Annotated in this window: 54 protein-coding genes (1 of these 54 running past the window's edge); 8 read left to right on the top strand and 46 right to left on the bottom strand. The window is 30.0% G+C overall.

From position 1 onward, the window contains the following. The coding region (locus QMG30_RS15790; RefSeq protein ID WP_281817027.1) for a hypothetical protein at window positions 1–209 on the top strand (209 nt) is incomplete at its 5' end. Window positions 210–496: 287 nt separating this feature from the next. Here the strand turns inward: QMG30_RS15790 and QMG30_RS15795 are convergent. Next, window positions 497–1,921 (bottom strand): MFS transporter, encoded by a 1,425-nt coding sequence (locus QMG30_RS15795; protein ID WP_281817030.1) that lies wholly within the window; start codon window positions 1,919–1,921, stop codon window positions 497–499. 37 nt (window positions 1,922–1,958) lie between these two features. Beyond that, the gene (gene uidA, locus QMG30_RS15800) at window positions 1,959–3,764 is read right to left on the bottom strand and encodes a beta-glucuronidase (protein ID WP_281817032.1); all 1,806 of its coding nucleotides are present in this window, start codon (window positions 3,762–3,764) and stop codon (window positions 1,959–1,961) included. Between the two features lie 184 nt (window positions 3,765–3,948). On the opposite strand from uidA, the gene QMG30_RS15805 reads away from it, so the two are divergent. Continuing rightward, window positions 3,949–5,163: an AraC family transcriptional regulator gene (locus QMG30_RS15805; RefSeq protein WP_281817034.1), complete on the top strand. Its 1,215-nt coding sequence runs from the start codon at window positions 3,949–3,951 to the stop codon at window positions 5,161–5,163. Window positions 5,164–5,242: 79 nt separating this feature from the next. After that, entirely contained in the window at window positions 5,243–6,049 is an 807-nt protein-coding gene (locus QMG30_RS15810; RefSeq protein WP_281817036.1) for a stalk domain-containing protein, read from the top strand. Window positions 6,050–6,159: 110 nt separating this feature from the next. On the opposite strand, the gene QMG30_RS15815 is transcribed toward QMG30_RS15810, so the two are convergent. Further along, window positions 6,160–6,801 carry a TVP38/TMEM64 family protein gene (locus QMG30_RS15815; protein ID WP_281817038.1) on the bottom strand — a complete coding sequence of 214 codons (642 nt, stop codon included), beginning with the start codon at window positions 6,799–6,801 and terminating at the stop codon, window positions 6,160–6,162. A gap of 301 nt (window positions 6,802–7,102) precedes the next feature. Further along, complete coding sequence (locus QMG30_RS15820; protein WP_281817041.1) at window positions 7,103–7,774, bottom strand: LiaF transmembrane domain-containing protein; 672 nt, start codon at window positions 7,772–7,774, stop codon at window positions 7,103–7,105. Window positions 7,775–8,050: 276 nt separating this feature from the next. Here QMG30_RS15820 and QMG30_RS15825 point away from each other — a divergent pair, with 276 nt between their 5' ends. Together QMG30_RS15825 and QMG30_RS15830 are read left to right on the top strand one after the other, a co-directional pair. Beyond that, window positions 8,051–9,691: a DEAD/DEAH box helicase gene (locus QMG30_RS15825; protein ID WP_281817042.1), complete on the top strand. Its 1,641-nt coding sequence runs from the start codon at window positions 8,051–8,053 to the stop codon at window positions 9,689–9,691. A 301-nt stretch (window positions 9,692–9,992) separates the two neighbouring features. After that, window positions 9,993–11,216 (top strand): IS256 family transposase, encoded by a 1,224-nt coding sequence (locus tag QMG30_RS15830; protein ID WP_281817043.1) that lies wholly within the window; start codon window positions 9,993–9,995, stop codon window positions 11,214–11,216. Between the two features lie 345 nt (window positions 11,217–11,561). Here the strand turns inward: QMG30_RS15830 and QMG30_RS15835 are convergent, their stop codons facing one another. The 3 genes from QMG30_RS15835 to QMG30_RS15845 all read right to left on the bottom strand — a co-directional run bounded on the left by QMG30_RS15835 (window position 11,562) and on the right by QMG30_RS15845 (window position 15,246). Beyond that, window positions 11,562–13,043 carry an NADP-dependent glyceraldehyde-3-phosphate dehydrogenase gene (locus QMG30_RS15835; RefSeq protein ID WP_281817044.1) on the bottom strand — a complete coding sequence of 494 codons (1,482 nt, stop codon included), beginning with the start codon at window positions 13,041–13,043 and terminating at the stop codon, window positions 11,562–11,564. Between the two features lie 260 nt (window positions 13,044–13,303). Next, a complete protein-coding gene (kduD, locus tag QMG30_RS15840; protein ID WP_281817047.1) occupies window positions 13,304–14,062 on the bottom strand; it encodes a 2-dehydro-3-deoxy-D-gluconate 5-dehydrogenase KduD in 759 nt (252 codons plus the stop codon). A 404-nt stretch (window positions 14,063–14,466) separates the two neighbouring features. Further along, window positions 14,467–15,246, bottom strand: a complete 780-nt coding sequence (locus QMG30_RS15845; RefSeq protein ID WP_281817050.1) for an IclR family transcriptional regulator — start codon at window positions 15,244–15,246, stop codon at window positions 14,467–14,469. Window positions 15,247–15,510: 264 nt separating this feature from the next. Between QMG30_RS15845 and QMG30_RS15850 the strand changes: the two genes are divergently transcribed. Further along, a complete protein-coding gene (locus tag QMG30_RS15850) occupies window positions 15,511–16,848 on the top strand; it encodes an alpha-amylase family glycosyl hydrolase (RefSeq protein WP_281817051.1) in 1,338 nt (445 codons plus the stop codon). A 115-nt stretch (window positions 16,849–16,963) separates the two neighbouring features. Here the strand turns inward: QMG30_RS15850 and QMG30_RS15855 are convergent, their stop codons facing one another. From QMG30_RS15855 to QMG30_RS15950, 20 genes are all read right to left on the bottom strand, one after another. Further along, the gene (locus tag QMG30_RS15855; RefSeq protein WP_281817052.1) at window positions 16,964–18,127 is read right to left on the bottom strand and encodes a M1 aminopeptidase family protein; all 1,164 of its coding nucleotides are present in this window, start codon (window positions 18,125–18,127) and stop codon (window positions 16,964–16,966) included. Between the two features lie 87 nt (window positions 18,128–18,214). Then, on the bottom strand, window positions 18,215–18,568 hold the full coding sequence (locus QMG30_RS15860; protein WP_281817054.1) for a DUF2500 domain-containing protein: 354 nt from the start codon (window positions 18,566–18,568) through the stop codon (window positions 18,215–18,217). Window positions 18,569–18,612: 44 nt separating this feature from the next. Then, window positions 18,613–19,326, bottom strand: a complete 714-nt coding sequence (locus tag QMG30_RS15865) for a DUF6199 family natural product biosynthesis protein (protein WP_281817056.1) — start codon at window positions 19,324–19,326, stop codon at window positions 18,613–18,615. Window positions 19,327–19,397: 71 nt separating this feature from the next. Beyond that, window positions 19,398–19,931 (bottom strand): GNAT family N-acetyltransferase, encoded by a 534-nt coding sequence (locus QMG30_RS15870; RefSeq protein ID WP_281817057.1) that lies wholly within the window; start codon window positions 19,929–19,931, stop codon window positions 19,398–19,400. A gap of 22 nt (window positions 19,932–19,953) precedes the next feature. Further along, window positions 19,954–20,652: a flavodoxin family protein gene (locus tag QMG30_RS15875; RefSeq protein ID WP_281817060.1), complete on the bottom strand. Its 699-nt coding sequence runs from the start codon at window positions 20,650–20,652 to the stop codon at window positions 19,954–19,956. Window positions 20,653–20,958: 306 nt separating this feature from the next. Then, window positions 20,959–21,522, bottom strand: coding sequence for a GNAT family N-acetyltransferase (locus QMG30_RS15880; RefSeq protein WP_281817061.1), 564 nt, complete (start codon window positions 21,520–21,522; stop codon window positions 20,959–20,961). Window positions 21,523–21,563: 41 nt separating this feature from the next. Beyond that, window positions 21,564–22,169, bottom strand: a complete 606-nt coding sequence (locus QMG30_RS15885) for a hypothetical protein (protein ID WP_281817063.1) — start codon at window positions 22,167–22,169, stop codon at window positions 21,564–21,566. Between the two features lie 24 nt (window positions 22,170–22,193). Next, window positions 22,194–23,042 (bottom strand): MBL fold metallo-hydrolase, encoded by an 849-nt coding sequence (locus QMG30_RS15890; RefSeq protein ID WP_281817065.1) that lies wholly within the window; start codon window positions 23,040–23,042, stop codon window positions 22,194–22,196. Window positions 23,043–23,085: 43 nt separating this feature from the next. Next, window positions 23,086–23,646, bottom strand: coding sequence for a GNAT family N-acetyltransferase (locus QMG30_RS15895; RefSeq protein ID WP_281817067.1), 561 nt, complete (start codon window positions 23,644–23,646; stop codon window positions 23,086–23,088). A 92-nt stretch (window positions 23,647–23,738) separates the two neighbouring features. Continuing rightward, window positions 23,739–24,347 (bottom strand): DUF6199 family natural product biosynthesis protein, encoded by a 609-nt coding sequence (locus tag QMG30_RS15900; RefSeq protein WP_281817069.1) that lies wholly within the window; start codon window positions 24,345–24,347, stop codon window positions 23,739–23,741. A gap of 75 nt (window positions 24,348–24,422) precedes the next feature. Further along, the gene (locus QMG30_RS15905; protein WP_281817070.1) at window positions 24,423–24,992 is read right to left on the bottom strand and encodes a hypothetical protein; all 570 of its coding nucleotides are present in this window, start codon (window positions 24,990–24,992) and stop codon (window positions 24,423–24,425) included. A gap of 264 nt (window positions 24,993–25,256) precedes the next feature. After that, window positions 25,257–25,748: an NUDIX hydrolase gene (locus QMG30_RS15910; RefSeq protein WP_281817071.1), complete on the bottom strand. Its 492-nt coding sequence runs from the start codon at window positions 25,746–25,748 to the stop codon at window positions 25,257–25,259. Between the two features lie 34 nt (window positions 25,749–25,782). Next, window positions 25,783–26,385: an NUDIX hydrolase N-terminal domain-containing protein gene (locus tag QMG30_RS15915; RefSeq protein WP_281817072.1), complete on the bottom strand. Its 603-nt coding sequence runs from the start codon at window positions 26,383–26,385 to the stop codon at window positions 25,783–25,785. 39 nt (window positions 26,386–26,424) lie between these two features. Next, window positions 26,425–27,108, bottom strand: a complete 684-nt coding sequence (locus tag QMG30_RS15920; protein ID WP_281817073.1) for a hypothetical protein — start codon at window positions 27,106–27,108, stop codon at window positions 26,425–26,427. Window positions 27,109–27,185: 77 nt separating this feature from the next. Beyond that, window positions 27,186–27,881, bottom strand: coding sequence for a hypothetical protein (locus QMG30_RS15925; protein ID WP_281817076.1), 696 nt, complete (start codon window positions 27,879–27,881; stop codon window positions 27,186–27,188). 169 nt (window positions 27,882–28,050) lie between these two features. After that, window positions 28,051–28,707: a hypothetical protein gene (locus tag QMG30_RS15930; RefSeq protein WP_281817079.1), complete on the bottom strand. Its 657-nt coding sequence runs from the start codon at window positions 28,705–28,707 to the stop codon at window positions 28,051–28,053. Between the two features lie 182 nt (window positions 28,708–28,889). After that, complete coding sequence (gene fsa / locus QMG30_RS15935) at window positions 28,890–29,534, bottom strand: fructose-6-phosphate aldolase (RefSeq protein WP_281817081.1); 645 nt, start codon at window positions 29,532–29,534, stop codon at window positions 28,890–28,892. 148 nt (window positions 29,535–29,682) lie between these two features. Beyond that, on the bottom strand, window positions 29,683–29,871 hold the full coding sequence (locus tag QMG30_RS15940; RefSeq protein WP_281817083.1) for a hypothetical protein: 189 nt from the start codon (window positions 29,869–29,871) through the stop codon (window positions 29,683–29,685). A 195-nt stretch (window positions 29,872–30,066) separates the two neighbouring features. Next, window positions 30,067–30,636, bottom strand: coding sequence for a flavodoxin family protein (locus tag QMG30_RS15945; protein WP_281817084.1), 570 nt, complete (start codon window positions 30,634–30,636; stop codon window positions 30,067–30,069). 246 nt (window positions 30,637–30,882) lie between these two features. Beyond that, entirely contained in the window at window positions 30,883–31,017 is a 135-nt protein-coding gene (locus tag QMG30_RS15950) for a hypothetical protein (RefSeq protein ID WP_281817085.1), read from the bottom strand. Between the two features lie 215 nt (window positions 31,018–31,232). On the opposite strand from QMG30_RS15950, the gene QMG30_RS15955 reads away from it, so the two are divergent. Beyond that, window positions 31,233–31,652, top strand: a complete 420-nt coding sequence (locus tag QMG30_RS15955; RefSeq protein ID WP_281817086.1) for a DUF3783 domain-containing protein — start codon at window positions 31,233–31,235, stop codon at window positions 31,650–31,652. A 19-nt stretch (window positions 31,653–31,671) separates the two neighbouring features. On the opposite strand, the gene QMG30_RS15960 is transcribed toward QMG30_RS15955, so the two are convergent. The 16 genes from QMG30_RS15960 to QMG30_RS16035 form a co-directional block, all read right to left on the bottom strand. After that, window positions 31,672–32,547 (bottom strand): aldose 1-epimerase family protein, encoded by an 876-nt coding sequence (locus QMG30_RS15960; protein ID WP_281817087.1) that lies wholly within the window; start codon window positions 32,545–32,547, stop codon window positions 31,672–31,674. A gap of 171 nt (window positions 32,548–32,718) precedes the next feature. Further along, entirely contained in the window at window positions 32,719–33,765 is a 1,047-nt protein-coding gene (mtnA, locus tag QMG30_RS15965; RefSeq protein ID WP_281817090.1) for an S-methyl-5-thioribose-1-phosphate isomerase, read from the bottom strand. A 37-nt stretch (window positions 33,766–33,802) separates the two neighbouring features. Beyond that, entirely contained in the window at window positions 33,803–35,038 is a 1,236-nt protein-coding gene (gene mtnK, locus QMG30_RS15970; RefSeq protein ID WP_281817093.1) for an S-methyl-5-thioribose kinase, read from the bottom strand. Window positions 35,039–35,367: 329 nt separating this feature from the next. Beyond that, window positions 35,368–36,171, bottom strand: coding sequence for a sugar phosphate isomerase/epimerase family protein (locus QMG30_RS15975; RefSeq protein WP_281817095.1), 804 nt, complete (start codon window positions 36,169–36,171; stop codon window positions 35,368–35,370). 419 nt (window positions 36,172–36,590) lie between these two features. After that, complete coding sequence (locus tag QMG30_RS15980; RefSeq protein WP_281817099.1) at window positions 36,591–37,619, bottom strand: Gfo/Idh/MocA family protein; 1,029 nt, start codon at window positions 37,617–37,619, stop codon at window positions 36,591–36,593. Between the two features lie 5 nt (window positions 37,620–37,624). Next, window positions 37,625–38,410 (bottom strand): sugar phosphate isomerase/epimerase family protein, encoded by a 786-nt coding sequence (locus tag QMG30_RS15985; protein ID WP_281817102.1) that lies wholly within the window; start codon window positions 38,408–38,410, stop codon window positions 37,625–37,627. An 88-nt stretch (window positions 38,411–38,498) separates the two neighbouring features. Continuing rightward, window positions 38,499–40,637: an alpha-L-rhamnosidase-related protein gene (locus tag QMG30_RS15990; protein ID WP_281817104.1), complete on the bottom strand. Its 2,139-nt coding sequence runs from the start codon at window positions 40,635–40,637 to the stop codon at window positions 38,499–38,501. Window positions 40,638–40,651: 14 nt separating this feature from the next. Next, window positions 40,652–41,626, bottom strand: a complete 975-nt coding sequence (locus QMG30_RS15995; RefSeq protein ID WP_281817106.1) for a Gfo/Idh/MocA family protein — start codon at window positions 41,624–41,626, stop codon at window positions 40,652–40,654. Window positions 41,627–41,664: 38 nt separating this feature from the next. Continuing rightward, complete coding sequence (locus tag QMG30_RS16000) at window positions 41,665–42,522, bottom strand: carbohydrate ABC transporter permease (RefSeq protein WP_281817109.1); 858 nt, start codon at window positions 42,520–42,522, stop codon at window positions 41,665–41,667. Next, a complete protein-coding gene (locus QMG30_RS16005; RefSeq protein WP_281817110.1) occupies window positions 42,522–43,382 on the bottom strand; it encodes a carbohydrate ABC transporter permease in 861 nt (286 codons plus the stop codon). The genes QMG30_RS16000 and QMG30_RS16005 overlap by 1 nt, the downstream gene beginning before the upstream one ends. A gap of 74 nt (window positions 43,383–43,456) precedes the next feature. Further along, the gene (locus QMG30_RS16010) at window positions 43,457–44,764 is read right to left on the bottom strand and encodes an ABC transporter substrate-binding protein (protein WP_281817112.1); all 1,308 of its coding nucleotides are present in this window, start codon (window positions 44,762–44,764) and stop codon (window positions 43,457–43,459) included. Between the two features lie 125 nt (window positions 44,765–44,889). Next, the gene (locus QMG30_RS16015) at window positions 44,890–46,503 is read right to left on the bottom strand and encodes a response regulator (RefSeq protein WP_281817114.1); all 1,614 of its coding nucleotides are present in this window, start codon (window positions 46,501–46,503) and stop codon (window positions 44,890–44,892) included. After that, window positions 46,478–48,253, bottom strand: coding sequence for a sensor histidine kinase (locus QMG30_RS16020; protein WP_281817115.1), 1,776 nt, complete (start codon window positions 48,251–48,253; stop codon window positions 46,478–46,480). The genes QMG30_RS16015 and QMG30_RS16020 overlap by 26 nt, the downstream gene beginning before the upstream one ends. A 24-nt stretch (window positions 48,254–48,277) precedes the next feature. Next, window positions 48,278–49,903 carry a glycoside hydrolase family 43 protein gene (locus QMG30_RS16025; RefSeq protein ID WP_281817117.1) on the bottom strand — a complete coding sequence of 542 codons (1,626 nt, stop codon included), beginning with the start codon at window positions 49,901–49,903 and terminating at the stop codon, window positions 48,278–48,280. Window positions 49,904–50,184: 281 nt separating this feature from the next. Continuing rightward, entirely contained in the window at window positions 50,185–51,354 is a 1,170-nt protein-coding gene (locus QMG30_RS16030; protein WP_281817120.1) for a CD0519/CD1768 family membrane protein, read from the bottom strand. 428 nt (window positions 51,355–51,782) lie between these two features. After that, window positions 51,783–52,751: a D-2-hydroxyacid dehydrogenase gene (locus QMG30_RS16035; RefSeq protein ID WP_281817121.1), complete on the bottom strand. Its 969-nt coding sequence runs from the start codon at window positions 52,749–52,751 to the stop codon at window positions 51,783–51,785. Window positions 52,752–52,986: 235 nt separating this feature from the next. Between QMG30_RS16035 and QMG30_RS16040 the strand changes: the two genes are divergently transcribed. Beyond that, window positions 52,987–53,634 (top strand): FMN-dependent NADH-azoreductase, encoded by a 648-nt coding sequence (locus QMG30_RS16040; protein ID WP_281817123.1) that lies wholly within the window; start codon window positions 52,987–52,989, stop codon window positions 53,632–53,634. A 60-nt stretch (window positions 53,635–53,694) separates the two neighbouring features. Here the strand turns inward: QMG30_RS16040 and QMG30_RS16045 are convergent, their stop codons facing one another. From QMG30_RS16045 to QMG30_RS16055, 3 genes are all read right to left on the bottom strand, one after another. Continuing rightward, a complete protein-coding gene (locus tag QMG30_RS16045) occupies window positions 53,695–54,585 on the bottom strand; it encodes a CvfB family protein (RefSeq protein ID WP_281817125.1) in 891 nt (296 codons plus the stop codon). A 153-nt stretch (window positions 54,586–54,738) separates the two neighbouring features. Next, window positions 54,739–56,355, bottom strand: coding sequence for an ABC-F family ATP-binding cassette domain-containing protein (locus QMG30_RS16050; protein WP_281817127.1), 1,617 nt, complete (start codon window positions 56,353–56,355; stop codon window positions 54,739–54,741). A 110-nt stretch (window positions 56,356–56,465) separates the two neighbouring features. Continuing rightward, window positions 56,466–57,671 carry the 3' portion of a hypothetical protein gene (locus QMG30_RS16055; RefSeq protein WP_281817128.1) on the bottom strand. The gene runs 207 nt beyond the window's last position, so the window shows 1,206 of its 1,413 coding nt (coding positions 208–1,413); its start codon lies beyond the right edge, outside the window; it ends in the stop codon at window positions 56,466–56,468.

The raw sequence follows: 57,671 nt of genomic DNA on the forward strand, positions 1-57,671 counted from the left end.
TGCTCTGGCTTATATTTTATAGACTATCGTCTTTATCCATTAATTTACTAAGGAATTTCTTGGGTAAAACTTTTACTAAGTTTTTGGTTGTTTCACTGTTCAGTTTTCAAGGTTCTTTGTTGTTGCTGTTGCTGTTGTTGTTTTCACCAGCGAAAAGAATTATATCATTTATAAAGCATAAAGTCAAGGCTTTATTCGACATTTTTTAAATCTTTTTTTGTTTACTAACCATAGATAGTATTAAAAATTACTGTATATAATAGGAAATTAAAATTCCAATAAATACTAAATATTATGTAATAATATAAGCTGATAAATAAAATTTTATACATTGAAACAAAAAAAATATCTAATCAGCTACTAGATATATAATTTCAATATATTATTTTGAAATATACTTATATATAAATGATACTTCAATATTCACATCCTATATAACTTTCACCCATAGATATACAAAATGATATCCTCACAACAAAATTAAGCATTTTTATACTTAAACAGTATTTATTTTATCACTATTTTCTTCTCTTTCAGTATATGAATTTTCATCAAAATATTCATTTTGCTTAGTGTACGATAATATTTCCTTTTCATTATACCTATTTATAGCTATTATCCCAGCAAACGAAAGTATTGTACCGAAAATTGCTATTACTCTTATACCCATATCATCCCCTATATCCTTCCCCAATAATAATAGTGAAGTAAATATAACCATAGCCAAGCTACCTCCTAACTTAGAAAAAAAGCCATTAACCGCACCGTACATTCCTGGTTTATCTTCTCCACTTTTATATTTATCGTAAGCTGCACAATCCGCAGTAATTGCAGAAGGTAAAATACCAAAAGTCGCTTGTGAATATGGAACTAATAATACTATCATACCTAATAAAATATATACATTCATATTACCGATACCTAAAAAAGATATAACTATAAAAGTTAATGCAAATAGTAGGAATCCAAATTTCATGACAATCTTCTTTCCTATCTTCTTAGCCATCTTATTGATTAATGGATAACAAAGTAATGTTAACGCACCTATAATCAAGGTCAATGTACCTTGTACTCCTGCTTCTAAAACAGCAAGTACAGTAATAAAATAGATAAGTCCTGTTTCAAACATATAAGTTGCTATAGAATATCCTGTATTTCCAATTAAATAACATATAAAATTCCTATTTTTCAAGACTTTTTTTAATGAAGGTATCAGTCTCTCATTAACTATTTTTATATCATTCGTTTCATATTTTTTTTCATTTATTAAATAAGCCGGAATACTTAAACACATCAATCCTATTATAGCTAATAATGCAAAGGCAAACTGCATACTGACCAATCTGTCTACCCCAAATATTTTAGAAATACCGTCCCATAAATTTGATGCTGAAGAAACAATTATGAATCCCGCAAACCAAAAAGCACTGGAAAATGTACATAAATCAACTTTATCTTCACTAGTTTTTGCAATATGGACCAATAAAGAAAAATAGGGCACACCATATAATGTTAAAAACAAAGCACATAAAAACAACCATATTGTCAACCATATAATATTTATAACACTTATCTCACCCGGAACTGGTACAAAGAAAATTGCAACATAAGAAATTGCGAAGGGTATCGAAAATTTTCTTAAAAACGGTATACGTTTACCTCTTTTATTTTCACTTTTATCACTTAGATGTGCAATTAGTGGATCTGTAAAAGCATCAAATATTCTTCCAAGAGACATAACTACACCTAAAATAGTAATTCCCATAAAAAAAGATGTTTGAGGTATATGATATGGAATACCCGCATCTTTTGGTGGAAAAAAGAAATAAACTAAAAATAGCATATGAATAACTGTTAATAGAGATATACCTAAGTTCCCACAAGCATAGGTTAATTTCTCTTTTAAAGATAATCTTTTCATCTAACCTCTCCCTTTTATTTATATAATAGTTAAAAATCTATTTATATCCATAATTAGGTATATTATTCCATCTGTTTTTTAGTAAATACGCAGCTTTTTTTGGTTTTCTATTTCTGGTAAAAATACCTTTTTTATTTCCATTTACTCTTGTTATATCTTCATCTGTTGCAAAATCAGCAAAATTCCATACATGCTCACCAATAAAAAAATCCAACTCATCAAATATTTCATGATATACCTTCAGGAATTCTTCTTGATATTCTTCTGTCCACATTAATGAAGTTGTCGAAGTAAGCCCAAGAATCGTATCAGTCCCATATTCTGTCATCATAATAGGTTTATTATATAAATCCCACCACCATATCAATTCTCTTCTTAACAATTCTTTAGTATAATCTAAATCTCCAGATGCAATATACCATCCATAATATCTATTCAAAGTTATTACATCAATCAAATTAGTAATTCTACTGTTAAAGGGAAGTGCTCCTTGATATTCTACAATTGTCACAGGTCTATATGGATCCAACTTCTTAGTCAACTCAACTATTGGTTTAAAATATTCATATGCTCCCTCATCTTCAGAAGCTGGTTCATTAGCTATACTCCACATTACTACGCTAGGATGATTTTTATCTCTATTAATCAATTCTTCCATGACTTTTAAATGGTTCTTTTGACAATCAACAACATCCCATGTATTAGGTAATTGAATCTTATCTCCATTATCCAGATTGATAATATCATCAGAAGAAATATGAATATTAAGATTAAGTCCTACTGCAGGCGATTCATCTATGACCACAATACCTTCTTCATCAGCTAGCCTCATTATTTCTTCAGAATAAGGATAATGTGAAGTTCTAAATGAATTGGCTCCAATCCATTTCATAAGACTGAAATCTTTAATGTTAAAAACATCATTATATCCCCTACCGATGATATAATTATCCTCATGTTTACCAAATCCTTTAAAATAAAAAGGTTTGTTGTTAATTAAAAATTGATTTTCTTTTACTTTTATACTCCTTATGCCAAATCTCTCATCATATGTATCAATAATATTACCATGCTCATCTATTAATTTAATTCTAAAGGTATACAAGTATCCTTCATTAGGTTCCCATAATGTTGGATTATCAATAGTAACTTCGCCTTTGTATCCACTAGCATTCGCTACTATTTCATTATTGTCAATTATTTCTATGTCTATATTGCTGTCACTAGAGGTTTTTATAGAATAAGATACTATACCAGAATTGGCTAAAACTAATGTACTTATCTCTACATCTTCAATATACTGTTTTGGAGTTATGTATAATTTTACAGGTCTATGGATTCCACTATAATTAAAAAAGTCAAAGTAATACTTAAGTTTCTTGTATTTTTTAGATTTAAATTGTAACTGTCCTATAGGTATTGTTGTTAAATCTAAAATATTATTAACAGCAATGGTTATTCTATTTTCTTTATTGAAATTAATTTCATCTGATATTTCTCCTTCAAAAGGTGTGTAACCACCAACGTGCTCTATAACCTTTTTACCATTTATCCAAACTATTGAGTTATGTGTAGCTGATCCAATACGAATCACTATTCTTTTATCTTTCCATAAGTCAGGTATCATGAATTTTTTTTCATACCAGACAAATCCTATATGTTTATAATACTTTTTGTCTTCATAAATATCATTATAACTAGCAGGCACAGGCATAGGTACAGTATCAGTTAATTCTTGTTCATACCATTTTTCTGCTAATCCTTTACCATTACCCAATTTAAATCTCCAAATACCATTTAGTTCTTTCACTTGTCTTGTTAAAGTATCAATAGGATATAACAATAAACTCCCCCCTTAATAGTTACTGAATATAGATAATTGAACAAATCCTTAAATTGTATTATAATTAATATGTTATAAGTTATTATACATTACATGAAAGCAAAAATCCTTTAACATTATTACTTATTATAGTACATTCTTGAATAACTTTAATTTAATATAATTATAAGGATTGTGATTATAATTGAAGTATGAAGATATATATTATTTATGCGATATAATACATACTTTTGTAGGTATTAATATAATGTTCTATGATAGCAACAGAACATTTATTTTTGAATTAAATAATATTGAACCAAAATTGAATAATATTGCTTTTATTACTAGAAATATAGATGATATATTTGATTCTCTGAAGAATAAGCCTGAAAATCAAATCTATATTCTTAGTGATGAATTAGGTATACATTATATGTCTACATTAATAAGATATGGAGGATTAATCATTATAGGTCCGTATTTATCTCATAGAATAATAAACCATACCAGTAGTATTAATAATAACCTACTAAAAAATATTAGCAATTATACCAAGTCCTTTATAGATTTAATTCCTATCCTTAATCGTAAAAAATTGCTAAAAGTATGCGATTTCGTTAATTCAATAAAATTTTCAACTATAAAAAGCAGCAATATACATACTAATTTTACTACTACCAATTATTTACCTAGAATACTTAATCGCTCTATAGAAACCACTCAAAATATAAACAATATCATTAATATGAGATATAATCTAGAAAACGAAATTCTTCATCTAATTAGTTATGGAAAATTTGAAGACGTAAAAAAAATCTATATAAATCATAGAGATGTTATGACCCTAGACGATAGAATCCCTGATGATCCTATAAGATGCGCTAAAAACTACTTAATCATTGATAATACAACATTCAGGAAAGCTATTGAACAAGCTGGAGTTCCCCCTATATATATACATAATATTTCAGAACAATATGCACTTAGAATAGAAAAAATAACATCAATTGAAGAATACTATGAATTACTTTTCATTATGATAAAGGACTATTGTGAAATAGTTGATAGTTACTCTACAAGAAACTATAGTCCGATAATCAGACAAACTATTGCTTTTATCATATCTAATATAAATGAAAAATTATCTACTAAGTATATTGCAGATGAATTACATATAAATTCTACCTATCTATCTAGACAATTCAAAACTGAAACAGGTGAAACACTGATCCGTTATATTCATAACATTAAAATTAATGAATCCAAATACTACTTAATACAAGGTAAATACACCATTACACAAATAGCTTTATTGTTAGGATTCAATGATTCAAATTATTTTACGAGAATTTTCAAAAAGATGACAAATACCACACCCTACCAATTTATAAAGTCTAATGACATTTATGGAAAATAATAGAATTTTGGCTCATTTCCAAAAATTCCATATTGAGATTGATTAATACATTTGTTAGACTTGTTGTAGAGGTGATTAGATGAAAAAATTAATGCTTATAATAATATCTTTATTTTTGGTTTTCAATCTAACCAATCAGACTTTTGCTTCCAATGTTATACCTATTTATGTTAATGGCAAGGTCTTAACCCCTGATGTAAATCCCTACATTCAAAATCAACGTACATTTGTACCTATTAGGTTTATTGGTGAAGCTCTAAATGCTAAATCCATCAGTTGGGATTCTACAAATAAAACTGCAACACTAAAATTTGATCAAAAAATTATTAAACTCCCTGTAGGAAAACAATATGTAACTGTAAATGGAAAGCAATATAAAATTGATGCACCTATTAATTTGATTTCTGGACGAACTTTTGTACCTGTAAGATTTATCTCAGAAACATTAGGCTATAAAGTAAGTTGGACTAATAGTTCAGTGTATATAAGCAATAATGGGTATACCCCTTCTGCTAAATATACATCAGAAGATTTATATTGGTTATCTAGAATCGTAGAAGCAGAAGCAGTTGGAGAACCATATTCTGGTAAATTAGCGGTAGCCAATGTAATTATCAACAGGAAAAAGAGTTCCGAGTACCCAAATACTATAAAATCCGTAATATTTGATAAAAAATATGGTATTCAATTTTCACCAGTAGCTGATGGTAATATATATAATAAACCTACACAGGAAAGTATTAATGCAGCAATATCAGCACTAAATGGTAATAATAATATCTCAGGTGCATTATATTTTCTTAATCCTGATAAATCTAGTAATTTCTGGATTATGAATAATAGGAAATTTATAACTAAAATCAATAATCATTATTTCTATGCTTAATAAATTGTTTTATTTGCAAAAGTAATATAAAATACCCTATAAGTTAATTTTTATATGTAGGATTAAGTGCATATAAAATTCTTATAGGGTATTATAATATTATTTAATTATTATGCAGCTTTTACTGGTAATTTTTTATTTTTGGCCTGTTCCTTTTTTTCAAACTTTTTTTCACATATTTTAATAATTTTCTTTCCAATTAATGATATGGCTAATGTTGCTGAAATCAAAATAATAGACTTTAATGGCTGTTCTACAAACGCTCTTACATTGAATCCTATAAAACTTAACGAGAATATCATTAATAATTTGCCTAAAACCAATCCACTAATATATTCTCTATTCTTAATACCTGCTAAAGCTGCCAAACCACATACAACTATAGATGGAGTAAATGGAAACGTATGGAGAAAAAATACAGGAGTAAACCCCTTCTCCTTTATCCATCTAAAAATATTAAATATTTTTTCATTATGAGCAATCTTTTGCTGGAATCTTTTCTGTCCAAATCTTTTTATTACTAAAAATACAATTATCGACCCAATACAGGAACCTAACCAAGAATACATATAACCAGTCCAAAAGCCAAAAGCCGTAACATTAATTGTAACAAATAATATTAAAGGTAATGGTGGGAAAAAAGCTTCAATCATTGCTAATCCAACACCGGCAAATATTCCTATCTCTCTTATTTGGTCAAGCATATTTGTCCAATAGCCAAGTGTCATTAATTCTTTTAACCAATCTATCATCATCCCACATCCTTTCTTCTATAAATAAATCACAGTATTATTATATCCAACATATCTAGTATAATTAATGAATATTAAAATCTTATTAAAATATATTAAAAAACATCTTAAATTATTAATATTGTTATTTTTTATATTTAGAAAAGTACCTATATCACATTATTCCTACAATAAAATATTTATGCAAAAAAATCATTTGATATATGTAAATATTTATCTTGCATATACTTGAAACCACAGTTTTAATGCAAACATCAAAAAGAGATACTACTAGTGTATAATAGATATCTCTCTTAATAAATCAGTAATTAACGTCTAAACCGCCAAACATGATGACACATTTTATTACCAATACTTTATTAGTATCGATATCTCTTTTTGTCTCGTTTTCCCAACCTCCAAATAGAGGAAGACCTTTTATCTCTACCTTCCAATCATTAGGAACTTTTATATCAATGCCACCAAACGCCACAAAAGTATCAATTATCACTGGTTTTGACTCAGATATATTTGCATGTGTCAGATCAATATCAATTCCACCAAATGCTGTTACTAGATTACCTCCCTGGAAATTCCTTGAATCATTTACTATATCATAACCTGAAAACAAACATATAGAGTCTAATGAATCTAAAGATGATATTTTTTTCCTACTACCTTTTTTTTTAGGAATTATAAAATATAATCCAACTATTATTACTATAGCAGGGAATATAAATTCGCCGATTGGTACATCTTCCAATATTTCCAACTCTAGTTCTTTTAATTGAAAAACAACACCCACAATTATTAAAATTGTCGCCAATGTTTTAGAACCATATTTATCAAATAAGTTAACTAATCCAATAGCAATTATAATAATAGGCCAATATGTACTAAATATATTGTCACTCTCAATAATATCCAGTCTACCTAATAAGATAATAATCCCAATAGCAATTATTAATATACCTAGCAGATTTCTTCTTTTCATACAATTTTCCTCCTAAACTTCAACTTATATTCAAATTATTTAAATATTAATTCATTTTGCCAACAAATCTATTAGATGTAAAAATAAACTATATCTAAATTATATGTTAATACTTTTGAATATATTTTAACATATACTTATTAGTAATAAAAGAATAAATTGGTTAAAATAGAGATATATGAAATTTTGCTTGATTTTTTCATAATTAACAACTATAATGATTTAGTTATACAAGATAGAAAAGCACACAAATAAAGTTAAGGATGAGATAATATAATGAATTTTAACGAACTGAATATATCTGATAATATTTTGAAAGCTATATCTGATATGGGATTTGAAGAAACAACTGAAATACAAGAAAAATCAATTCCAGAAATATTATCAGGTAATGATATTATTGGACAATCCCAAACAGGCACAGGTAAGACAGCTGCCTTTGCAATTCCAATTTTAGAAAAAATAGACCAATCTATTAAGAAACCTCAAGTTTTAGTTCTTTGCCCTACAAGAGAATTAGCTGTTCAAGTATGTAATGAATTTAAAAAATTAACAAAATACATGAATATCAAATCATTTCCTGTTTACGGTGGCGAACCAATCTACAGACAAATTTCTGTTTTAAAAAAAGGTGTTCAAATAATTATTGGTACTCCCGGAAGATTAATGGATCATATGAACAGAAAAACTATCAAGCTTGATCATGTTAATTCAATTATTCTTGATGAAGCAGATGAAATGCTTAATATGGGATTTAGGGAAGATATTGAAACCATACTAAGTAAAATACCTAGTGAACATTTACAAACTATATTATTTTCAGCTACTATGCCAAAAAGCATATTAGACATTACCCATAATTATCAAAAGAACCCTAAATTAATAAAAATCACTAGAAAAGAGCTTACAACAGATACTATAGACCAAAGATACTATCATGTTCTAGAACACCATAAATTAGAAGTACTTAGAAGATTAATCGATGTATATCATCCAAAATTATCATTAATTTTCTGTAATACCAAAAAAAGAGTTGATGAAGTTACAGAACTTCTACAAGACGCTGGTTATGCTTGTGATAAAATACATGGTGATATGAATCAAGTAGTTAGACTTAATGTACTTAATAAGTTTAATAAAGGTATAATCAATATACTTGTTGCTACTGATGTCGCTGCAAGAGGGCTTGATATTAAAAATGTTGAAGCAGTAGTTAATTACGATGTTCCTGATAATGAAGAATATTATGTCCATAGAATCGGTCGTACAGGTAGAGCTGGTAAAAAAGGTAGTTCTTACACATTAGTTTCCAAAAGTGAAACTAGAAGAATATCTAATATTATTAAATATATTAAGAAAGATATTCCTAGAAAAAAAATACCATCAATCAATAAAGTTAATGCAGTAAAAGTAGATAATTATATGGAAACATTAGCCAATATTATTGATAATGCTACTGATCTAAATAATTATGAAAGTATAATTAATAAACTTAATGAAAAAGGTTATACTTCTGATAAAATCGCAGCTGCATTATTGATGTCTAATCTTGAATTAAAAGAAGACAATGATACTAATCTTTCATATGAAGTAAATAGAAGACAGTCATATAATAATAATTCAAGAAATGATAAAACAAAACGTTACGGTGGTAAACGAGAAAAAGGAATGGCTAGATTATACGTTAATATAGGTAAAAACCATAAAATAGGTGTAAGAGATATTGTCGGCGCAATTGCAGGTGAGACTAAAATAAAAGGTTCATCTATAGGTTCAATCGACATGTATGATAAATATACATTTGTTGAGATACCAGAAAAATATGCTAACCAAGTTATTGATAAAATGAATCAATCTAGAATTCGCGGTAAAAATGTAACAATGGAATTAGCAAATACCAAAAAAAGAAGAAGATAATACTATATTGACGATTTCAGACCTCTGTTTAAGCAACATATGATATATTGTTTAAACAGAGGTCTGCCTATATTTTATGGTATCAATAGTTATAGTTAATTTTTTTCTTATAAAACCTCGCTAGAAGTATAAATAGCCATATTAAGTGAGTACAAAATGAAATTATAATATTAGATAAACATAGGCTTTTTATTAATTTTGTGATCAAATATGATGGAAACAGAGAATGTCCTAGAAAGTGTGTAAAATATCTCCGACCTGGCTAAAATCTAAATAAAAATGCTAGGAAGGAGATTTTATTATGGCAAATAATCTTATTACTAAAGAACAAGCACAATCAATAATTGAAAACAATGACATCAAAACTCCACAAGATATTATGGGTGCTCTAAAAAATATGTTTAAGGATGTTATTCAAGAAATGCTTGAAAACGAGATGGACGAAACTCTAGGCTACGAACGTTACGATCATGACCAACCTAAATCCAACTATCGAAATGGTTATTCTCAAAAGAAAGTTCGTTCTTCTCTAGGTGAAATTGATATTGATGTGCCTAGAGACCGAAATGCTGATTTTGAACCTAAGATTGTTCCCAAAAGAAAAAAAGATATTTCAGATATTGAGAAACAAATCATAAGTCTTTATGCTCGTGGTATGTCCACAAGAGATATTCATGAACAGATGAATGAACTGTATGGAATAAATGTTTCGGCAGATATGGTAAGTAGAATAACGGATAAACTAATACCAACAATTAAAGAATGGCAAGGAAGACCCTTAGAACCTATATATCCCTTTGTTTTTATGGATGCAATTCATTTTAAAGTAAGAACTGAAGGACGCGTTATCAATCGAGCAGCTTATGTGATTATTGGTGTTAACCTAGATGGTATGAAGGATGTATTAGGTATCTGGATAGGTGAAAACGAGAGCTCTAAATTCTGGTTAAACATTCTTAATCAATTATCTTCACGAGGAGTTAAAGATGTCCTTATCTTCTCTGTAGACGGGCTTTCTGGCATAAAAGAAGCTATCCAAACAGTTTATCCACAAGCAGAAATACAGCGCTGTATCATACATCAATTAAGAAATTCATTTAAGTTTGTATCCTATAAAGATTACAAAGAATTTACAAGAGATTTCAAAGAGGTTTATCGTGCTTCATCAGAAGATTTAGCTTTATTAAAGCTTGATGAATTAGAAGATAAATGGGGAGCTAAGTATCCTCATGCGTTAACGAGTTGGCGAAAAAATTGGGATGTATTGTGTCCATTTTTTAAATTCCCAGATGACATCAGGCGCATTATGTATACAACAAATGTCATTGAAAATCTTAATAGGCAATATCGTAAAGTAACAAAAAGCAAATGTATTTTTCCAACAGATACATCCTTACAAAAAATGCTTTTTTTAGCTACAGATAAAGCTACCAAAAAATGGACACAAAGGTATCGAGGTTGGGATAAAATACTCAATCAATTAACCATTTTATATAATGAACGTATAACACCTTATATTGGCTAACTACCGTTCACTTTTACGAAGTAAAGGTAGTATAAATCTCCACCTTTACTTCGTAAATTTTACATGCATTAAGTAAGTGCTGATGGGACCCAAAAATGAAACAAAATATATTAATTGCCCATCACATAAAGAGTTTAGCATGTAAAAACGTTCACTAAACAGTGTTAATTCTAGAGATTTTGCACCCCAAAAATGATACTATTATAGTATTATCATAATACAGCTAAATTATGGGAATATTATTAATAAATATAAAAATAACCACCCCAGCCGTACATAGCTAGGATGGATTTTTACACACTTAGTGTGACACTACCTGGAAACAACAATCCTTACATCCAAAAATTATTTTTCCTGTCCTACTTTGTCACTTCTTTGTCTAAGATTCACTACTATAGCCTTCGGTCTACTCATTGCTTCAATACTATACCTGATTCCTTGTGTACCCATACCAGACGATTTAACTCCTAAAAATGGAAAATGATCTGGTCCTCTTTCTGTTTTATTATTTATTTGAACAGTACCTACCTCCAATAATCTTGCTATATGAAATGCATCATCTATATCATTGGTAAATATCGAAGATTGAAGACCATACACAGATGCATTAGCTATCTCAACCGCTTCATCTATACTTTTTACTCTTATAATAGGAAGTACAGGACCGAATGGTTCTTCCCATGCAATTCTCATGTCGGTTGTAACGTTATCAAGAACAGTCGGGTATAATAAATTTCCATCTCTTTTATTACCTATCTTCAATGTTGCACCTTTATCTATAGCATCATCAATCAATCCTTGTACGAAATCAGCTGCCTTATTATCAATGAGTGGCGTTATAGTCACATCTTCAAAAGGATTTCCTATCTTTAATTTGGATACATCATCAACAATAAGGTCAACTAAGCTATCTGCAATACTATCAAGTACCAGTACTCTTTTAAGTGCAGTACACCTTTGTCCTGAGTAGCTGAATGCTCCTTTAACTATATTCATTGCTGCATGTTCCAGATCAGCATCTTTCAAAACTATTGCAGCATCTTTACCTCCTAATTCTAATATCATGGGTATCATAGTTGTTACCTGTGATATATGTTTACCTACTTCACTACTACCAGTAAAATTAATTAAATCCACTTCTTTATGTTTTATTATATAATCCCCTATATCTGAACCTTTCCCTGTTATGGTATTAAGGATACCGTTAGGTAATCCAGCTTCTTGAAATACTTTTGCAAGATGAAGTGCACTTATTGAACCTTGTGTCGGTGGTTTAAAAACTACACTATTACCTGCCATTAATGCAGGTGCTATCTTAGATGCTGATAGATTGACTGGATAATTGAACGGAGATATAGCAAGAACTACTCCAACAGGTTCTCTTGTTACAAAAGCCAACTTATCTTTGGAAAATCCGTGGAATCCATCACCTTGTAGAGTTTCTCCTTGAATCCTTTTACCTTCATCAGCAGTAAATCTGATAAAATCCACTGTTCTTATGACTTCAGATCTAGCGCTTTTAATATCTTTGGCTATTTCACTAGCTAATATTTTAGCTATTTCTTCACTATTTGCTTCTAAAATTGATGCGGATTTATGAATGATATCCGCTCTTTCACTAACCGGCTTGTCTGCCCATACTTTAAAAGAACTCTGAGCTACCGACAACACTTTGTCAACTTCTTCTTTGGTCATAGCTTGTATCTTACCGACTTCTTTATTATCTATAGGTGAGTTAATGGTAATAAGATTATTGGAATTAGAATTAATCCACTTACCATTATATAGATTCTTATAAATATTACTCTCTCTTATGTCTTCAAACATTTTGCCACCTCTTATATAATAAGTATTTGCTTGGTAATATTATTTTCTATTATTATAAGTAATATGCATATAAATATAATTATTGAAAATGTACATAATAGGTATCTTTCTTCATTTCTTAATCGTATGTATGGTATTCTTTTGGAAACATAATGTTGTTTTTAATATACAAAAAAAGACCTATCCAATTTTAATGAATAAGTCTTAGAATATGTATATTATTTATATTGTGTTTATATCATATATGTTTTTTATACTATTTATCTTGCTAACCATCCACCATCAACAGCTATAGTATAACCATTAACATAACTTCCTGCTTCTGAAGCTAAAAATACTACTGGACCAGCTAGGTCTGAAGGTAATCCCCATCTACTTGCAGGTATTCTATCAAGTATTTCTTTACTCCTCTTAGCATCTGCTCTTAATGCAGCTGTGTTATTTGTATCCATGTATCCTGGTGCTATTGCGTTAACATTGATATTTTCTTTTGCCCACTCATTAGCCAATAATCTAGTGATACCCATTACTCCACTCTTACTAGCTGTATATGAAGGAACTCTAATACCACCTTGGAATGAAAGCATTGATGCGATATTAATAATTTTTCCACCTGATTTTTGTTTCATGAATTGTTTTGCTACTGCTTGGCTGAAAAAGAATACTGTTTTTACGTTAATATTCATAACGTCATCCCAATCTTTTTCTGTAAAATTAATAGAATCTTCTCTACGAATAATACCGGCATTATTAATAAGGATATCTACTCTACCAAATTTTTCTACAGTCTTATCTATAATACCCTGTATAGGTTCAGTTGTAAGTAAATTAGCTTTTATAGAAAGAAATTTTCTTCCTATTGCTTCCACTTTTTCTTTAGTTTCTGGTGCATCTACATAATCGACACCTACAACATCTGCTCCAGCTTCTGCAAGTCCTAATGTCATTCCTTGACCAAGACCAGTACTACAACCTGTTACAATAGCCACTTTTCCTTCTAATGAAAATTTATTTTCCATTTCTTTCCCTCCAAAATTTTAGATTTTATTTGATTTTTAATAAATACTAATTAGTTTTAATATAGTTCATATTTAACTATTATTCTAACAAACAATAACATAAGTTTCACTATATGAACTTCTATTTCATTATATATAATATATTATCATCGCTTATAAAATTTGTCAATATATATTTCATTTAATACTACCAAGTTTCACTATATGAAACATTATTCATTTAGTAATTTCTTTAAAATGCTATATTCAAAGGGCTTCACCGCATTTTTTTAGGAATTTGTCAAGAGTTTTTTTAATATTACATAAAAAAAAGAGCTCAGTGTGTTAATACACACAAAAACTCTTTGTTTGATCTTAACTTAATGACATTGAGCATACGCTTCTTTTTTTCAACTATATAACTGTCATTTTATATTTGATTTTGACCTATACCCCATACGTTTAGATATTTTCTCAGCAGTATGCTTTACTTTAATAATTATATCAGCTTCATGATTTTCTATAAATTCTTTATTGGTTCCAGCTGTACTTACTGCTGCTATTATCTCACCTCTATAGTCATATATCGGAGATGCTATACAATATATTCCTGCTTCATGTTCTTGATTATCAATAGCATATCCATCAATTCTAGCTTGTTGTATTTCTTTTAAAACACTGTCAGAATTTGTTAATGTAGTAGGTGTGAATTCAGTAAACTCAAGACCTTGTAACAAGTTTAATATCTTTTCATCACTCCATTGTAATAGTAAAGCTTTTCCTACGGAACAACAATATACAGGCAATCTTTTACCTATTTGGGAATACACTCTTATAGAATGAATTGGTTCTATTTTTTCTATAAAAACAGCATCTCCATCTAAATAAGTTGCTAATTGAACTGGTTGATTAAGCTTGTATGCTATTTCTCTAAGGTATGGAAGAGCCTCTGTTTTTAGTTCGATATTATTTAATCTTATGCTACTAAGCTCAACCATTTTCAATCCAATTATGTATCTATTGGTTTGATTATTTTTTTCAACAAATCCTTTATTTAATAGTGTTACGAGCAATCTATGAATAGTACTTTTGTTAAGCTCTATTTTATCTTCTATTTCTTTTGCTGTTAGTCCATTTACCTCCTGAGATAATATCTCTAGTATAGTTAAGGCTCTATCAACAGTTTGTAATATACCTTTTTGCATATATATCCTCCTACATTAACTGATATAGTTATGTTTCCTTGTATTATAGCAAATATAGGTATGCGTGTAAATAGGAGTAAGTATTACTTGATATGCAAAAGATTCATTTACATTATTCTAAGATTCTATAAGGCAAATAATTAACTTATTATGTTAGTGGATATTATTATAACTAATAGTAATACAAATTTGTTTAACGTTAAACTTGCTTTTTACTATTTTTATTTTTATAATAATATTATATATATAAGGGGGTAACATATTATGAAGATACACCAAACACTATTATTATTTATTCTTTGTATAGTAATCTTATTAACCAGTTGTGGAAATTCTTCAGTTAATAAAAATTGGTTTGATGATGCAGTAATATACGAAGTCAACTTAAGACAATATACCAAAGAAGGCACGATATCAGCTTTTAAGAACCACTTGCCTCGTCTACAAGAATTGGGAGTAAAAGTTCTATGGTTTATGCCCATATACCCTATCTCTAAAGTTAAACGTAACGGCTCCTTAGGTTCATACTATTCCGTACAAGATTATAAAGCAGTAAATCCAGAATTTGGTACTTTTGAAGAATTCAAAAACCTAGTACAAGAATGTCATGAATTGGGATTCAAAGTTATTTTGGATTGGGTACCAAATCACACTGGATGGGATAATGAGTGGGTTTATGATCATCCTGAATGGTATACACAAATGGATGGTAAAATCATTCAACCTGCTGGAACCAATTGGACAGATGTTGCTGATTTAAACTATAATAATCTGGAAATGCAGAAAGCAATGATTGATGCTCTTAGTTATTGGATTACGGAAGCTGATATTGATGGCTATCGTTGCGATGTGGCTGGAAAAGTTCCTGTAGATTTCTGGAACAAAGCAATTACGGAATTGAATTGCATTAAACCCGTTTTCATGCTAGCTGAAGATGGCGACAATATGAGTCTTCTATCCAACGGTTTTACAGCTAATTATGGATGGCCATTATTAGGAGCTATAAATAAATCATCCGATGGAAATGGACGTGCATTAACTATTAAACGAGAACTCCTAAGAGTTCCAGTAATTTATCCAGATGGTACATTACCTATGAATTTTTTAACTAATCATGATGAAAATTCTTGGAATGGTACCACAACAGAACGTTTAGGTAGTAGTGTAGATGCTATGAATGTACTTATCTTCACTTCACCAGGACTTCCTCTTATCTATTCAGGTCAAGAGGCCTCACTCAATAAACGATTAGAATTTTTTGATAAAGATGAAATTGATTGGTCTGATTTGTCAAAACAAGACTTCTACAAGAATCTTATACAACTTAAAAAAGAAAATCCAGCACTTTGGAATAATAATATCCAAGGTAAACTGACTTTTATAAATACTTCAAACAAACAATTATTGATTTTCATAAGAAAAAAAGACGACAATACTGTTATAACAACTATTAATCTTTCCAATAAAACTATAAATGCTACCTGTGAATTCGGTGAATACGCTGGAGAATATAATGATTATTTTAATGACGAGAAAATATCCTTATCAGCAGAATATAATATTGACATGACACCTTTTTCCTACTTCGTTTTTGTAAAATAATATAAAATTATAAATAACATAACAGCTGACGTATACATACAATAATCTTATGCATCAGCTGTTATTTCCATCTTTGTTGTTCTGAAAAAATATCATGAATGAATAAATTTACCTATTATTTATTTAGTTCGCCTAATAACCAGTTTGACATTTTTTCTGATTCAAATTCACGTATTTTGTTTAGCCATTTATCCGTAGTATGGTCTTTAATAGTTAATAGCATCTTCAATATATCAATTAATTTATCATAACCATACTTATTTCGAAATTCCATTAATATTTTTGCACCTTTGAACCTAGAATAGTACACATATTTATTGGATCTCTCCAAATCTTTTATTGGTGGACATTCATCTATTTCTTTTTTATATTTATTGATAATATTCTTATATGAAAAGTCAGTTATTTCATGTTCCATATATAACCATGAACTTAATTCTGCGATGCTTTCATTTAACCAATCTTCCCATGTAGTTGTTTCTGCACTATTCCACCATTTATGCCCTAATTCATGTGCTAGGAAGTGCATCAATTCTTCATCTGTTTTCTGTTCGATGGGTAGTACTATCAAGTTATTTCTGAAATACCCACCACCATCTACTCTATTCATGACAGCTATAGTCAAGTCAAAAATATCATTATTATTACCGAATATTTTTTTATAGAATAGATATATATCTTTTATCTTAGATTCTATTATACTGGCTATCTCTTTTCCTACTTCACTATTAGAATATATTGATATATCCACGTAATTATCTTTTACGCTGTTTACATGATAATCTTTATATGCTATCAGATATGCATCATTCTGAGACTTGTAATTCAATAACCATTGATTATTAATTTTTTCACCTTGTATTACATCAAACTCTTCCAAGCCATTAATTTTTATATTAAAATCAGCATAAGGTAGATCAGTCCGTAAAGGATACCATGGTGAATATAGATTTAATTCTATAGCATTCGATTTTATAGAATTTACCTTTGATAGTTCTATCTCTTCAAAGTAACATTTATAAGTTATGGTTAAATCATTAATTCCACTATTATAGATTGTTAATTTTTTACCTTCTGGTATAAATTGGAATTGATTGAAATCTGATATATCATAATCTAAGTAATTACCATTTGCCTTTATATCATCAATATTTATGTTTTTATGAATTATAAATTCCAGTTTTTCGTTACTGACTTGTTTATTATTCAATTTTAAATTACATATACAGCTATATTTTCTATTCATTACATCAAAGTTTACTTCAATATTATAATCCAAAGTTTTTCTCCTTTTTGCGTATCAACTGGTTTGTCTAAAAAAATTCATTGCTGTATTATTTATACTGCTTAAATGTATAATCTTTTTTTAATAATTTCTTTCAAAATCATAGAACTTATTTCCTTGAAATGTAAGATTTCCTTTGTCTCCTTCAACTAACATTCCATACTTATAACTATCTACTTTCATTTCTAAGCGATCACCTTTATCAAATTGAAAAGTAGCATAATAATGGGTGAAACCTCTGTTATTGTCTCCTGTTCTTCTTGTCATATGTGTTCTTTTAGCTACTACTGTAGCATTAACAGTCAATTTCGGCTGAGACCTATTATAACTAGCTTCCTTCAATGACTTGACAACAGTAATAATTATGATTACAAATACAATAATAAAGAAAATTGGAAAGATCGTATTAAAAAAACTAAAACCACCAAATCCCATCTAAATCTTCCTTTCATAAAAAATTATTTATAGTATCATTAACTCTATACCCTTAAATAGATTACATTATAAAAATCACATAAAAAATATACTAATACACCAAAACTCAATATATAAGAACCCACTTTTGTGATGCTATAATAATAATCTGAAGGCTCTGCATCTTTTACCATCATTGCATAATTACAATTGAAATAAAATAATATTTCTGGATGGAAATTGTTGAGCATACATATAAACAATAGAATATATCCAAATATGTATCTAAAAACGTAATTTGATGAATCTATTAGTTTACTGCTATATGCCAAATTATTATTCTCACTTAGTATAATATTATTGAAACTATTAATGCGTATCATCGTAAGTACTAATAATATTGTTACAAGTATACAAATCAATGCAAAATAAGTGATTCTTAAATTTTTATATCTTTTATTTTTTTTATTTATCTTTCTAAAGAAATTATTTAATATATCATTATCCCTTTTAATTATCTTTGCATCTTTTAAGCTTTCATTGCAATTATAACAAACTACTGCATTAATATTATTGAGTTCCCCACAGTGTCCACATTGTTTCTTTTCTTCAAGTATAATTGTTTTATTTTTCTTAGTTTTACTTATCTGATATGCATAGTCTGTAGACGTTTTACTAATAAATACTCCACAATATTTACAGTTACGACTTTTAATATCAATCCATTCACCACAGTTAGGACATTTTCGTTTATTTTTATAAGCATTTTTCTCATTCATCACTTAATATCCCTTCTATTGTTGCTTGTTATTAAAACATTATTCCACAATCATATTCTAAGACTATTTGATTATCTATCCTCGTTAACTTTATTGTAAAATAAAGTAGTCACTTTTTTATTATCTAATCGTTCTAAAAGTTCTTCTTTTCTGAATTTATATTCAAACCCACACTTTTCAATAACTCTTTTTGATCTATCATTAAAATCAAAATGTCCACACCATATAATATCTAATTTCATATCTACTAAGCAATAGTCGATTACTTGTTTTACCGCTTCTGGAACATATCCATTACCCCAATATTTTGGACTAAGAACATATCCTATCTCCCTTTGATTCGGTTCTTTTAATTTATCATCAGGATAACGTTTATGTATTCCTATACTTCCTATAACTTTGTTTTCTGATTTAAGTTCAATTGCATATACATCATCATCATTTATGAATTTTTCTATTATCTTAATACTTTCATCTTCATTTTTATGAGGTTTCCAACCAGCATTTGGACCTACTAACTCACTTTGTGCATACTCAAACAAATCTTTGCTATCAGATAATTTCCAGTTTCTTAGAATCAATCTTTTCGTTTCTAATGTTTTCAATGCTTATTCCTCCTGTTCTTAATCAATTCTTCCATGGACGTTTTTTGTTAAGCCATCCCTGTTCTCTCCAATATTCTACATCAACAGGATTTGAACCTATATGCTTTTGAAGCATACTACTAATTAAGAACCATTTTCTAACTCTGAAACAAGGTTTTACTTTACCATTGTTCCTAATTACTTTATCTGCTATTTTCTTGGTTTTCTTACTTACTTTCTCTTTAATTCTAGGAGATACATTTTTCCAATTGCACTCAAAAACAGCACATCCCATTTTATATGTTTTTGCTACTCCCCAGAAATCTAAACTATCTTTCATTTCTTTTAGACTTTTTCTATAAACAGGTCCACTAGCAGTAGCTATTACCAACCCCTGTTTACGAAACATATCTCTTTCGGGACGATGTACCATCCACATATTAGCAAAATGGTCTAGAAATACTTTCATTTGACCTGTAACATGGTATGAATATACAGGTGAAGTCAGAATAATTAAATCTGCGGCAAGTAATTTTTTACGTATTGATATTGTATAATCACTGTGAGTACAATTACCTTTCTTTTCACTAAAACATCTTAAACATGATATACAAAATTCCGGTAAATCTCTTGGTAGAAAAATCTCAGTTACCTTAGCATTATTAATCTGGTTTATTACCTGTTGCGCAATATTGTAAGTACATCCTTTTCTTTCAGTTCCATAAACTACTGTTATATTCACATTGATAATCTCCCATCACTAATATGTATATCTACTAATCAAATTCCTTTCATATGGTACCGCACTATACACTGAAATCAGAAAACTAGATTATAATGGTTTTAATTATTATAATATGTCGTCTGTTGATATTAATGATATTCTTATTTTATTATTATACCATTTGATTAAATAAAAATGAATATCATCAATATAGTAAACCAATAATAACATATCTCATATTTGATAAAATTCAGTATAAACTGTTAATTATTTATTTCTTTTGGTATAAAATACCTCAATATTATTATTCCATAACTTTTCTGGTCATTTTTGCAAGTAGTTTACCACTCGTAAAAAATAGTCATCATAAACAATAAATTTTTTACCCAATGGAACATATCCTTTTTTGGTTAATGACAAAATCCTATCTTTTGCTTGTGGAATTGCTTTTGTCAATATAACATTAACATCAAATAAATTATAAAAATTATCATTTACAATTTCTAATATGGCATCAATAATTTTCTGATTTTCATGTTTGCTGTCTAAATCAATACGTAGGACACCATAATGATTAAATTCATCTTCTGCTGTTCTATGAAACATTTCTATAGTACCAATAATTTCATTAGTACTGTTTAAAATTATAGTCCATCTTACAAAATATCGATTTTCATAGGAAAATTTCCAAAATCCTATTGCCTTTTTCATCTTTTCCAATGTATTATAATAAAAATCATCTCCATGGCAATTATCAGAATTAAATAATGGAACTGCCTTTTCATCCGAATAACATCTCAATAAGTCTTTTGAATCTTCCATAATTGTTTGTCTAAAAGTAATATATTCGTTTTTATATACTGGACATATTTTATAAACATCTTCCATCATACTACCTCCTATCCGCTTCAAAATTACTTTAGCCCTAACTACATTGATCTATCTCTATCCCAACTAATACTAAAAGTACCATCAGTCACATATAGATACCATTCTCCATCTTCATTTTTCCTAAAAATATTTCTTCTAGAAAAATCTGAAACATAAGAATTAACTTCATCGTTACTATCTTCTTCAACAACTAATTCTACTATATCAAAATACGAATACTCTTCTTTATATTTTTCCTCTCTTAAATATGCTTTTTTCACATATATCCCTTCGTCAAATATAGTAGGAATATATGGTATAAAACTATCAGCCTTAAAATCAATGTAGCCATTATTGTCTTTAGCTATTTCATGATTTTCATCTGTTTCAACAATAGTTTCTAGAATATCGTATTTCATCATGTCAGACATATAAGTAAAATCATATATCTTGTATAGTTCTTCTTTTGAAGATATAAGTATATCTGGTTTAGTTTCATAATTTGAATTAGTCATTTCATTCACTGGTTTCCAAGCTCTCTTCATTAGTTTTTCTGCTTCTGATATATCAAAATCAGTTTTGATAGTTTCTATTGGTTTAATACTATTATCACAACCAATTAATATCGTCATCAGTATAACAAAAGCAATCAATATTTTTCTCATACTCTCCCCCATATCTATTTCCAATTAATGAGTAATCTTATTTACATTTACAAAACAATTAAGATAAAATTCTTCATCTTCAGATGGCTTTCTGTTTAATGTATCAGAAAATCTTTTAGTCACTTGTTCAATACACGAATCATCTTCAGCTATCTGTCCAGTTATCTTTAGTTGAGTCCATAGCTCATTTATCTTATCTCTGTTAGATATCTCTTCATGAGAAATAATAAAATAATCCGCCTCATATTTCTGTATTTTATCAATCATCGGAAATAATTTTTCTTTTGTATAGCCATACTCACCTTGGTACATTCCACCATATATACAATCACCCAAAAATATTACTCTTTCTTCTGGGACATAAACTATAGATGCATCATCAGTATGATCGCCACCAACTGCTTCAATAATACAAGTGACATCTCCTAAATCTATCTCAATACAGTCTTTATATGTAATATCTAAATCACCTATTTGGAAATTATCTCTATCTGTAATTTCCTTCTTGATACAATTTACGGTAAACTCAGAAAATTTTTCATCATTAATATATTCCTCTAAAGCTTCATCATCCCATTTCAACTTTTTACTTTCCTCTAATGTATCTTTTGTATTACAGTTAGCAATGGTCACTAAACCCATTTCTCTTATTCCAAAAACATGATCCCAATGATTATGTGTAATTACTAAATATTTTAATGGTGGGATATCCATTGATTCTATTTCTGATAAAAATTCTTTTGCGTGTCTAGGAGAATTACCAGAGTCAACTACTAAACTATATTTACTTCCGCATATGAGTCCTAGAGAAGGCCTATCAGTTTCCTCACTATGTGGCATATAATAAACTCTATCTGTTAATTTATTAAGCATGTAATCTCTTCCCTTCAATTATATTTTTTTATCAACCAACCTCTTAATTAATATTTATGACATATACCATATTATCAGTCCATACCTCATTTTCATAAATAAAACCTTTTCTTGTACATTCATACTGCATACCTGCTAGCTCAGCTGTCTTTTGGGATGCTATGTTATCTAAATTGATATATGCTTCCAACCTGTGATAACCAAGCTCGTTGAACGCAATATCAATTGCTGCTTCAACCATTTCTGCTCCATAACCATTACCCCAGTATTGATTTAATAACCAATAACCAATTTCTGCCCATTGAAAATTCTTACGTAAAATTGTTTTTATGATTACTCCACCAATATAACTACCATCATCTTTTTTAAATACTCTAAACAAATAATATTTATCATCTCTAGCATTCTGTTTTATTGATCTAACTTTATTGATAAAAAACTCTTTAGAATAATTGTTTTTAAAATTTATCTCTTCTTCATCAAATTTATTCTGCTGTTTATTCTGACCTTTCAAGGAATTCTTAATTGTATTGTAATCCTCTTCTCTTCCCGAACGAATTATAACATTATCCATTTGTCTAGTAATAGTTGTAAAATCTATCATTTTTATCTTTTCTCCCATCAAAAATATTGTTATTCTGTACCATTTTAATCTTCTATATGGGCAATTTAATCAACTAAACTTTTACATATTGTTTAAGACGAACAAGACGATATTTGTAATACAACACCGATAATACATATAATTACACCCCCAAACTTGGTTAATGTTAGATATAATTCACTTGGTTCTGTATTTTTATACATCCATCCCCTATTTAGAAAGAAAGTAACTTCAGGATTAACAATTGAAATAATACCTATAATTATTAATATAAATCCAAAAAATAATTGTGATCCGTTAATATCTACACTACCTTTTTTTAGAAAAGCTTTAAATTCACCTATTTCAGGATATTCGGATACTTTACCCAGATCCCCACATACCACTTCTCCATCTTCATTATTGGTGTGTTTTATTTTTACTCTATTTGGGTATGTAACTGTATAATTGTCTTGCTCTCCTTCAATTAGGTAATTTTTATGACCAAATCTTATATTCAAACCACTTTCAGTTTCATTTATAATAATGTTGTAAGTTTCACCGTAACTTATAGCTCCATCTCTCATATTATATACTTTTTCCTCATTTTCTACAGATTCTAAGTAAAACCTGTGTCCATGAAAGTCTATTGTATCTGGGACATTATGAGAACATGATGTTAACAATAACATAATTCCTAATATTATTATAACTTTCTTCAATATTGCCATCTCTCCTTTATTGATTACTACATCCTTTAATTTAACTCTGCTTATTATATATAAATTATATTAATACTAATTTATCTTTATTTCCTTATTGAAATTAGTAAGTAATCTATATAACAATTCAGGTTCTTCCATTTTAAGAAGATCTATACTGATATCATTATCAATATATTGAACCGATAATTTTATAACCCATCGATTTGATTTACTATATGGTGTATGAAATCTTAAATATCTAATTTTTTTTACATTGAATTCATATGCTTTTTTGCCATCACAATAATAGATTTCTCCTTTTCTATATTGAAGAATTATGTTTGGGTATATTTTAGTATATTGCTTATATGTACCTATGCATAGCATAATAATTATTGCTAATGAAAATGTACTCATAACAATGCAAATAACAATAACATTTCTATCTTTACTACTAATCAATCCTATTAAGCCTACAAACATAAAAGCCATAAGCATTATCATCAACAAGATGATATCAGTGAATAATTTCTTATAATATTTCTTATTAATCTTGAAAGTATGTTCAGAATTATAATCTACACCCTCAATTATTTCTTCGTTCTTTCCAACTTTCATAGTACTCATTTTTTTATACTTACGTTTAAGTTTACCATATCTCATGTGAATCCTCCATTAGTCGTATGAAATCATAATATCATGTATACTGAGATTTTATCTATAAGATATTACCATTTACTATTAATCATTTTACTGTAACAACAATTTTATTACAAGTATGATTTTTTCAAAAATGGTACCTAAAAAGATATTAAATGATATGTTTTGAATATTCATCATGGTCATTCATTCTTTCACTCACAAAATATATGGATATTGTATACATGATTAATACTAGTATTATCATATATCACTATAATAAGATAACTAAATACTAATATGCTTAGATAATAGTTCATAGTATCCATCACTGGATTTGAAGAATTCACCTTCTTGTATCATTTGTTTTAATTCATCAACTGTAACCCATTTAACATCGCTTACTTCTTCTTTTTGTAATTTTTTATTATCTATATTTTTATCATACTGTACAATATAAATATCAATAATGGTATTTTCTTTAATATATCTCATAGGTTTGTTTATAATATCAATATCTATTCCCAGTTCTTCTTTTGCTTCTCGATAAGCAGCATCAATACTATCTTCACCTTGTATTGCGCCACCTCCTGTCACTGCCCATAATCCTGGTGCAAAATTTACCTGTTCAGATCTTTTCTGGATCAATATTTCTCCTTCACTATTTATTAACCACATATGAGCAAATAATCGGTATTCTCCTTCTTTCAGTTTTTCTCCTCTTACTATAGATTTCCCTGTTCGATTGCAATGCTTGTCATATATATCGCATCTTTCCATATAATCTTCCTCCAAACTATACACATATTATTTATTATTCTATTACATTATGTTTTTTTAGGTAATTCATAGCGGTTTTTATCATTTCTCTATGATCTCTATGCCAATTTTTGATGATTTCATAATCATAATATCCTAGTTCAAGACTTTCATGGGATTTTTTTAATACTCCATCAACAACTTCGCAATAATAAAGTATATGATATGATGAAACTGGATAACCATAATCTCCTGGTCTTTGTGTAAATATATGTATCAAATCTTTAACAATAATATTTAATCCTGTTTCTTCTTTAAATTCTCTTATTAAAGACTCTTGTGGACTCTCACCAACCTCGGACCATCCACCTATTACTCCCCATTTTTTGTCAATAGCTCTTAACTCCAGCAAAACATTATGGTCTTCATCTAAAACAATCCCGTTTACTCCTACTTTTGGTGTTATACTGCCTAATTCTCTATCAAATAATTTTCTTAGATATTCTTCATTGTAATCATATACCTTAGTATATTCTCTAGTAACTATGTCCATCAATTTATTATAACGTTCCAATTCGTAATCATCTTTTGAATAATTAAGACCTGTCTGTGCAATAGCTCTTATTTCATCTAATACTCTTATTAAATTACTATCCATTTGTATCTCCTTCTTGTCAGATAATACAGTTATACTATTCTATTTGATAAAATTATCGAGAATATCTAGAATAGTATCATTTTCTACATCTATAGTATAAGCAACATAATATAAGATACCATTTTGATAAGTAAATATTTCATTAGCACGTGTAACCCCCATATATAGATTATTATCTTTATCTTCCTTATCATAAATATAATAGTAATAATTTAATCCTTTATTTGATAATTCCACTTGAACTACCTTCTCACCATTTATCTTATATATATTAACCTTGTTACCAAATATATCTTTATTTTTATCATATAAATCCATATTAAAACCTTTAATTTCGTAAGCTGAGAATATAATAAAATCCCATCCATCATTGACAATATATTGCTGTTGAATATGTTGTAATATATCCCCTGACTCATCCTCAACTTCACCTACAAATAATAAATTCTTATCATAATCGAAAATATCTTTTCCTTTTAGTGGTCGGAAGTTAGCTTTATTCAATAAATCACTTCCCACCTTACTTTCCTCAACACTCGTGACAGGTTCATAAATTGTAAATTTATTATTATCACTACCATAAAGAACAAATTGTGAAATTTGATGTGGATCTGCAAAAGTAGTACCTACATAAGTCCCATCATTATCTTTATGGCAAAATACAAATACGTTAATCAAAAACAAACTTACTAGAATTGAACATACAATCATTCTTCTTCTCATTTTATCACCTAACTATCCCTTATAATTTCTATAATTACTAATTTACTTCCATATCATAATCTACTAGTTATTCTCATCTATATAGCATTCCATAAGAAAATAAATATCAATATACATCCCCATGCATTTTTAGTTTTTTCCGAAACAACTAACATTCCATAAATAATAAAAAATATAAATAAATTCTCTAGATTTATCGTAAACAATCCATGTATAAGTAAACTAAAAATCCCACACAGAAGTGGTCCTAGACTAAGAAATAAATTAGGATAAGACCATCTTTCATTAATTTTTTTACATATAACAACATAATTGAATGGTTCAAAGAATCCCCACACTATACCTATTATACAGAATCCAACAACATTTCCAGGTAATCCTAATTCTATCCATTCTCTAGTATGCAGAACATATTTAAAAGGTAGATATCCTGACATTTCTCCATTGATTGTCTTTAATAATATATATGGTAGAATAGGAATTATTGATAACAATATAGCTCTAAACATATTATTTATTTTAATACCATAACCATGAAAATTTTCTTTTCTAAAAATAATAACAATACATATACCCAATCCAGCAATACCAAATTGCAATGCACTAGCCATTATAGTTCTAATTAACAAATTGTAATCAGTATTTTTCAAGTAAGCTGTTATATTACCTTGGAAAAAAATATATAATAAAAAAACTACTCCTGTAATACTAAGAATGATACTAATATCCGTATCTAATCTTTTTTTCTTCATAGATAATATTTTATTTTTCACAGGATACACTCCTTCTCTATGATATTAAGAAAACATACATGCAATACTTCAATATAATATAATTGTTTAATTAATTAAAAATTATTATATTTATTATTATTATTCTACAGATAAAAATATATCATCAATTGTTAATTGACTATCATCATTCTCTTGCTCACTCCTTGACTTAATCTATTTCTGTTCCACCCCACTCTATTACAGTAAATCCATGTCTTTCAAATGGTTCTAATATCTGTTGGTCAATACACTTATATTCATTTAGTGCTTTAAAAACCATATGAATCCTTTGTATGGAATCTGGTTTGGGATTTATTGTTAAACTTGCTATTTCCCCATACTCTTCTTTTGCGAAATATATTAAATTATATTTATTCTGTTCCATTTTAGGCAACCAAAACACAATAAACTCATTATATTCTTTTGGCTTCAATCCCATATAAGATAATTTCTCTTGTAAAAATTCTGCTGTCTTATATCCTTCTACAACAAAACCTTTATTTAATCTACAATCTAAGTCGCACATACCTTCCCAATAAAGATATGAATATTCTTTTCCATCTTCATAATTTATTAATTTTCCATTTGGTTCAGCATGAACTTTCCAAGAATCATTATATTTAGGGTATGTACATGTTAAATTACCTTTGTAATTAATCTTTACTATTATATCTGATTCTTTTTCTGGATATAAATAAATAACTGGTTTTAGATTTTCATCTCCCGTATCCTCATCTTCATCTTCTATATTATTACTTAATAGTATTATTGATAATACTATTACTAGCACTAGTAATCCTATACTTATATATATATATTTCTTCACTAAATCTGGTCCTCCACTCCCCAATAACTTAATCATATTAATTCTAATCGTAATACACATTAGTTATAACGTTCCAACCTTTATATCAATTTATTAAAAATGTCTGATAATACATTATTTAAGTGATTAATCTTATATTTAGTATCATCAGACATTTATTGTAGCCATAATTTTCATAACCTCTATTTAGGAACATTCTTCCAATCATTTAAAAATCTTTCAATTCCTATATCTGTAAGAGGATGTTTTGTCATTTGTATCAATACCTTATAAGGTATTGTCGCAATATCTGCACCTGCCAAAGCAGCTTGTGATGCATGTAATGGACTTCTAATACTAGCAGCAATTATTTCTGTATTAATATTATGGATAGAGAATATCTCTGCAATTTCTTCTACCAAATCCATTCCAACTGTGTCTATATCATCTAATCTTCCTATAAATGGACTAACATAAGTAGCACCTGCCCTTGCAGCAAGCAATGCCTGTGTTGCTGAGAATATCAATGTAACATTAGTCTTAATTCCTTCAGCTGTTAAAATTTTAACTGCTTTCAACCCTTCTATAGTCATAGGAATCTTGATAACAATATTTTTGTGTATGGTAACAAGCTCTCTTGCTTCTTCTATCATCCCTTTTGATTCAAGGCTTATAACTTCAGCACTAATAGGACCATCCACAATATTAGTTATCTCAGTAACAACTTCTTTGAAATCTCGCCCTTCTTTTGCTATTAGAGAAGGATTAGTAGTAACTCCACATATTACACCCATTTCTTCAGCTTCTTTAATATCATTTACATTAGCTGTATCAATAAATATTTTCATTTTTCCTATCTCCCTTCTTTTAAACTACATATTAATATTATCAGAATAGCATTCAATTATAAAGCTTTTTATAAAATATATTTTTTCTAATTTTATAACTTTACGCCATTAAAATAATATAAATAAATCAAGAGAGTGTAGTTATAGACTAACCATCATATCTATCAAGTAATTCCTGTAACTTAACTGCTTGATGTCCCTCTTCTTCAGCAAATTTTGCAAAACAATTACTTATTTCTTCATCCTCTATATTTTTTGAGTGGGATTCATAATCTCTAACTTTTTCTTGTGTATCAAGTATCGCTTTTTTCAAACAATCTTTTGGTGATAACTCCATATTATACCTCCTTAAAATTTAATCATACTTATTTTAACCTTTTTTGAATGTAATATACTAATTACATCTTCAATATTACATATGAACTCAAATAAGCTTTGATTATTTCCCAGGAAAACAATTAATTAAAAATGCCCAAGGTATAGATCATTATCTATATTCTTGGGCATTTCATTATACTATTAATTTTAATTACTAAACAATCTTTTTGAGAAGCCAAGCCATATTGTCTCCGAGATTTTTCATGTTTTCTATACCTTCAGTATCGTTAATAACATCACCTTCTGCTCTACCTAAGCCAAGATTCCAATAATTCGCTCCTACTACAATAGCTTCTGAAATAGTAAATAAATTATTTACTGAATTAAATGCTGCTATAGCTCCATCTCTCCTTTGAGATACTACTGCTGCACAGACTTTTCTCTTCAACAGACGTTCTGGTCGTGTCACATAACCTACTCTATCAATGAATGCCTTCATCTGAGCAGTTAACCCTCCAAAATAAACTGGTGTTCCCAATATGATTCCATCTGCTTCAACTATTTTATCAATGCAATCATTTACGATATCATCATTGAATATACATTTATTTTTACCGCTAATTCTGCATTTTCCACAACCTATACATCCATGTATGCTTCTGTTACCTATTTGAACAAGTTCTGTTTCGATTCCTTGCTCATTTAATTGATTCAATGCTGTTTTTAGTAAAGTGTATGTATTACCTTCTTTTCTTGGACTTCCATTAAATGCTATAACTTTCATATTTACCTCCATCGACTTATATTTATTAATTTATTATCTCACTGCTATTTAATTTTAACTAGTATAGATTAATAAATTAAATGTTCATTATTAATATTATTGCTTATATCATCAAATTATTAATATCACTTATTATTCTATATAATATATTATGAAAAATCAATGTACTAATATATGAATTTCTATTTTTTAATGTAAAAAGTTAAAAAATAACCAGTTACTATAGATAACTGGCTTTTTCCTATACTATACATCATTATTCTTAACTGATTGTTTTTTCTTATTAGGATTATGATTCATATTTTCTTTGGTTATAGGGGTTTGGTAGTTACATTTTTCTAGTCTTGAGATTTTATTATCTGGTTGACTATCTTTTGGCATTAAATCCACTTCCTTCTTATAGAGTATTATTATTTTATAGTATGTCCCCCAAATTATTATTTATTATGAATTTCTATTTATTCTATTAAATTATATTATAAGACATTGACATTTACATAATTTAGCAGTATATTCATTATGTTATTAATAGGTAAATATTAAATGTTACTTTTAGATATACTATTAACTAGATAATGACTATACGAGGTGAAATCATGGGATTTGAACAAATTAATGAAGAAGACACCAAAAAACCTATTGGAAGAAATTGTATACTTATTTACGGTTATACATCTGAAGAAAATAAGATTATACAAAAATATTCAATGCAAAACAGCATTAATGAATGTATTATTGTTAATGATGATATGTTAGGAATTAAGATATCAGATTTAATATCAGATAAAACCAAAAAAAATGATACAAAAGTTAATTATAAAACAGGTGTCAAAGCGAAAACTATACTTTTTAATGCGGTTTCCAATAAAGCCATTCATTCTTTTATAAATTCATTCAAAGAAACATCATTTAAAAAACCTATTTATGCTGTCACAACCGAAACTTCTCTTAAATGGAAATTGGGAGATTTAATAAAAGAATTGGTACTAGAAAAAATGAGCATGAGCAAGCATTAAGCTTGCTCATATATATTTATCAATTAATAGAAATCGTATATTTAGATTTGAATTCTTCCAGTTCCTTTAATTTCTGTATACCTTTTTTGGTTTTATATTGCTTATCAGTATTTTCAAAATCTGCTACTCCATACCATGGTTCCAAACATACAAATGGAGAATTATCAGGTTGTCCCCATATACCTAGATATGGAAATCCATCATATTTAATGCATACTTCTTTACTATTATTTTTATTCTTTAATGATATACTATTTGATTTTACATCCAATAATATAATAGCACCTTCACTGAATATATCCTTAGTCATAGGAACTATTTTTTCATTATCAAGAAAAGGCATACTATCAACTGATATAACAAAATCATTGTTCAAATGATATTTATCAACTGTTTCAGGTATATCAAATTCAATGTAATAGTCCTCTAACTTTTCTTCTTTGTGTAAAGGTAAATTAAACCCTGGATGAGCACCTATAGAAAAATAAATATCTCCAGAATCTAGATTTTTAACCTTATATCCAACACTTAGACTATTGTCTGTTAATTCATATGTAACAGTTAATAAAAATCTATATGGATATTTTTGAAGTGTCACTTGATTAAATAATAATGTATATTCTAACTTTGCTTTATTAATTTCCTTAACTTCAAATTCCATATCTCTGGCAAAACCATGTTGTTCTAATTGATAATCCTTACCGTCTATATAATACTCATTATCCAGTAATTTACCTACTATAGGAAACAGTAAAGGTGATTTTCTACCCCATACTTTTTTATCTCCTTGCCATAAATATTCTAAGTTATCTTTTTTAGTCTTTATACTTGACAATTGAGCACCAAAACTGTTTACTTCAATTTTCAGAACATCATTTTCTAATACATTAATCATATTAATTCCTCCATTTAAAATGTTAAGATTAGCTGCTAAACATATTATTACATTTTATAACAGGAAAATCAATATTTTTAAAAATGAATCTTCATGCTACATGAATATCACTATCAATTAGATATCTTATGTATATGTCATCTTTTATCAATCTCATAAAACTAACATTGACTATTGGAATATTTTTCTTAGATTCTCATCATATGGTGGTTTAACTATACCTTTTTCAGTAATTATTGCAGTAATATATTTATGGTCAGTTACATCAAATGCAGGATTATAGAATTTAACTTCTGGTGGTGCTGTTATTTTACCGAAACCATTATATATTTCTTTACTATCTCTAAGTTCTATGTTGATGTCATCACCTGTTGCTGTTTCCATATCTATAGTTGAAGTAGGTCCTAATACGTAAAAAGGTATATTATACTCTTTGGCAAGTATAGCTACTCCAGATGTACCTATTTTGTTAGCCACATCTCCATTGGCTGCCACTCTGTCACACCCAACTAGAACTGCATCTATTTTTCCTTGTTTCATCACTATTGATGCCATATCATCACAGATTACAGTTACATCTATACCAACTTCATTAAGTTCCCATGCTGTAAGCCTTGAACCTTGATTAAGGGGTCTGGTCTCATCGGAGAAGACTTTGAAACCATAGCTTTTTTCATGACCTAGATACATTGGACCAAGGGCAGTTCCATATCCAGATGTTGCTATACCCCCTGCATTACAATGTGTCAAGAGTCCCATATTCGGTTTTAATAAACTAAGTCCGTACTCAGAAATTTTTTTACACATTTCCTGGTCTTCTCTTAGAATGTCTTCACTTTCTTCTAATAGACTTTTTTTGATTTCGTCCAGTGATTTTTCTTTTTCCTTCACTAATCTATCTTCCATACGATTAAGAGCCCAGAATAGATTCACTGCTGTAGGTCTTGATGAAGCTAAATATTTCTTAGCTTCCATGAATTCTTCATAAAAATCATCATATGTATTAGCTTTCGAGTCTTTTACACCTAGATAAATACCGAAACCTGCTGCAACTCCAATGGCTGGTGCTCCTCTAACTCGTAACTTCTTGATTGCATCCCATGTATCTTCCAATTTATCGATTTCAATATATCTGGTTTCTGTTGGTAATAGAGTCTGGTCCAATAGAATCATCTTATCTTTTGCTTCGTTCAATTTGGCTGGAACAATGATATTCATTCAAATACACTCCTTCTTGTCTTCATTCATAATATAATTAATGAAAATCTACTATATGTTGACTACTGGTAAAACCGACTAGACAATCTATGAAGTCTTTTCCGGTTAACATCTTATGTCTGTTCATTATATATTCTTTGGCCAATAGTACATTCAGTTTCCTTATGTTTTCCCTATCTCTTTCATCTTCTATTCCGTCAATATCTTGTACATGTGCTAGTCCTACAGTTCTTCTTATCATTTCACATCCAGTAACTCCTGCTGTGTTAACGAAAATATCATCTATGTACCACTTAGCGAAATCAGGTGTCCTACAAGCCATGTTGTCCCTTACTATGTCAGGCCATATTTTCATACATTTATCTCTAAAAACATCCATTACATCTCTAATGGTATCCAGCAGGTATCTCATGTGTTTTTTCTTGAGTTTCTCATCTTTGCATCTGACATTCGTAGATAAATAATTCATGACAAGATTAGCAATCAAAGCTCCTGTGTCATAAGCTATAGGTCCGTAGAAAGCGAATTCTGGATCAATGACTTTAATGTTCTGCTGGTTTATGAATATACTTCCAGTATGCAGATCTCCATGAAGTAATGCTTGAGCATTATTCATAAAATCGAATTTGAGCTTAGTGACTTCCATCAATAGAGATTTATCGTTCCATACGTTTTCTTCCATGAATGTTTTCATGTAATCAGCAATATTATTCCTCTTAGCATCAAAGAAAGGTTCAGAATAAACAAGATCTTCCGTTATCTCGCATAACTGAGGATTTATGAATTCTTTTACATATGCTTTCTTGTCTTTATGGTCCATGGCTATATCAGAAGTAAGCAGTAAAGTCTTTACTATAAAATCAGTAATCTGATCTACAAATTTTGGATATTGATTATAGGAAAGCAGACCTGTCCTCATTATCACATAATCAGATAAGTCTTCCATTATGGTTGTATACATTACTTCATCGAATTTATATACTTCAGGAACTGAACCATCTGTCAATTTATACTCCATCTCCAATAATTTACTTTCAATCTTACTTCTGTCAATATTTAAAGGCCAGTCTTCCCCTACACAACGAACATATGGAAGAGATTGTTTAACTATAACACTCTTGCCGCTTTTTCTATCTTTCACCCTGAAAACCAAATTAAGATTGCCATCACCTATTTCGTTACACTCAATGTCCGGATTCTCATCAAAGAAGTTCAGTTCTTGCTGTACATAGTCATAAACTTTATTAACATCAAGTTGATAGAATTCTTTCATTATCTTTATCTCTCCTTTTTATTATCTTAGGTAATATTATGGAATTAATTATGACATATTCCCGATTAGTTTGTTAAGAAGTGACTTGATGTCAGATTAATGTTAATAACTATAGTGTAATCCAATTTTCTAATTTCATCAACTATTATTAGAACTATAAAAAACCTCTGTATAAATAAGTTAAATAGAAAAATCCCACAATATCCATATAAGCATAGATATTGTAGGATTTTATATTTTCATTGATTAATAATAAGATTTCTTTTCTATTATTATAATCTGTAGATTTTTATTTTAACCCTCTTGAATTGGTGACAATTTTCTTATGGCTATTTTATTTTACCACTCATAAGGTCAATAATGAACTCTCTATCCTTCTTAATGATGTTCTCATAATTTTTGAAAGCCTTATATAAATTTTCGATAATAATCCAACCAGAATAATTATTATCTCTAAATACTTCCATTACTTCTTTGAAATTAGCTATTCCTTCCCAGATATATAGCTCTGCTGACAGATCTTCAAGACTATCTTTTGCATGAATCTCTTTAACAGAACCTACTAGATCTTTCGCTAGCTGTACATTATCAAGATTAGAGAAAGATACTGGATTCTGTGTATCATAATATATAAAGAAATCATCAGAATTGACTCTTTCAAGCATCAACAAGTTATTGTCTTTGTCCATTGTATTTTCCCAACCGATTTTAATATCTTTTCCTTTGACTTTTTCACATGCATATTTGAAACAAGTCACTGTATTATTGAATTCCTCTTCATTGGTAATATCACTAGCAAAGAAACTAGGAAATTGGAATGTTTTTACTCCCATATCCTCAGCTATCTCAACAGCTTTATCAATTATATCAAATACAGTTTCATGATCTTCTTTATTACTCATACCATGGTCCTTGTCACATAGGGTATTAAGAGCAAAAGTTGCTATAACAACATTATTCTCTTTTGCAAGTTCTAAATATTTCTTTTGTTTCTCCTTATCTGATAAATGAAATGAACCATCTTTATATTTAAGTTCAATCGCAATTCCATCAAAACCTAATCTACCAGCAAAAGCAAATGTCTCCTCTTCTTCCATAGGTAACATCCATGCACATAATCCTAATTTTATCATAAATTTTCATTCCTTTCATTGTACTTAATGTATAGGTAATACAATTCAACTTTTCACATTCTGTTGGCTAGAACAATATTTGATTCAACTCTAATTATTTTCAATCCTATAATAAGAATAATTACTGTATAATGGTATTTCTTATAATATCTAGCCCTACTATTATATATTATCTTCATATCTGAATCAACAATTATCTCCCTAATCCAACTAAAGGTAATTCATAAATTAAAGGAGTGGATACGTCTTACTATAAAATATAAAGTTGACAATTACTATCCATATTAAATAATAAAAAGAACAATCTGCAATAAGATGATTCCATTTACATATAAAATAATATTTTAAACTAGTGATATAAAACTATTAATTTTTTCTATAATCTATTGATTTAACTGGTTAATCTAAATATGAAAATTCTATAGTATATCTTTTATATATATTTTCTTATGACTTTCTGCACTCATTATTGACCCCATTACCATTGCCAAGCTTTTTATGTTATCGCTCACATCAGTTTGAGCTTTCTTGCCATTGATTAATGAATCAATCATTTCGTTGATACAACCTGCATGTTCTTCCATAATGGTTGGAGACTCAATTGTAGAACGGTTGTATTTCGTAGGGAATGCTTCATTTTTCTCTGATTCATCTATGATCTCATACCATGGTTCGTTAAAACCATCCCAGTATGCTGCTCCTTTATTGCAATTGACTCTCCACTCGGATTCCCAACTCGTAAGATTACCTTTTGCAGTCCATGAGCCATTGTAAGTGAATATTACATTGTTTTCCATTTCAAAGATACAGCTAGCACTTGCGTTTCCATCATACCATGAAGTTGATGAATTATATTCATTACAATAAACAGAAACAGGGTCCAGTCCAGTTATATATCTTGCTTGGTCAAATGTATGAACAGCCATTTCAAGTATAAGAGGATTGCTCATTCTATCACGGAATCCACCGAAATGTGCTTCTGTGAAAAAGGAAGCATGTACAGAATCAATATCACCTACGTTCTGATTATCTATAATGCTCTTTAGTCCATGAAGTTTAGAAAGATAACGCCTGTTTTGCATTACTATAACATTTTTCTTGGTTTCTTTTGCTTTCTTCTTAACAAGAAGTGCATGTTCTATAGTATCAGCCAATGGTTTTTCTGTCAGAACATCACAATTATTATCTAGGGCATATGTGGATATCAGATGATGCATTTTTGGTATTGTATTATCAATTACTACATCTGGTTTCAATTCATTGATGGCAAGCTGGTAATCTGTGTATACTTCACATTGGAAACCATATTTAGCTTTCTTTTCATTGGCATTGTCTCTATCAATATCAACCAATGCAACTAATTCTATATCTTTTCTGCCTTTCAGAACACTGAACCATGAGTCACTAATGGAACCACAACCCACATGTACTATTCTTAATTTACTCATTACATCTACCTCCCCCAAAAATCATTCATGAACTCTTTATCCTTCTTGATTATATTTACATAATTATCGAAAGCCTTATATTCGCTTTCAAGAAGAATCCAACCAGTGTAATCATTATCTCTAAAAACTTCCATTACTTCTTCAAAATTAGTTGTTCCTTCTCCTAGCTGTACTTCAACGGTTACATCCTCTAAGCTGTCTTTTGCATGAATTTCTTTTATATGACTTAATAATTGTCTAGCTAGATCAACATTATCCAGATTAGAGCATCTGATAGGATTCTGTGTATCATAATATATAAAGAAATCTTCTGAGTTTATTGAATCAAGCATTGTTTTATTCTTTTCTTCATCTACAGCATTTTCCCAACCTATTTTTATACCTGTCCCTTTTACTTTTTCACACGCATATTCTAGACATATTCTAGTATTATCAAATTCTTCTTCACTAGATATTTCACCATCAAAGAAGCTAGGAAATTGTAATGTCATCACTGACATATTTTTAGCAACCATTATAGCTTGATCTATTATATCAAATACTATTTCTTTATTAGCTTTTTTACTCATTCCGTAATCACATAGTGCATTAACGGCAAAAGTTGGAATGACTATACCATTATCCTTAGCACTTGCCAAATATTTCTTTTGGATATTTTCATCAGATAGATTCAGTTTTCCATCATAATATTTTAATTCTAAAGCAAGTCCCATAAATCCTAATTCCTTGGCAAATGAAAATGCCTCTTCTTCTTTTACAGGTAACATCCATGAGCATAATCCTAATTTCATATTTACCTTTCATTCCTTTCGTTATAATTAAGTACGACTTAGTAATCTTTTATTCAATTTCAAACTATATATCCAATAATTCTGTATTCTATAATCTAATAATATAGACTCCTTCTTGGTCTATAATATCCTTTCCTTCTTGTGTAGAACAATCTATCAATCTTACACATACTTCACCCACTGTTTCAACAGTTATCATGTCTTGTTTTTGTTTAATCTTAACTAGTCCGTCATTAGCTGGTATAACAGCATCTATCCATTCTAACTGAGACTTATGTGGGTGGTATCTAAATGTATTAAAATCTTTATCTGGCACAATTCCCACTATACCATAGTTGATTCCTATTACAGGAGCTGCTCCCATAACTGAATGACATAAGCTTTTACCGAACTTTCTTCCATAAAAAGATAGTGTTCTCTCTTTATCAAAATTGATGTCTTCATGTATTCTTACATCTCCTGATGATATTATAGGCAAAATCATGTCTTTTAGATAATTGGTCACATCTTCATGTTGTCCCAGTTTAGCTATAGCCATCATTTCCCATGCAAAGTTGATGCTTAGATTTCTACGGACTTTCCTAGTTTCTACCATAGCCTTATGGATACTCTTGTAATCCGAATCAGAGACCAAGTCATATAATACTCCAAAGGCTTGTGCGTATATAGAAACATGATTATCAACATTGCCGTTCCTGTCGAAACCATTAATAAATAATTTACGTTCATCATCCCAAAACATATTGATTATATTATTTCTTAATGACATAGCCAAATCATCATATATTGATTTTTTCTCCTTATCACCAGCCTTGTCCGCAACATCTGCAACAAATTCAAGCACATGCATGAATATCATCTGGGCATATGTAGGAGTTCCCAATACATCGGGTCCATGGCTTTCATTAACTCCCCAATCAGGGAAGAAACTCATTCCTAGAGCATTCTCAGAAGATAGAAAACCTCTATTATCCAATATTTCACAATATATGTCTACAGTTCTATATATATCTTCTTTATATTTCAACAAAAATTCCAAGTCACCCGTTGCCGTATAGTCACATTCAAATCCCAGAATCGTATATAATTGAAAATCCAGATAAACAACTCCAAGATCTTCCTTAGTTGAATTATGCGGCATAAGCTGAGAGATTATCTGCTGTCTTCTAGTTTTACTGTCCATGAATACTGCATCTGAGGCAATCATGGCTCCAACGCCATCTAGTGCCCATGGAAGAGAATCCCTATAGATAGTATCCAAGAAAAAATCATGCATACATGAATGTACCGTGGCGCAACCCATATACCATATGTCATTCAGTTCTTGGTCACTGCAATCAAAAGAACCCATATATTCAACAGGAGTAACATATGCATTGAATCTGATATCTTTTAACTCTACATACTCACTTGCCTTAATCAGAACATATTTAGTTGCGTGTGTGCATCCAGTAATCTTCTCATAATCTTCTGTTAACTCTTTCCAATCAATTTGTCTCTGCTCAAAATCCTCTTCTGCTATATTAAATACTTCTTCTTTGGATTGACCCACATATATATTGATACGCCCTTTACCCTTTGCGATAAATGTAACATAACCAATCTCATAATAATGAAAATCTATAATTACATATCCATCTTTCTTGATTATAATATTATCATCATCTATGTGAGCATTATGTGATTCTTCTATCTTATCAGGCTTAATCACATATTCGTCTTCAATTCCAGTAAGTGGGTCACTGGACAGATCATTGAATTCCTTCATAGATTCTACTGATACCCAAGAATTTCTATCAATAGACACCAACCAACCAGTAAGAAGTTCTTTATTGTCACTGTCAACATGTAGTGCTGGTAAGGTATCACTGAAATCAATACTTACCAGAAGTGTATTTTCACCTTTTGTAAGAACAGCTGTACTAGTTGTTATGTCATGTTCATGACCATTAATGTTCATTCGTACACGTCCACCCAGACCATGCCAATTTATTACAGTATCCTTATCAATAACAATGTGTTTTCTATAATAAGAGTGATATACAGGTTGTCTGAAACTACCTGGGTATCCTATATACCTGAATCTTTCAATGGATTGTTGGACTTTGATTCTATGCAGGTGAGCTACACGTTGATTAGGATACCACATCCATATGGAATCATTATTCGTTCCTTTTGTTTTCCGTTTCTTTTCCGCCTTTTCATCTAATATAAGGTCAAATATCATTGTTATACCCCCCTCTAATAAGATAAACCAACTTTCTCCATAACATCTTTCATGATTTCTTGTATTAGGACTGATTGTTGGATAGGAAATATATCATTGACATATTTTCCGTGGTGAATAGTATCAATGAATGATTCAATAATGTACTCATGTCCGTTACCTCTAAAAGGACACTCGACATGCTTCTTGGTTGTATCTCCAGTATACATCTGTATATCATAACTTTGCGCACGCCAGAATTCATCTAGAATTATTCTTCCTTTAGTACCGTTAAGGACTAATTGTTGACGAGTCTCCACATCAATCGCTGCAGTCAGATTCGCATGTTCATTCTTATCATAAGATAATATCATTGACGTCTTATGGTCCACACCACTTGGCCCCATAGATGATATAGCTGTTATTTGGGATGGATATCCTTTATAGAAATTAGTTGCCATTGCAATAACATATACACCTACATCCAATAAGGCTCCTCCACCAAGCTTCTTGTTATATAATCTACTCTTTTCATCGTAATCACTATAAAAACCGAAGTCAGATTCTATGAGACTGATATGACCAATGACATCTTCATCAATTAATCTTTTCACTTCTTTGAAAGCTGGTAAAAAATTGGTCCATAAGCCTTCAAGCAATAATAGATTCTTATCTTCTGCCATTTTCTTTACTTCCAACAACCTATCCAACTTCATAGTAATTGGTTTTTCACAATACACATGCTTATTGTGGGATAAAGCCAATTTCATATACTCATAATGAAATTGGTTAGGCGTTGCTATATATATTCCGTCTATACTATCATCCAGAACCAACTCTTCTGCACTTGGATATGGTTTCCCACATGCGTATTCATTACAGAATTCTTTTGCCAGTTCCATATTAAGAGAAGCGACACCTGCTATTTCACTGTTTTCTACATGTCTGTTACCGCCTACGAATTCTCCTGCAATAAAGCCAGTGCCGATAATGCCCCATCTAAAAGTCATAATTATCCTCCTATCAAAAAGTTAATAGCAAAATACTATTAACCTTTTACGCCTCCTGCCATGAGGCCTCCTATAATGTATTTTTGTAGAATCAAATATAATATAATAATTGGTATCATTGCCATAGTAAATGATGCGAAAGCCAAATTAAGTTCTGAACTATACTGACCGAAGAAGAAGTATTGACTCAACGGAATAGTCTTAGCAACATCTTTCTGAGCGATTATCAATGATATAGGGAATTCATTCCATGCAGTCAAAGCGTTCAATATTATTGACGTTGATACAATTGGTTTCAATAAAGGAAATACTATACTCCAAAAAGTTTTGAACTTACTACATCCATCAATATATGCCGCCTCTTCTATATCAATAGGTACAGTCTTGATGAATCCTGTATAGATGAATACATTATATCCAATCTGGAATCCCGAAATAGCCAATATCAATCCAAGATTAGTATTCATCAAACCAGCATTAGATATGGTTTTGTATAATGGTAGCATTACAACTTGAAAAGGAATAAGAATAGCTGCAAGTGCTATATAATACATAGCCGAATATATTTTTCCTTTGTTTCTTGCAATAACATATGCTGCCATGGAACAGGTAAATGTAACTATCAACACGACACCAACGGTTACTATCAAACTGTTTTTAGCTGCATTCATGAAATTTGAGAGTTTTATTGCTTCCAGATAATTCTCGAAATGGAAGACTTTCGGCCAACTAAGACCAGTGTAAGCTATTTCACTCTTGGTTTTGAATGAATAGACTATAGAAATATATAGTGGAGATAAGAATATAATCATTAATATATTGGTTACAACATAAAATCCTATCTTTTTAAATAATTCCTTCTGTTTATATGACATTTTACTTTTTGCTTGAATCATTACATCTCCACCTCACGTTTCCTGAAAAATCTTGCTGCCGATCCTGCCAAAACGAATACCAATATCATCATGTAGATGGCAACTGTCTGTCCGTAACCTACTTTGTTATAGTTGAAAGTGTATTTGTAGACGTATAATGCCAAAGTCTCTGATGACTTACCTGGTCCACCACCTGTTGCAGCCATGACATAATCGAATACTTTGATTCCCCATCCTAAGAATAGAGCTATATTAATGGAAAACGCAGGTATCAAGTTAGGTAGAGTAACATATCTGAATGTTCCCAATACACTAGCACCATCCATCTTAGCAGCTTCATAGTAATCTTTTGGTATAGCTTGAAGTGCAGCAAGGTAAATTACCATTACATAACCCGCATCTCTCCATAAAGATATACCTGCTATAGCTGGAATAACTGTCTTAGGATTTCCTAATAAGCTAGAGATATTGAATATGCTACCTATTACATCAGAATACATATATGACCATAGAAATCCTGCAAGTACGAAACTTATTACGAAAGGAATGAAAAATACTGTACGATATATTTTAGTTCCTTTGTATGTCTTGTTCAGCAGTAGTGCCAATCCCAATCCAACCAGATTGTTTACGACTACTGTAATCGCTGTATAGTAAATTGAGTTTTTTATAGGTAATAATACCGATGGGTCTTTAAAAAACTTAATATAATTGTCAAAATTCACAATATTATAGGTCTTAGTTACACCATTCCAGTCTGTAAATGAGTATAAAAAGCCTCTGAAAAATGGTTCTCCAACGATGTAGATAAATAAAATCACAGCAGGAGCCAAAAAACAGATTTTCCAAGCATCATTTTTAATTTTACGTTTTAGTTTCAAAATTTTGCTCCTTTCTAATAAGTGTTATAAAGAATAAAGGTCAGGCAAGTCACCCAACCTTTATTAATATATCTTTAACGTATAGCGTCGAACTGTGCATCAAGTTCTGCAATGAAATCTTCAACTGACTGAGTATCCTTCACAGCTGGGAACAACTCTTGATATTCTTTGTATGTAGCATCCATTTGTCCACTGAATGTTGCTGCATCCTCTTGTCCGAAAGTATTACCAGATGCAATATAGTCTAACAGATTTTTAGCTGCCAATGACTCATTAGCTAGTTCAGCATTTTTCACATAAGATATTTGACCTGAAACATCAGCCCATATCTTAGCTCCTTCTTCTGACATCATGAAAGCGAAGAAATCGTTGGCGATATCTTTATGCTTACTTGTTTCACTAATCATGAATCCATCATCACCAAATGCATGAAGTTGAGGTTCTCCATCATTAGAGATAGGTGGTGCAAAGAAACCGAATTCTGTATCAGGACTAATTTCTTGTAATGATGATAAAGACCAGAAGCCTTGATTCAACATGCCTGCTTCACCTGTTGCTACCATTTCAACTGCTCTTTGGTCAGGTGTTCCGAATATGTCTTTATTACCATGGTTAAGTCTTTCTTTCCATCTTTCTAGAGATTCTGCAACTTGTGGATAGTCACTGAATTTCTTCTCTCCACTTGCGATAGCTCCAAAGAAATTAGGATCGTCTTTCAACACATAGAATTGGTCTGATTGGAATTCCATCTGTGCAGTCCATGAGTCTTTGTATCCACGTGCAAAAGGAAGGATATCATTTTCTTCCAATGTTGCAATGACTTTATTGTAATCATCCAAAGTTGTTGGTACTTCAAGACCTAATTTGTCAAATACGTCTTTGTTGTAGAATACACCGATTGCTGTAACATCTAGTACGACTCCATATACTTTACCATCAATTGTCAAACATGGTAATGCTGCCTCTTCCATGTTATTGATATAATCTTGGTCAGATATATCCATGATATGTCCAGCTTCTACAAGTTCAGGCAGACTCTTAGGTCTTCTGAAAATGATGTCTGGTGATTCGTTAGCAGATATTTTAGTTTTTAGAATAGAACTGTATTGACCGTAATCAATTGATTGGATATCAAATGTTACTTCTGGATGCATCTTGGTATATGCATCAGCTAATCCTTGTAACGCTTGTCTTTTTGGTTCTTCACCCATATGGTGGAATATTGTTAATACTACTTGGTCTTCAGAATCTGAATCTGATTCAGTTATCTTATCGTTTGATTCACTACCATCTGTTTCCTCTTTTGAACCTTGATTACCACATCCTGTAGCAACTCCTAAAGTTAATACTAAAGCTAGTAATAATACTAAAATCCTTTTCATATTCTTCTCCCTTTCTGTGTTTTTTAACACCTTTCGTTAAGGTAACTAAAGTATACATTATGGAATTAGTAAAAAAAATACGTTATTTTTTACAAAACATTATATATTTTGACTTAATAGAATTTCTATATGATTTTCTTGTTTTTTCTATAATCCATAGGCGTGATCCCTATGCTTTTCTTGAACACTTGGTAGAAATAAGCATAGTCTTTATATCCAACCAGTACAGCAATTTCGTTAAGCCTTAATTTAGGATCTCTCAAAAGCTTCTTGGATGCACTTAGTCTAGTGTCCAGTACAATCTCACTGAAGTTTTTGTTGGTCTCTTTTTTCATGAGTCTACTTAAATAACTGGGATTAATACACAAATGGTTACTTAAGATATCCAAAGAGATGTTCTTATTGTAATTTTGTTTAATATATACAATAGCTGATTGAATTATAGGAGAATAATCGTTATTATCTTTTTCAGTAAGTCTCTTCAATACATCAAAAACATAATTTTCTGCTTTGTCCATGTTCTCAATCATATCGATGTCTTCTATTATATTGCTTACAGAAAATCCATCCTGCATTTTATCATTTTTGCTCACATAGAATCTTACAATGGTAATACACACTTCTGTTATCAATGACCTGGCTAGATCTACATTGTTATTGCAGTATTTGGATATTTCATTGAATAGTTGTGATAATTTTTTCTTCACTTTATCTGTGGAATTGGAATCACTGCATTCTTCTAATACATTATAAAAAGAATCTAAATCATGGATAATGGAAAATTTGTAGTATCGGTCGTTTTTAGAACCATCTTCAAAGCTTATTTTATCTTTACTCGTAAAGAATTGATTTTCAGCTACATGCAGAGCATTCATATATGACTGGCTTAATTGGTCGATCTTACTATAATAGGAACTGACTCCTATATATACGTAAACATATTCCCAATTCTTGATATAATCCAGAAAAGAATGGCAAATATTCTTTAGAATCTCTCTTGTTGAATACTCTTTGAGTTTTTTTGTAAAAAAAACTATCAAAACTACATTATCATCTATTACAGTAGTCCTGATTCTGTAATTATGGTGTTTGTTGGTCTTGTTGAAATAATCCAGTAAATATTTCTTATTAATTACCGTATGTTCCAATTTACAAAGTTGTTTTATAACTATAGCAGAAAAGCCCTTAGTCTTTTTAGGTATGACTTCAATGATTTTCTCTAGATCATTGTTGCCTCCATTGCCTTTTATGAAGCTAGTCAAAAGGTTATTTTGAACAAGTTGTTTGGATTGCTTGAAGTAGTCATCCAGCATTTGTCTTTCTTGTTCCCTTAATACTTGAAGCTGTTCTGCTTCTTTTTCCTTATCAATTACCTCAACTGTTTTTTTTACTATTGAAATAACTTCTTCATTTCGTATTGGCTTCGCTATATAATCTACTACACCCAATCTAAAAGCATTTTTAACATGCGTGAAATCTTGATAAGCTGATATGATTATTATTTTTATATCATAACCCATATCCTTTATCTTCTCAGCAAAAGTCAACCCATCCATTTCAGGCATATTTATATCCAATAGAATAATGTCCAATTCATTGTTCTCTAGATATTGAAAAACCGAAATCACCTCAGATGCAGTCAACACTACATTACATTTTAGTTCATCCCACCGGATACTCTGTTTAATAGATTCTTGAATCAATGGTTCATCATCAACTATCGCTAATTTGTACACCATTCTCATCTCCCTCTTCTATACTTGTAATATAAGGCATAATTATCTCAACCTTGGTATAATCATTATCATAAGTTAACTTAGCTCCGTAGTTTTTTCCATACAAGAACTTCAATCTCTTATCAATACTTTTTAGCCCTATCTTAGTGTTCTTCCATGTCCCTTTTTCTATTTTATCAACAAGTTCTTTATGTTTTTCTATTCCTCTTCCATTATCCAAGACTTGAAGACATAGATTGTCCTCTTTCAAGAAACATTTGATTATGATTACACCTTTTGTAGTTATCTTATCTATACCATGTTTTATGGCATTCTCAACTATAGGCTGTAGAATGAAGCGTGGTACTCTAGCACCTAATAGTATTTCATCGATCTCTTTTCTGACTTCGAACTTATTGTTTCTCATAAGCATCTTGAGTCCTAGAAATTTATCAATATAATCAAGTTCATCTTCCAAAAAAATATATACCCTGTCATCTTGTAGGGAATCCCTTAATAATTCAGCTAACAAGCAAGTCACTTCACTAATGGAATTATTCCCTTGTATCTTAGCCATACTATTAATCCCTTCAAGTACGTTATAGATGAAGTGAGGATTAATCTTAGCCCGTAATGCAGAGTATTCAAACTCTATGGCTTGTCTCTGTGCTTTTTCCTTCGACAATTGTTCAAGATATACTTCATTGATGAGTGCTTGGATTTCAGATGTCATATGATTGAATTCATCTGCAATCATACCCACTTCATCATTGGTTTTTATGTTTATCTTAGTGGTAAAATCTCCTTTTGATAATTGTTTTATCTTCTGAATCAATATACCCATATTTCTGGTTATACCTCTGCTGAACCCTAACGCAAATAATAGTGCAGCCAGTAGAACGAAGAGACTAGCCCATAAAATGGTTTTCAATAATTTATATGAACTCTCTGATATGACTTTTGCCGGAATGATGTTCATTACTCGTATATACCCTTTTGGAGATGCAAGAGTGTTAAATATATATTGTTTTCCCTCATGTTGATAAGAACGCTGCACTATGCCATTTATATTATAATTATCTTTTATGAAATCCAGTTGACCGTTCGCTGATTCATTGGTACTTGATAATAAGTTGTTTCTTTCATCAAGCAGTACGATTTCCCATTCACCCTTAGCCGTTGCCCTGTTCAATTGATTAAGGAAATAATCTTGTCTCAATTCAAAAGCCACATATCCAATGAATCTGGAATTATTGATATCTATCATTGGTTTTACAATAGCGAATGAATCTTCATCTATCCTTCTAAGAACAGTATATTTCTCTAATTTATCATTTAATATATCATTCAATTCTTCCTTGCTGGTACCGTAATTGGAATAGCTCTGATAATAGACATTATGATCTAAGTCCATGATCATCATAGATTCCAGATACATATTCGAAGCCAAGATACTGGCACATCGTTTATTGAACTCACGCAGTTTCACATCATCTTTATTACTACTCAAAGACATGAGATCATTGAAAACATTGTATTGCAACAGCTTGGAATCTTTCAATGCATTGAACAGATCCGAATTCAGGTCTTCTATCTTGCTTTCCACATTTTTACTTAATTCTATCAAATATTTATCAGAGTATGAGAGAAGGTCTTTTTCCAGACCTTCAGAAGTAATTTCATAATTGACTAATCCAACAGCCAATATGACAAATATGATAATGATGATATATGATATTAACAACTTTTCTCTAATCATAGTTTTTCTAAACACCTGCTCCCACCTCTTCAATTGATTCTATAGGTCCTTATAGATGAAATAATCAAAATCTGCCCATTTCTTACGTTTATACATATCTTGAACAGATAACCCAACAAACGAGCCAGTAAAACCTTTTGCATGTTCGTCGGATAGAACCAGATAATCCAACTTGGGACCAATTTCTATCCAATCATTATTTCCAAATGAGTAATAATATTGTAACACGGTTTGTTCTATTTCACATTTCAAAAATATACCATTTTTTACATTTAATACCTTTACTCTAGAATCCAGATACTCTTTTTTATGCCCATCAATAGAAGCCATTATTCCTAGTACCATACTTCCCAATGATTCACTATAATATAAGCGTAGATAATAGAAACTGTTATTATTATAGTAGTTGGTTAACCCGGCCATCTGTAAGAAGTTATCCGGTTCAAAGTACATATGTGTTTCAGCAGTAAAATTAAATGATTTTACTCTTTTGGCTACAAGACTTTGGTCATATCTGGAAAACATAGTCTGACGGCCCCTTATACTCAAGAAACTGTCTTTTTCCAGACTGAGCCATGATTTGGATATTGGTTCTCTTAATGTATAGTAATCCATATCCAGCTTGGTACTGTCAAAATGGTCCGTATCACTTCCAGTCATCCATTTATGTTCTGTAAGATTAGGTTCTACAACGAATCTCTTAGCAAGATTATCTTCTGAATCCAACTTTATCCAATCATCATCTGTCCATATGCATTTCTGAATCGCAGTTTCTCTTCCTAATACAGAACATAATTCTCCAATGGGTCTGGAACATAGATGGGACATATATACTTCCCCTGTCTGAGTCTCAACTATATTTCCATGACCTGATTTCTGTAGATAGCTATCAGGATTATAATGATGTGGCTTAGCGGAATTTTCTATACCACGTTCATTAAAATCAACAGGCTGTGATGTGATTATAGGATTATGTTCATAACTCTCATATGGACCTAAAACATTAGTTGAACGTAATATAGCTACACAATGTCCGTATCCTGTTCCCCCTTCAGCGGTAATGAGATAATAGTATTTCCCTCTTTTATATAACTGAGGTCCTTCAAGGCAACCTCTGTCAGTACCGCCACGTGAGATTACTCTACTGCCTCCGACCAAAGTCTTGGTAATAGGATTGTATTCTTCAATAACTATTGCACCAGGATGTTCATAGCCTTCACGAAAATCCCATTCCAGATTAACAACCCATTTTCTTCCATCATCATCATGAAACATTGCAGGATCGAATCCAGAACTATTAAGATATACAGGTTCCGACCATTCCTTTTCTATATCCTCTGTCTCAATAACATAATTATCAACATCAAAATTGTTATTCATGGCTCCTGATACAACAGAAAAGCACAAATAGAACTTCTTCGTACTTTCATCGTAGGATAATGCCGGTGCCCATATGCCTAATGCGGAATCAATGCCTTTTAGATTGACTTGTGAAGTTTTTTTGACAGCGTGATTCACTAACTTCCAGTTCTTCAAGTCTTTTGATTTGTATATAGGAATTCCGGGAAACCATTCGAATGTAGACGTTGCTATATAATAGATATCACCAACACATATAATACTTGGATCAGGATTAAAACCTGGTAGTATAGGATTTTCAATCATAATTATACCTCTCTCTCGTAATATATTAATAATATAATTATACAAAGTAAATACTACGAAAAACATGTTAGTTTTTTACATAACATTTAATATTTTTATTTTTGTGGTGAAAATATTATACTACAAACAAATATAATATAGAATATTTTTATTTGATTTGTATATATTTACTATATTGATACAACATGACAAAAAAAAGAACCATTCACTATAAAATGATTCCTTAGATTTGTAACATTCCACAATATTATTTCAACTTAATTACCAATAAATGCTTTTATCTATAATATATTCATCCATATAACATATATCCAGTGAGCTGAAATACCTGCTGCCAGCCCTCCAAAAGTGTGGCTAATGATTGCTTTTCCTGTTAACTTTCTACATTTTAGGCTATCCATCATTGCTACATGAGTACTCAAATAACCACTCCAACACATTCCCATAGCTGTGAAAACAGCTATATCATTACCTCCCGCAAGTCCTTGCTTTACTAACTTTGGCACTAATCCTATAGCTGCACCAACTGAACCCAATGAAGTTATTGGGACTGAAACAGCTTCATATGAACTGAATCCAAACATTGGATATAATATGAAATCCAATTTATCTGCTAAATATGTAAATAAACCTACACCTTCACCTGGTCCACCGGTATATACTCCTGCTACTGAAGGACCATTTGTTAACATCATGACTATAGAACAAATGATAAGCACTCCTGGAATAATAGAAAGCCCCAAATCGACACCTGATTTCCCCCCCTCAAGCAATGATTCAAGAAGCCTAGAACCCACATTTCCTTCCCTTATTTCACGGCATTTTAGAATGTTAAAAGATTTGTCACTGACTCCATCTGCCATTTCTTCTACGCCGTATTCTTTTTTTGTAAAATAAAGCATAATACGTACACTTACGATACTTCCAATAACTGCTCCAATATTACCTATTAGAGCAGGAGCAACAAAACTTTCTCCTACAGGAGATTTCTGTGCTATCATAAAAGATGTCACAACAAGTCCCATTCCAAATGCTGTACCTATATTAGTAAGTGCAGGTAATTGATACTTCTTAAAATACCTTCGAAATCCCTTATCATTAGCTAAAGTAATAATAGCAGGATTATCTGATAAATATGTAGTTACAACTCCTAATATTGCTGCACCTGGCATCTTATACAATGGCTTCATCAGAAACGATAAAAGCCTATTAAGAATTGAAATGATTCCAAATTCTGATAAGACAGAGCCAAATGCTCCAGCTAATACTGTTATGCCCATAATAAAAAATACTGTGTTAATAAGTAAATCATGAGCTGTGCTTATTAAAGTGTTGAACATATTGACAACACCCATTATACTGCACAGATAAGTAAAAAAAACTCCAATAATTAATATTGCTACAAGTCCTTCTACACTTATTGCCTTTTTAATATTTTTGTTGTTCTCCACATTTCTATCCCCCTAAATAAAGTTTATTACATCCTCATTATATGTAGATTATGTCCGCGAGTCAAATACTTTTTTAGGGCTTTTTATCATTTTTAATGCTTTTTGTTTTCGCTTCAAAAACATCAGTACTTTATTAGATTTATACAGATTATATCATGCAAATTAATATTTAGTAGATTACTTTAACTTTATAAAACAAATTCATATAAAATAACAGTCTAATAAAATTATCTATGACACTATTAATTCGTCACAAAATAAACCTCTAATTATTATCATTATACAAGTTTATATATTGAATATGTTTTATTATAAATGTATTTATCTATCAATAAAACTCATGTATTCATAATAGACTCATCTTACTATTTCCCCACAACTTATTGATAGAAAAATTACTATATTAACATGAGTTAATATAGTCTGCATCACATATTTATAACGTTCATTGGTTTACCATCCAAAAATGATTTTACATTATTAACCGCAATATCCATAAGTCTTTGTCTACTCTCTTTTGGCGCCCAAGATATATGAGGAGTTATAAGACAATTCTTTGCTTCCAACAAAGGATTATTCCCTTTAATTGGTTCTGTTGATACCGTATCGACTCCAGCTGCATACACTTTGCCAGAATTAAGTGCATCACATAAATCTTCTTCTACAATTAACTGTCCTCTAGAATTGTTTATTATAATTACTCCGTCTTTCATTTTACTTATAGATTCTTTATTAATCATACCTTCTGTCTCAGGGAATAATGGACAATGCAATGCTATAACATCAGATTCAATATATAGTTCATCCAAATCTGTATACTTCATGGTCTCACATTCCAAATCTGTATTTTTATTAGTATCATAAGCAAGAACGTTCATTCCTAATGCCTGTGCTAATTTTCCAGTTGTCTGACCTATACGTCCATAACCTATTATTCCCATAGTCTTTCCAGCAAGTTCAATAAGAGGATAATCCCAGAAACAAAAATCTTCACATTTTTCCCATTTTCCTGATTTTACAGCTTCTGAGTGATGACCTATATGGTGACATATTTCTAACAATAAAGCTATTGCATACTGACCAACAGCATCCGTACCATAAGTCGGTATATTACATACAGGTATATTTTTGTCCTTAGCAACCTTGTAATCCACTACATTATATCCAGTTGCCAATACCCCGATATATCTAATGTTGGTACATACATCTAGTACGGTTTTGTTAATGGATGTTTTATTAGTTATGATAATTTCTGCATTGCCAATTCTTTTAATTATTTCCTCATTATCTTCTATTGAAGTTCTATCATATACTGTTAGTTCTCCTAATTTCTTTAGTTTTTCCCAGCTAAGGTCTCCTGGATTTTCTGTATATCCATCTAAAACAACTATTTTCATATAATTCATCCTCCTATAACTTGATTCTATATATCTAATATATATAATTTCAAATTAATTATCAACTATTCTTTTCTTAAAAACACCTACTAACAATACCTAACAAATATAACTTATTATAATATTAAATAAAAATGTTTAATTTACCATAAAAATCATCAAACTATATAATAGGGCTAAAAATAGTAATATACAATTAGCAACATATTTTTAAATAACAAAAGGAGAGATTTATATGGCTACACTATTATATATCACAGTTAATTCTAAGCCAGAAGAGTTATCAACCAGTAAAACAGTCGGTCGAATTTTTATTAATAAGTATAAAGAGTTCTATCCAGATGATACTATAGAAGAATTAGACCTATACGAAGCAAATATTCCAAGAATCAATTATAAAATATTTACTTCAAGAGCTACTATTGTTAGTGGTGAAGAATATGATAAACTTACTGATGAAGAAAAAGGTCAAGTTAACCAAATAAACACTCTATGTGACCAATTCTTAAGAGCAGACAAATATGTTATTGCTGCGCCAATGTGGAGTATATTCTTCCCATCTATGTTGAAACAATATTTGGACTGTATCATACAAGATAAAAAAGTCATCAACATTGATTCAGTTAATAACAAGGTATCTGGATTGCTAGGCGATAAAAAAAGAAAAATGATCTATATCCAATCGTCAGGAGCCAAAATACCATTCTTCATATCTCCTATTATGAATCACGGACCTAATTATTTACACGATATATTTAAATTTTTGGGAATCAAAAAATTCGATAAGATTCTTGTAGACGGGGTAGACGATGATTCTGTTGGGAAAGAACAAGCTATACAGAATGCTACTGAAGATATTAATGATATGATGGAATTTTTCTAGATAAACATTATTTAAGCGCTGTAAATACAAGTATAAACTTGACTTACAGCGCTTATTATTTTATTTTTTCTCTATACCTTTATCAACGAATTTTATCTTACCCTCTTTTAGCAATCTACCAACTGCTCTTTTGAAGGCATTTTTACTCATATTCAATTCTGATTTTATTTTATCTGGAGAACTCTTATCATTAAGATTTAGTTTACCATTATTCTCATTTAATTTATCTAAGATTTTTTTGGAATCGGAGTTCATTTGTATATATGCCTTTTGCCTTACACTAATATTGAGTTTACCATCTTCTCTAACTTTGGTCACTCTTCCTTCAATCATATCTCCACATTTAATATTGTTGAATAATTCATTTTGAGGAATTAATCCATTGTACTTGTTATCAACAGCTACAAAAGCACCCATTCCCTCTTTCACACTAATAACTATACCTTTTACTGTATCTTCTTTCTTGTAAGGCGAATCACTAGATAAATGTTTGTATACATCCATAGTAGCACATAGTCTATCGCTTTTATCAATATATAATGATACTAAATATTCATTATTAAGGTGAATCTTATCTGTCTGCTCTCTAAATGGTAGAAATAAATCTCTCTCTAGTCCCCAGTCCAAAAAAGCACCAATCTTGGTTTGTTGAACTACTCTTAATGCAACTAAATCACCAAGCATAAGCTTAGGTTTTCTAGTTGTTGCTATTGGTCTATCTTTTGAATCTTTGTATACAAAAACCTCAAGCTGATTTCCAACTTTAATACCTTCGGGTACCTGCTTTTTTGGTAAAAGTATTTCTTCTTTTTGTTTGTCTTTTTTCTCTTCTAAATAATGATCGGTAATAAAACCTTTATTTTCTTTTGGCTCGTCGCTATCCGTTAAGAATATTCCTATAGGGGATAATCTTTTCACTGTTAACAACTGCATTTTCCCTAATTTTATCATAAGTCACCTGCTTCATTTGTCTTTCTTAATGTTCTACTTTAACTCAATTAGCTTTACAAAATAATTATATTTTATATTATACTAAAGGTAAGAACACTAGTTATTATATTATCATTAACACTATTGTATCATTTTATAACAATAAAAGATATATTATCTATACATATCTTTTAGACTCTTGGATATTTCTTCATCTTCTATATATTCGTCAAAAGTTACTTTCTTATCAAAAACACCCTTTGGTGTTATTTCAATAACTCTATCAGCAATGGTTTGTATGAACTTATGGTCATGGGACGTAAATAGTAAAGTACCAGAAAAAGCAATAAGTCCATTATTAACTGCTTGAATCGATTCAAGGTCAAGATGGTTAGTAGGTTCATCTAACATCATTACATTAGCACCTGATAACATTAACTTGGAAAACATACATCTTACCTTTTCTCCACCCGATAGTACCTTTGCCATTTTTAATGGTTCATCTCCAGAAAATAACATTTTCCCTAGGAACCCTCTAATAAATGATTCTGCCTTTTCCTCTGAAAATTGTCTTAACCAATCTATTAAATTAGTATCAACATCATTAAAATATTTTGAATTATCTTTAGGAAGACAATCTCTCTTTGTAGTGACACCCCATTTATACGTTCCTTCGTCTGGTTCCATTTCACCCATCAATATCTTAAATAACGTTGTTCTTGCAATTTCATTCTTTCCAAGTATGACAATCTTGTCCCCTTTTCCAACAGTAAAAGTAACATTATTAAGTACTTTAATTCCATCAATTGTTTTACTTAATCCCTCTACCATCAAGATATCTTTTCCTGCTTCTCTTTCTGGATTGAACCCAACAAATGGATATCTTCTAGAAGATGGTTGAATATCATCAATAGTTATTTTATCAAGTAATTTTTTCCTTGATGTAGCTTGTTTTGCCTTAGATGCATTTGAACTAAATCTAGCTATGAAAGACTGTAATTCTTTTATCTTCTCTTCTTTCTTTTTGTTCTGGTCATTGATAAGTTTTAATGCAAGTTGACTTGATTCATACCAGAAATCATAGTTTCCGACAAATAATTTAGCTTTACCAAAGTCGATGTCTAACATATTGGTACACACTTTATTAAGAAAGTGTCTATCATGTGAAACTACTATAACCGTTTTTTCATAATTGATAAGAAACTCTTCCAACCATGCAATAGCTTTAAAATCAATATGGTTAGTAGGCTCATCAAGTAATAGGATATCAGGTTCTCCGAATAATGCTTGAGCTAATAAAACCTTGACCTTTTCACTACCTTTTAATTCTTTCATTGTTTTGTAATGAAGATCTTTTTCTATTCCAAGTCCCATTAATAGTCTTTCAGCATTAGTATCAGCTTCCCAGCCATCTAATTCTGCGAATTCAGCTTCTAATTCTGAAGCCTGTTTTCCATCTTCCTCACTGAAATCTTCTTTCATATAGAGTGCATCTTTTTCTATTCTTATATCATAAAGTCTTTTATGCCCCATCACAACAGTATCCAATACAACACATTCATCAAATTCGAAGTGATCTTGTTTCAGAACTGCAAGTCTTTCTCCAGGGGTAATACTTACTTCACCCATAGTTGGCTCTATCTCTCCAGATAATATTTTTAAAAAGGTGGATTTTCCAGCACCATTAGCTCCTATCACCCCATAGCAATTACCTGGTGTAAATTTTACATTGACATCCTTAAAAAGTTTTTTAGTTCCAAATTGTAGTTCTAGTCCAGTAACTGTAATCAATTATATTCTCCTTCCAGTATTTACATGTAAAAAGCGTGCTAAGCACGCTTATTGATTTATTATATTATACACTGTTTTATAAGAAAAAGAAATATATATTTATACCATTTTTATTTCTTATATTGTTTGACCTTCCCTATAGATATATTACCTTCTTCATCAAATGTGTATTCTAGTGTATATTCTTTTGAAGAATTTTCCTCTTCAATATTGTAGCCAATAGTATTTTTATCCCATGATGTCAGAAATATAGCCTCACGCTCCTCAAAGCTAACTACACTGATTTCTTTCTTTTCTAAACAATCATAGATAAATATACCATATTTATTATTTCCTTCACCAAAAAGCATCTCATCCATAGCTTGAGTATATATCAGATACCTATCGTTTATCCAACCATAGTTGTCTACACCCCATAATTCAACAAATAGATTCTCTTGAGTCTCATCATATATTTTTATTCTATTTCCAGTATACATCGAAAAAGCATTCAATAATAACATATTTCCATCAGGTGACTTTTCACCGTATTCATCAACAAGTTCACCTTTCAACTCATCATATTCTTTTAACCTTTCTAGTTCACAATTATAAACCAGATCTTCTTCCAATAAGATTTCTATACCTCTATTTTTAAGTTCATCCTTCATCTTAGTTATCTTATGAGCATCAGTAGGAAGTGATATTTCATCTGTTATATTCCCAATAAAATTACCATAGATTGTAACTTTCATATTGTTATCTGCTACATCTAAACTCGCAACGACACCTCTACTATCATAATCATAAAAAATTAGTCCCGATTCACCTGCTGTATAATCATAATCATCCCATATCATATTGGTAAATTCATCTGTCATACCTGTTTTTTCATAAGCCATAATTGCTTTTTCTATACTTGTTTCATCATAATCTATTCTTGAATAGAATGATATTTCTTGTAGCTTATCTTTCCCTATGAAAAACATATAGAAATCTTCACATTTATACCCTATCAAACCAACTTCTTCATTAATAAAATGAGGAGCATCATACATTGATATAATATCTTCAAATGATGAATTCATATCAATATCACCTATTATTTTATCCTTATATTCATCATTAAATATCAAACTATATATATGGTTATAATTTTCATTACTGGTAAATTGAACTTTTAAACCTTCATTATTATATGTTCTGTAAAACATGACTGTACCTCCAGCACATAAATCAGTAGGTCTGGATATAATATTATCATAATCACCCAATAAAGAATCTAAACACTCTTTACTCCAATTATTCTGTGATAAAGTATTTATGATAGTATTACT

Origin of the sequence: Vallitalea longa, assembly GCF_027923465.1 — a bacterium.
GTDB lineage: Bacteria > Bacillota > Clostridia > Lachnospirales > Vallitaleaceae > Vallitalea > Vallitalea longa.

Excerpts from the sequence above, each read along its gene's own strand:
- QMG30_RS15795 (WP_281817030.1), bottom strand. The coding sequence starts at position 1,921 with ATGAAAAGATTATCTTTAAAAGAGAAATTAACCTATGCTTGTGGGAAC.
- QMG30_RS15810 (WP_281817036.1), top strand. The coding sequence starts at position 5,243 with ATGAAAAAATTAATGCTTATAATAATATCTTTATTTTTGGTTTTCAAT.
- QMG30_RS15815 (WP_281817038.1), bottom strand. The coding sequence starts at position 6,801 with ATGATAGATTGGTTAAAAGAATTAATGACACTTGGCTATTGGACAAAT.
- QMG30_RS15820 (WP_281817041.1), bottom strand. The coding sequence starts at position 7,774 with ATGAAAAGAAGAAATCTGCTAGGTATATTAATAATTGCTATTGGGATT.
- QMG30_RS15825 (WP_281817042.1), top strand. The coding sequence starts at position 8,051 with ATGAATTTTAACGAACTGAATATATCTGATAATATTTTGAAAGCTATA.
- QMG30_RS15830 (WP_281817043.1), top strand. The coding sequence starts at position 9,993 with ATGGCAAATAATCTTATTACTAAAGAACAAGCACAATCAATAATTGAA.
- QMG30_RS15835 (WP_281817044.1), bottom strand. The coding sequence starts at position 13,043 with ATGTTTGAAGACATAAGAGAGAGTAATATTTATAAGAATCTATATAAT.
- kduD (WP_281817047.1), bottom strand. The coding sequence starts at position 14,062 with ATGGAAAATAAATTTTCATTAGAAGGAAAAGTGGCTATTGTAACAGGT.
- QMG30_RS15845 (WP_281817050.1), bottom strand. The coding sequence starts at position 15,246 with ATGCAAAAAGGTATATTACAAACTGTTGATAGAGCCTTAACTATACTA.
- QMG30_RS15850 (WP_281817051.1), top strand. The coding sequence starts at position 15,511 with ATGAAGATACACCAAACACTATTATTATTTATTCTTTGTATAGTAATC.
- QMG30_RS15860 (WP_281817054.1), bottom strand. The coding sequence starts at position 18,568 with ATGGGATTTGGTGGTTTTAGTTTTTTTAATACGATCTTTCCAATTTTC.
- QMG30_RS15865 (WP_281817056.1), bottom strand. The coding sequence starts at position 19,326 with ATGAATGAGAAAAATGCTTATAAAAATAAACGAAAATGTCCTAACTGT.
- QMG30_RS15880 (WP_281817061.1), bottom strand. The coding sequence starts at position 21,522 with ATGGAAGATGTTTATAAAATATGTCCAGTATATAAAAACGAATATATT.
- QMG30_RS15885 (WP_281817063.1), bottom strand. The coding sequence starts at position 22,169 with ATGAGAAAAATATTGATTGCTTTTGTTATACTGATGACGATATTAATT.
- QMG30_RS15890 (WP_281817065.1), bottom strand. The coding sequence starts at position 23,042 with ATGCTTAATAAATTAACAGATAGAGTTTATTATATGCCACATAGTGAG.
- QMG30_RS15895 (WP_281817067.1), bottom strand. The coding sequence starts at position 23,646 with ATGATAGATTTTACAACTATTACTAGACAAATGGATAATGTTATAATT.
- QMG30_RS15905 (WP_281817070.1), bottom strand. The coding sequence starts at position 24,992 with ATGAGATATGGTAAACTTAAACGTAAGTATAAAAAAATGAGTACTATG.
- QMG30_RS15910 (WP_281817071.1), bottom strand. The coding sequence starts at position 25,748 with ATGGAAAGATGCGATATATATGACAAGCATTGCAATCGAACAGGGAAA.
- QMG30_RS15915 (WP_281817072.1), bottom strand. The coding sequence starts at position 26,385 with ATGGATAGTAATTTAATAAGAGTATTAGATGAAATAAGAGCTATTGCA.
- QMG30_RS15920 (WP_281817073.1), bottom strand. The coding sequence starts at position 27,108 with ATGAGAAGAAGAATGATTGTATGTTCAATTCTAGTAAGTTTGTTTTTG.
- fsa (WP_281817081.1), bottom strand. The coding sequence starts at position 29,534 with ATGAAAATATTTATTGATACAGCTAATGTAAATGATATTAAAGAAGCT.
- QMG30_RS15940 (WP_281817083.1), bottom strand. The coding sequence starts at position 29,871 with ATGGAGTTATCACCAAAAGATTGTTTGAAAAAAGCGATACTTGATACA.
- QMG30_RS15945 (WP_281817084.1), bottom strand. The coding sequence starts at position 30,636 with ATGAAAGTTATAGCATTTAATGGAAGTCCAAGAAAAGAAGGTAATACA.
- QMG30_RS15950 (WP_281817085.1), bottom strand. The coding sequence starts at position 31,017 with ATGCCAAAAGATAGTCAACCAGATAATAAAATCTCAAGACTAGAAAAA.
- QMG30_RS15955 (WP_281817086.1), top strand. The coding sequence starts at position 31,233 with ATGGGATTTGAACAAATTAATGAAGAAGACACCAAAAAACCTATTGGA.
- QMG30_RS15960 (WP_281817087.1), bottom strand. The coding sequence starts at position 32,547 with ATGATTAATGTATTAGAAAATGATGTTCTGAAAATTGAAGTAAACAGT.
- mtnA (WP_281817090.1), bottom strand. The coding sequence starts at position 33,765 with ATGAATATCATTGTTCCAGCCAAATTGAACGAAGCAAAAGATAAGATG.
- mtnK (WP_281817093.1), bottom strand. The coding sequence starts at position 35,038 with ATGAAAGAATTCTATCAACTTGATGTTAATAAAGTTTATGACTATGTA.
- QMG30_RS15975 (WP_281817095.1), bottom strand. The coding sequence starts at position 36,171 with ATGATAAAATTAGGATTATGTGCATGGATGTTACCTATGGAAGAAGAG.
- QMG30_RS15980 (WP_281817099.1), bottom strand. The coding sequence starts at position 37,619 with ATGAGTAAATTAAGAATAGTACATGTGGGTTGTGGTTCCATTAGTGAC.
- QMG30_RS15985 (WP_281817102.1), bottom strand. The coding sequence starts at position 38,410 with ATGAAATTAGGATTATGCTCATGGATGTTACCTGTAAAAGAAGAAGAG.
- QMG30_RS15990 (WP_281817104.1), bottom strand. The coding sequence starts at position 40,637 with ATGATATTTGACCTTATATTAGATGAAAAGGCGGAAAAGAAACGGAAA.
- QMG30_RS15995 (WP_281817106.1), bottom strand. The coding sequence starts at position 41,626 with ATGACTTTTAGATGGGGCATTATCGGCACTGGCTTTATTGCAGGAGAA.
- QMG30_RS16000 (WP_281817109.1), bottom strand. The coding sequence starts at position 42,522 with ATGATTCAAGCAAAAAGTAAAATGTCATATAAACAGAAGGAATTATTT.
- QMG30_RS16010 (WP_281817112.1), bottom strand. The coding sequence starts at position 44,764 with ATGAAAAGGATTTTAGTATTATTACTAGCTTTAGTATTAACTTTAGGA.
- QMG30_RS16015 (WP_281817114.1), bottom strand. The coding sequence starts at position 46,503 with ATGGTGTACAAATTAGCGATAGTTGATGATGAACCATTGATTCAAGAA.
- QMG30_RS16025 (WP_281817117.1), bottom strand. The coding sequence starts at position 49,903 with ATGATTGAAAATCCTATACTACCAGGTTTTAATCCTGATCCAAGTATT.
- QMG30_RS16035 (WP_281817121.1), bottom strand. The coding sequence starts at position 52,751 with ATGAAAATAGTTGTTTTAGATGGATATACAGAAAATCCAGGAGACCTT.
- QMG30_RS16040 (WP_281817123.1), top strand. The coding sequence starts at position 52,987 with ATGGCTACACTATTATATATCACAGTTAATTCTAAGCCAGAAGAGTTA.
- QMG30_RS16045 (WP_281817125.1), bottom strand. The coding sequence starts at position 54,585 with ATGATAAAATTAGGGAAAATGCAGTTGTTAACAGTGAAAAGATTATCC.